Annotated in this window: 50 protein-coding genes and 2 pseudogenes; 24 read left to right on the top strand and 28 right to left on the bottom strand. The window is 57.9% G+C overall.

The window, feature by feature from the left end; genetic code table 11:
- Positions 1-356: 356 nt before the first annotated feature.
- Both nikR and asd read right to left on the bottom strand, forming a co-directional pair.
- Positions 357-755: a nickel-responsive transcriptional regulator NikR gene (gene nikR, locus VSX58_RS14390; RefSeq protein WP_327618696.1), complete on the bottom strand. Its 399-nt coding sequence runs from the start codon at positions 753-755 to the stop codon at positions 357-359.
- Between the two features lie 102 nt (positions 756-857).
- On the bottom strand, positions 858-1,961 hold the full coding sequence (gene asd, locus VSX58_RS14385; RefSeq protein ID WP_327618695.1) for an aspartate-semialdehyde dehydrogenase: 1,104 nt from the start codon (positions 1,959-1,961) through the stop codon (positions 858-860).
- A 429-nt stretch (positions 1,962-2,390) separates the two neighbouring features.
- On the opposite strand from asd, the gene VSX58_RS14380 reads away from it, so the two are divergent.
- Complete coding sequence (locus tag VSX58_RS14380) at positions 2,391-2,984, top strand: YhgN family NAAT transporter (RefSeq protein ID WP_327613837.1); 594 nt, start codon at positions 2,391-2,393, stop codon at positions 2,982-2,984.
- 50 nt (positions 2,985-3,034) lie between these two features.
- Here VSX58_RS14380 and gntT read toward each other — a convergent pair whose 3' ends face one another.
- The 3 genes from gntT to VSX58_RS14365 all read right to left on the bottom strand — a co-directional run bounded on the left by gntT (position 3,035) and on the right by VSX58_RS14365 (position 6,481).
- Entirely contained in the window at positions 3,035-4,351 is a 1,317-nt protein-coding gene (gene gntT, locus VSX58_RS14375; RefSeq protein ID WP_327618694.1) for a gluconate transporter, read from the bottom strand.
- Positions 4,352-4,554: 203 nt separating this feature from the next.
- A complete protein-coding gene (gene gntR, locus VSX58_RS14370) occupies positions 4,555-5,550 on the bottom strand; it encodes a gluconate operon transcriptional repressor GntR (RefSeq protein WP_327618771.1) in 996 nt (331 codons plus the stop codon).
- 235 nt (positions 5,551-5,785) lie between these two features.
- Positions 5,786-6,481, bottom strand: a complete 696-nt coding sequence (locus VSX58_RS14365; protein ID WP_327618693.1) for a pirin family protein — start codon at positions 6,479-6,481, stop codon at positions 5,786-5,788.
- 549 nt (positions 6,482-7,030) lie between these two features.
- Here VSX58_RS14365 and VSX58_RS14360 point away from each other — a divergent pair.
- A pseudogene (locus VSX58_RS14360) lies at positions 7,031-7,237 on the top strand (Rpn family recombination-promoting nuclease/putative transposase); the annotation flags it as partial.
- A 125-nt stretch (positions 7,238-7,362) separates the two neighbouring features.
- Positions 7,363-8,121: pseudogene (locus tag VSX58_RS14355) on the top strand (Rpn family recombination-promoting nuclease/putative transposase); the annotation flags it as partial.
- Between the two features lie 54 nt (positions 8,122-8,175).
- Here VSX58_RS14355 and VSX58_RS14350 read toward each other — a convergent pair.
- From VSX58_RS14350 to glpA, 4 genes are read right to left on the bottom strand one after another with little or no spacing between them, the layout of a single operon-like run.
- Positions 8,176-8,430 carry a hypothetical protein gene (locus tag VSX58_RS14350; RefSeq protein WP_327618692.1) on the bottom strand — a complete coding sequence of 85 codons (255 nt, stop codon included), beginning with the start codon at positions 8,428-8,430 and terminating at the stop codon, positions 8,176-8,178.
- A gap of 30 nt (positions 8,431-8,460) precedes the next feature.
- Positions 8,461-9,663: an anaerobic glycerol-3-phosphate dehydrogenase subunit GlpC gene (glpC, locus tag VSX58_RS14345; RefSeq protein WP_327618691.1), complete on the bottom strand. Its 1,203-nt coding sequence runs from the start codon at positions 9,661-9,663 to the stop codon at positions 8,461-8,463.
- Positions 9,660-10,913 carry a glycerol-3-phosphate dehydrogenase subunit GlpB gene (glpB, locus tag VSX58_RS14340; RefSeq protein WP_327618690.1) on the bottom strand — a complete coding sequence of 418 codons (1,254 nt, stop codon included), beginning with the start codon at positions 10,911-10,913 and terminating at the stop codon, positions 9,660-9,662. Before glpB ends, glpC begins: the two co-directional genes overlap by 4 nt.
- Positions 10,903-12,588 (bottom strand): anaerobic glycerol-3-phosphate dehydrogenase subunit A, encoded by a 1,686-nt coding sequence (gene glpA, locus VSX58_RS14335; protein WP_407654876.1) that lies wholly within the window; start codon positions 12,586-12,588, stop codon positions 10,903-10,905. Before glpA ends, glpB begins: the two co-directional genes overlap by 11 nt.
- 310 nt (positions 12,589-12,898) lie before the next feature.
- On the opposite strand from glpA, the gene glpT reads away from it, so the two are divergent.
- Positions 12,899-14,248: a glycerol-3-phosphate transporter gene (gene glpT, locus VSX58_RS14330; protein ID WP_327618688.1), complete on the top strand. Its 1,350-nt coding sequence runs from the start codon at positions 12,899-12,901 to the stop codon at positions 14,246-14,248.
- Between the two features lie 127 nt (positions 14,249-14,375).
- Here glpT and yigL read toward each other — a convergent pair whose 3' ends face one another.
- Together yigL and pldB are read right to left on the bottom strand one after the other, a co-directional pair.
- Positions 14,376-15,176, bottom strand: a complete 801-nt coding sequence (gene yigL, locus VSX58_RS14325) for a sugar/pyridoxal phosphate phosphatase YigL (protein WP_327618687.1) — start codon at positions 15,174-15,176, stop codon at positions 14,376-14,378.
- A gap of 49 nt (positions 15,177-15,225) precedes the next feature.
- Positions 15,226-16,218 (bottom strand): lysophospholipase L2, encoded by a 993-nt coding sequence (gene pldB / locus VSX58_RS14320; RefSeq protein WP_327618686.1) that lies wholly within the window; start codon positions 16,216-16,218, stop codon positions 15,226-15,228.
- Positions 16,219-16,329: 111 nt separating this feature from the next.
- Here pldB and rhtB point away from each other — a divergent pair, with 111 nt between their 5' ends.
- Positions 16,330-16,950, top strand: a complete 621-nt coding sequence (gene rhtB / locus VSX58_RS14315; protein WP_327613846.1) for a homoserine/homoserine lactone efflux protein — start codon at positions 16,330-16,332, stop codon at positions 16,948-16,950.
- Positions 16,951-16,959: 9 nt separating this feature from the next.
- Here the strand turns inward: rhtB and recQ are convergent, their stop codons facing one another.
- Both recQ and pldA read right to left on the bottom strand, forming a co-directional pair.
- Positions 16,960-18,786: an ATP-dependent DNA helicase RecQ gene (gene recQ / locus VSX58_RS14310; protein WP_327618770.1), complete on the bottom strand. Its 1,827-nt coding sequence runs from the start codon at positions 18,784-18,786 to the stop codon at positions 16,960-16,962.
- 121 nt (positions 18,787-18,907) lie between these two features.
- On the bottom strand, positions 18,908-19,774 hold the full coding sequence (pldA, locus tag VSX58_RS14305) for a phospholipase A (protein ID WP_407654875.1): 867 nt from the start codon (positions 19,772-19,774) through the stop codon (positions 18,908-18,910).
- Between the two features lie 346 nt (positions 19,775-20,120).
- Between pldA and rarD the strand changes: the two genes are divergently transcribed.
- Positions 20,121-21,029, top strand: a complete 909-nt coding sequence (gene rarD, locus VSX58_RS14300) for an EamA family transporter RarD (protein WP_327618685.1) — start codon at positions 20,121-20,123, stop codon at positions 21,027-21,029.
- On the opposite strand, the gene VSX58_RS14295 is transcribed toward rarD, so the two are convergent.
- From VSX58_RS14295 to lptM, 9 genes are all read right to left on the bottom strand, one after another.
- Positions 21,016-22,074: an AbrB family transcriptional regulator gene (locus VSX58_RS14295; protein WP_327618684.1), complete on the bottom strand. Its 1,059-nt coding sequence runs from the start codon at positions 22,072-22,074 to the stop codon at positions 21,016-21,018. The two genes, rarD and VSX58_RS14295, sit on opposite strands and share 14 nt — an antisense overlap.
- A gap of 122 nt (positions 22,075-22,196) precedes the next feature.
- Positions 22,197-23,147 carry a magnesium/cobalt transporter CorA gene (gene corA / locus VSX58_RS14290; protein ID WP_327618683.1) on the bottom strand — a complete coding sequence of 317 codons (951 nt, stop codon included), beginning with the start codon at positions 23,145-23,147 and terminating at the stop codon, positions 22,197-22,199.
- A 396-nt stretch (positions 23,148-23,543) separates the two neighbouring features.
- The gene (locus VSX58_RS14285) at positions 23,544-24,287 is read right to left on the bottom strand and encodes a cyclase family protein (RefSeq protein ID WP_327618682.1); all 744 of its coding nucleotides are present in this window, start codon (positions 24,285-24,287) and stop codon (positions 23,544-23,546) included.
- A gap of 212 nt (positions 24,288-24,499) precedes the next feature.
- Positions 24,500-26,662, bottom strand: a complete 2,163-nt coding sequence (gene uvrD / locus VSX58_RS14280; protein ID WP_327618681.1) for a DNA helicase II — start codon at positions 26,660-26,662, stop codon at positions 24,500-24,502.
- A gap of 80 nt (positions 26,663-26,742) precedes the next feature.
- Positions 26,743-27,459 carry a 5-amino-6-(5-phospho-D-ribitylamino)uracil phosphatase YigB gene (gene yigB, locus VSX58_RS14275; RefSeq protein ID WP_327618680.1) on the bottom strand — a complete coding sequence of 239 codons (717 nt, stop codon included), beginning with the start codon at positions 27,457-27,459 and terminating at the stop codon, positions 26,743-26,745.
- Entirely contained in the window at positions 27,459-28,382 is a 924-nt protein-coding gene (xerC, locus tag VSX58_RS14270) for a tyrosine recombinase XerC (protein WP_327618679.1), read from the bottom strand. The genes yigB and xerC overlap by 1 nt, the downstream gene beginning before the upstream one ends.
- Positions 28,379-29,086: a DUF484 domain-containing protein gene (locus VSX58_RS14265; protein ID WP_327618678.1), complete on the bottom strand. Its 708-nt coding sequence runs from the start codon at positions 29,084-29,086 to the stop codon at positions 28,379-28,381. Before VSX58_RS14265 ends, xerC begins: the two co-directional genes overlap by 4 nt.
- The gene (dapF, locus tag VSX58_RS14260) at positions 29,083-29,907 is read right to left on the bottom strand and encodes a diaminopimelate epimerase (RefSeq protein ID WP_327613856.1); all 825 of its coding nucleotides are present in this window, start codon (positions 29,905-29,907) and stop codon (positions 29,083-29,085) included. The genes VSX58_RS14265 and dapF overlap by 4 nt, the downstream gene beginning before the upstream one ends.
- A 90-nt stretch (positions 29,908-29,997) precedes the next feature.
- Complete coding sequence (gene lptM, locus VSX58_RS14255; protein WP_327613857.1) at positions 29,998-30,165, bottom strand: LPS translocon maturation chaperone LptM; 168 nt, start codon at positions 30,163-30,165, stop codon at positions 29,998-30,000.
- Positions 30,166-30,242: 77 nt separating this feature from the next.
- Between lptM and cyaY the strand changes: the two genes are divergently transcribed.
- Positions 30,243-30,563 carry an iron donor protein CyaY gene (gene cyaY / locus VSX58_RS14250; RefSeq protein WP_327618677.1) on the top strand — a complete coding sequence of 107 codons (321 nt, stop codon included), beginning with the start codon at positions 30,243-30,245 and terminating at the stop codon, positions 30,561-30,563.
- On the opposite strand, the gene VSX58_RS14245 is transcribed toward cyaY, so the two are convergent.
- The 3 genes from VSX58_RS14245 to VSX58_RS14235 all read right to left on the bottom strand — a co-directional run bounded on the left by VSX58_RS14245 (position 30,560) and on the right by VSX58_RS14235 (position 34,769).
- The gene (locus tag VSX58_RS14245; RefSeq protein ID WP_327618676.1) at positions 30,560-31,765 is read right to left on the bottom strand and encodes an MFS transporter; all 1,206 of its coding nucleotides are present in this window, start codon (positions 31,763-31,765) and stop codon (positions 30,560-30,562) included. The two genes, cyaY and VSX58_RS14245, sit on opposite strands and share 4 nt — an antisense overlap.
- Before the next feature lie 111 nt (positions 31,766-31,876).
- A complete protein-coding gene (locus VSX58_RS14240) occupies positions 31,877-34,432 on the bottom strand; it encodes a class I adenylate cyclase (protein WP_327618675.1) in 2,556 nt (851 codons plus the stop codon).
- Positions 34,433-34,499: 67 nt separating this feature from the next.
- Entirely contained in the window at positions 34,500-34,769 is a 270-nt protein-coding gene (locus tag VSX58_RS14235; RefSeq protein ID WP_327618674.1) for a hypothetical protein, read from the bottom strand.
- Here VSX58_RS14235 and hemC point away from each other — a divergent pair.
- From hemC to hemY, 4 genes are read left to right on the top strand one after another with little or no spacing between them, the layout of a single operon-like run.
- Complete coding sequence (gene hemC / locus VSX58_RS14230; RefSeq protein WP_327618673.1) at positions 34,768-35,709, top strand: hydroxymethylbilane synthase; 942 nt, start codon at positions 34,768-34,770, stop codon at positions 35,707-35,709. The genes VSX58_RS14235 and hemC overlap by 2 nt on opposite strands.
- Positions 35,706-36,446: a uroporphyrinogen-III synthase gene (gene hemD / locus VSX58_RS14225; protein ID WP_327618672.1), complete on the top strand. Its 741-nt coding sequence runs from the start codon at positions 35,706-35,708 to the stop codon at positions 36,444-36,446. The genes hemC and hemD overlap by 4 nt, the downstream gene beginning before the upstream one ends.
- Positions 36,447-36,469: 23 nt before the next feature.
- On the top strand, positions 36,470-37,597 hold the full coding sequence (gene hemX, locus VSX58_RS14220; RefSeq protein ID WP_327618671.1) for a uroporphyrinogen-III C-methyltransferase: 1,128 nt from the start codon (positions 36,470-36,472) through the stop codon (positions 37,595-37,597).
- Between the two features lie 2 nt (positions 37,598-37,599).
- Positions 37,600-38,808 (top strand): protoheme IX biogenesis protein HemY, encoded by a 1,209-nt coding sequence (gene hemY, locus VSX58_RS14215; RefSeq protein WP_327618670.1) that lies wholly within the window; start codon positions 37,600-37,602, stop codon positions 38,806-38,808.
- Between the two features lie 212 nt (positions 38,809-39,020).
- On the opposite strand, the gene VSX58_RS14210 is transcribed toward hemY, so the two are convergent.
- Positions 39,021-39,638 (bottom strand): LysE family transporter, encoded by a 618-nt coding sequence (locus VSX58_RS14210; protein WP_327618669.1) that lies wholly within the window; start codon positions 39,636-39,638, stop codon positions 39,021-39,023.
- A 67-nt stretch (positions 39,639-39,705) separates the two neighbouring features.
- Between VSX58_RS14210 and VSX58_RS14205 the strand changes: the two genes are divergently transcribed.
- A complete protein-coding gene (locus VSX58_RS14205) occupies positions 39,706-40,629 on the top strand; it encodes a LysR family transcriptional regulator (protein WP_327618668.1) in 924 nt (307 codons plus the stop codon).
- A 555-nt stretch (positions 40,630-41,184) separates the two neighbouring features.
- On the opposite strand, the gene VSX58_RS14200 is transcribed toward VSX58_RS14205, so the two are convergent.
- Positions 41,185-41,838, bottom strand: a complete 654-nt coding sequence (locus VSX58_RS14200; RefSeq protein WP_327618667.1) for a GntR family transcriptional regulator — start codon at positions 41,836-41,838, stop codon at positions 41,185-41,187.
- 336 nt (positions 41,839-42,174) lie between these two features.
- On the opposite strand from VSX58_RS14200, the gene VSX58_RS14195 reads away from it, so the two are divergent.
- From VSX58_RS14195 to VSX58_RS14165, 7 genes are all read left to right on the top strand, one after another.
- Complete coding sequence (locus VSX58_RS14195) at positions 42,175-43,533, top strand: MmgE/PrpD family protein (protein ID WP_327618666.1); 1,359 nt, start codon at positions 42,175-42,177, stop codon at positions 43,531-43,533.
- Between the two features lie 79 nt (positions 43,534-43,612).
- A complete protein-coding gene (locus VSX58_RS14190; RefSeq protein ID WP_327618665.1) occupies positions 43,613-44,938 on the top strand; it encodes an MmgE/PrpD family protein in 1,326 nt (441 codons plus the stop codon).
- Between the two features lie 109 nt (positions 44,939-45,047).
- On the top strand, positions 45,048-45,803 hold the full coding sequence (locus VSX58_RS14185; RefSeq protein ID WP_327618664.1) for a sulfite exporter TauE/SafE family protein: 756 nt from the start codon (positions 45,048-45,050) through the stop codon (positions 45,801-45,803).
- Between the two features lie 314 nt (positions 45,804-46,117).
- On the top strand, positions 46,118-47,167 hold the full coding sequence (locus VSX58_RS14180) for an amino acid ABC transporter substrate-binding protein (RefSeq protein ID WP_327618663.1): 1,050 nt from the start codon (positions 46,118-46,120) through the stop codon (positions 47,165-47,167).
- A gap of 177 nt (positions 47,168-47,344) precedes the next feature.
- Positions 47,345-48,481, top strand: a complete 1,137-nt coding sequence (locus tag VSX58_RS14175) for an amino acid ABC transporter permease (protein ID WP_327618662.1) — start codon at positions 47,345-47,347, stop codon at positions 48,479-48,481.
- A gap of 10 nt (positions 48,482-48,491) precedes the next feature.
- Positions 48,492-49,610, top strand: coding sequence for an amino acid ABC transporter permease (locus VSX58_RS14170; RefSeq protein WP_327618661.1), 1,119 nt, complete (start codon positions 48,492-48,494; stop codon positions 49,608-49,610).
- Complete coding sequence (locus VSX58_RS14165; RefSeq protein ID WP_327618660.1) at positions 49,607-50,362, top strand: amino acid ABC transporter ATP-binding protein; 756 nt, start codon at positions 49,607-49,609, stop codon at positions 50,360-50,362. The genes VSX58_RS14170 and VSX58_RS14165 overlap by 4 nt, the downstream gene beginning before the upstream one ends.
- 40 nt (positions 50,363-50,402) lie before the next feature.
- Here the strand turns inward: VSX58_RS14165 and VSX58_RS14160 are convergent, their stop codons facing one another.
- A complete protein-coding gene (locus VSX58_RS14160) occupies positions 50,403-51,560 on the bottom strand; it encodes a M20 peptidase aminoacylase family protein (protein ID WP_327618659.1) in 1,158 nt (385 codons plus the stop codon).
- Between the two features lie 460 nt (positions 51,561-52,020).
- Between VSX58_RS14160 and VSX58_RS14155 the strand changes: the two genes are divergently transcribed.
- The 5 genes from VSX58_RS14155 to VSX58_RS14135 form a co-directional block, all read left to right on the top strand.
- On the top strand, positions 52,021-53,343 hold the full coding sequence (locus VSX58_RS14155) for a lysine N(6)-hydroxylase/L-ornithine N(5)-oxygenase family protein (RefSeq protein WP_327618658.1): 1,323 nt from the start codon (positions 52,021-52,023) through the stop codon (positions 53,341-53,343).
- Positions 53,344-53,365: 22 nt separating this feature from the next.
- On the top strand, positions 53,366-54,565 hold the full coding sequence (locus VSX58_RS14150; RefSeq protein WP_327618657.1) for an MFS transporter: 1,200 nt from the start codon (positions 53,366-53,368) through the stop codon (positions 54,563-54,565).
- Positions 54,555-55,121, top strand: a complete 567-nt coding sequence (locus tag VSX58_RS14145) for a GNAT family N-acetyltransferase (protein ID WP_327618656.1) — start codon at positions 54,555-54,557, stop codon at positions 55,119-55,121. The genes VSX58_RS14150 and VSX58_RS14145 overlap by 11 nt, the downstream gene beginning before the upstream one ends.
- A gap of 77 nt (positions 55,122-55,198) precedes the next feature.
- On the top strand, positions 55,199-57,049 hold the full coding sequence (locus VSX58_RS14140; protein ID WP_327618655.1) for an IucA/IucC family protein: 1,851 nt from the start codon (positions 55,199-55,201) through the stop codon (positions 57,047-57,049).
- Positions 57,050-57,080: 31 nt separating this feature from the next.
- On the top strand, positions 57,081-57,671 hold a 591-nt coding region (locus tag VSX58_RS14135; protein ID WP_327618654.1), incomplete at its 3' end, for an aromatic ring-hydroxylating oxygenase subunit alpha.

Here is a 57,671-nt window from a genome sequence, read left to right as displayed (position 1 = left end):
CCCCTTTCAGGGCCGCCGCAAGCGACGTTCAAAGGCGTTCCCTACGCCTTTGTCCCTGGCGCGCACGCTTTACTCTTCCATTCCATTATCACCGTTTGATAAACGATAGATTTGTCAACAGTCTGAATAACAGGTTTTGTCGCTGTCTGAAACGCTCCGGCGTTTTCTATTCCGACTTATAACAGATAGGATTGGCGGATTTAACCGCAAAGTATGAACTTTATAAAAAAAATCATACTTTCTTGATCTGGCTTAATTTAAGCCGGCAAACGGTTTGGATTTTGCCCGTCGGCCGGGATAGGCGGCGGAGTAACCAGGGCTATGGGCGCGGCCCTGCGCGGCGGGCATGGAGGAAGTTACAGCGGAATCAGATTCAATCTGCCGTGGCGTACGCCGGTTTGCGCCATCACCGACTCGGCGAAACGCTCAACCTGCAGCGCCGTACCGCGCAGGATAATGGTTTCCACACACTCTTCGTGACTCAGATGCGTATGCATGGTGGAGACCGTTAAATCGTGATGGTCGTGCTGCATATCGGCCAGCCGGCTGGAAAGCTGACGCTGGTGATGATCGTAGACATAGCTCAGCACCGCCACGCACGCCCCATTCTTATCCGTTGCCAGCGTCATTTCGCCCAGTTCGCGGCGCAGCATATCGCGAAATGCTTCGGAACGATTGGCATACCCTTTACGCCGCATCAGTTCATCAAAGTCCTGCGCCAGTTGATCGTCCATTGAAATCGTCAGTCTTTGCACCGTCAGCCTCGTAGAGCAAGAAAATGGGGAAGAGTCGCGAGGGATTATATCGATAAGGCTAGCTTGGCGCAGCAGCAGCGCTGCGCCAAATCATCGGAAGGATTAGAGCAGAATACGCAGCATACGGCGCAGCGGTTCGGCGGCGCCCCACAGCAACTGGTCGCCGACCGTAAAGGCGGACAGGTATTGCGGCCCCATATTCAGCTTGCGCAGCCGGCCGACCGGCGTGGAGAGCGTGCCGGTCACCGCCGCCGGGGTCAGTTCGCGCATCGTGATATCGCGATCGTTCGGCACCACTTTCACCCAATCGTTATGGCTCGCCAGCATTTGTTCAATTTCCGGCACCGCCACATCTTTTTTCAGTTTAATGGTGAAAGACTGGCTGTGGCAGCGCAGCGCGCCGACGCGCACGCACAGACCGTCAACCGGAATAACGCTGCGGGTACCGAGGATTTTGTTGGTTTCCGCCTGGCCTTTCCACTCTTCGCGGCTCTGGCCGTTATCCAGCTGTTTATCGATCCACGGGATCAGGCTGCCGGCCAGAGGCACGCCGAAGTTGTCGGTAGGCAGCGTGCCGCTGCGGGTTAACGCGGTAACTTTACGCTCGATATCCAGAATGGCCGACGCGGGATCCTGCAGCTCCTTCGCCACTTCGCCATGCAACATGCCCATTTGCACCAGCAGCTCGCGCATATGACGCGCGCCGCCGCCGGAAGCCGCCTGATAGGTGGAAACCGAAACCCAGTCCACCAGATCGTTAGCGAACAGGCCGCCCAGCGACATCAGCATCAGGCTGACGGTACAGTTGCCGCCAACGAATGTTTTAACGCCGTTATCCAGCCCTTGCCTGATCACATCATGGTTGACCGGATCGAGAATGATAATAGCGTCATCCTTCATGCGCAGGGTGGACGCAGCGTCGATCCAGTAACCCTGCCACCCGCTTGCGCGCAGCTTCGGATAGATTTCATTGGTATAATCGCCGCCCTGACAGGTAATGATGATATCCAGCGCCCGCAGCGCATCCAGGCTGTAAGCGTCCTGCAACACGCCCTGCTGGCCGCCCAGCGCGGGCGCCGGTTCGCCGTGCTGAGAAGTGGAAAAAAATACCGGGCGAATCCCGTCGAAGTCGCGTTCCTCGACCATGCGCTGCATAAGAACCGAACCGACCATACCGCGCCAGCCAACAAAACCAACATTTTTCATGGTAACTGTCCTACCTTGGGGGGTAACGAAAAGAATCCTGGATGCTTTCTTAGTGTAGTAATTGAGAGCAAATATCCCCTTCCTCTTTCAAGCTGCGGGCGCGTTGGCTTTGTTACTCGCTCCCTCCATGGAGCGCGCCCCGTTGGGGCCGCCGCAAGCGGCGTTCAAATCTGCTCCCGGCTGATTTGTCATTCACCCCAGACGCTGACTTAAGTCAGCGCCTGGGAACTGACTCGGTTGCCGCCTTCCCGCAGCTCGAAATCTATTGGGTATACATTAAGAGCATAATGACTTTCCACCATACAAAATGTACGTAAAGTCGCAAGTGAATTTATTCAATAATATGACGTTTTTTAGCAGTGATTCTAATATCATCGTTTCCTATGCAGGATGATGTACCACGTTGACGCTCAGGAGCAAGATACTGAAATGACAGAAATGATCTCGGCAACCGTCCTGTTGCTGTTAATTATGGATCCCCTCGGCAACCTGCCTATTTTCATGTCGGTGCTAAAACACCTCGACCCTAAACGCCGGCGCGTCGTGCTGGTTCGCGAAATGGTTATCGCCCTGGGGCTGATGCTGATCTTTCTTTTCGCCGGCGAGCGCATCCTGGCCTTTCTTAATCTGCGCACCGAGACGGTATCCATCTCCGGCGGCCTCATCCTGTTCCTGATCGCCATCCGCATGATCTTTCCCGCGCGGGAGGGCGGCAACAGCGGCCTGCCCGCCGGGGAAGAGCCCTTTCTGGTGCCGCTGGCGATCCCGCTGGTGTCCGGTCCGTCGATTCTAGCGGCGCTGATGCTGCTTTCCCACCAATACCCCGATCAACTGCCGCACCTGACGCTGGCGCTGTTTAGCGCCTGGTCGATCACTTTCGTTATCCTGTTAATGTCCAACCTATTTTTACGCCTGTTGGGCGAGAAAGGCGTCAACGCGCTGGAAAAACTGATGGGGTTGATTCTGGTTATGCTGTCAACGCAGATGTTCCTGGACGGCATTCGAGCCTATATGCAACGGTGAAAAAATAGGCGGAGAACGCTCCGCCCGTATGGCCAATCATCGGCGCGCGGTCACACCACCATCGCCAACAGCAAACATCCGATCAATCCGCAGACGGAAATAATCGTTTCCAGCGCCGACCAGGACTTAATGGTCTCCATAATGGTCAGGTTAAAATACTCTTTGAAGAGCCAAAAACCGGGATCGTTAACATGCGAGAAAATCACGCTGCCGGCCCCGACGGCAATCACCATCAGTTCCGGGCTGACGCCGGTAGAGGCGATCAGCGGCGCGGCGATCCCGCCCGCGGTGATGGCGGCCACCGTCGCCGATCCCAACGCGATACGCAGCGCAGCCGCGATAAGCCAGGCCAGCAGAATCGGTGAAATCGAACTGCCCGCCATCATCGCGGCAATGTATTTATCTACGCCGCCGTCGACCAGGATCTGCTTAAACGCGCCGCCCCCGCCGAGAATCAGCAGCATCATGGCGATGATTTTAATCGAGTCGGCGATCGTCCCCATCACCTCATCCATTGAGCGGCCGCGATTCAGCCCGAAGGTAAAAATCGCAATCAGTACGGCAATCAGCGTCGCCATCACCGGATCGCCGAAAAACTCGGCGTAGGGCAAAATCACGTGCCCTTTCGGCAGCACCATCTCCGCCACGGCGCGCAGAGCCATCAAAATAACGGGGACCAGGGCCGTCGCCACGCTGACGAAAAAGCTCGGCATCTCTTCGTCGGAAAACTGTTTCGGGTTATACAACCCTTCAGGCACCGGCTTATCGATTCCTTTCAGAAAACGGGCATACACCGGTCCGGCCAGGATCACCGTCGGAATAGCCAGCAAGGTGCCATACAGCAGCGTTTTTCCCATATCGGCCTGGAAAATGGCGGCGATCGCCGTCGGCCCCGGATGGGGCGGCAAAAAGCCGTGGGTGACGGAGAGCGCCGCCGCCATCGGCACCCCGGCATACAGCAGCGGAATGCGCGCGGAGGCCACCACGCTGAACACCAGCGGCAGCAGCAGAACAAAACCGACCTCGTAGAACAGGGCGAACCCGACGGTAAAGCCGGTCAGCACAATGGCCCACTGAATATGTTTTATGCCGAATTTATCAATCAGCGTCGTCGCGATGCGCTGCGCGCCGCCGCAGTCGGCCAGCAGCTTACCCAACATCGCGCCGAAGCCCATAATCAATGCCAGACTACCCAGCGTACCGCCTACCCCGGTTTTAATGGAGGCAATCACTTTATCGACCGGCATCCCCTGCATAATCCCGACGATCAATGCCACTAATATCAATGAGATAAAGCCATTCAGCTTAAAGCGAATCATCAATAGCAGCAGTATTGCGACGCCAACAGCGACAATCACTAATGGCATAATCTGTTTCTCCGGTTATCAATGAATGTTACCGATACCATGATACCGGTAACATTCGAAAGTAAAACCAATAACCGGCTTTAATTTCCATTTTGGGATGGGGATCAAATAATCAGAAATCGTTGATTTAACGACCAGCGCGTCCGGCGTATCAAGACGCCCGAAAGACATGAATAATAACGATAAAAATCGCTATTATTCAGCTAGATACTCCCGCCGTCCAGCAGGGTGAATCCCACATCGACCATGGCCGGCTCAACGTGTTCGCCGCGCAAACGCTGCAACAGACGCTCCGCGCCAATCTGGCCCATGCGTTCGCGGGGCGTCAGCACGCTGGCCAGCTTCGGCACCATGGTCTGGCCGATGTCGTGACCATGAAACCCCACGACGCCCATATCCTGCGGCACGCGCAGCCCCTGACGCAGACACTCGAACATCGCGCCGACGGCCAAGTCGTCATTGGTGCAAAAAATACTGTCGACCTGCGGATATTCGGCCTGCGCCTGCCGCAGTAGTTCGCCGCCCAGCGAATAGGAGGACGCCCGTTCGCTCATCACGCTATGGCTCGCCAGCCGGCTCTCCTGCATAGCCTGTTCATAACCGCGGCATTTGGTGATGGTGCGTTCATCCTTACGCGCGCCAAGATAAACCACATGACGATACCCCAGAGCAACCATATGCCGGGTCATCTGCCGGGCCGCCTCGAAATTATCGAACCCAACCGCCATATCCAGACAGGGGGAAACCGAATCCATCAGCTCCACCACGGGAATACCGGCGACATCGATCATCTGCCGGGTACGGTCCGTATGAAAACGCTCCGCCAGGATCAAACCGTCGATGTTATAGGCCAGCAGCGACGTTAACCTCTGCTCTTCTTTTTCGGGATGATAGCCATAGTGAGCCAGCATGGTTTGATAGCCGTGAGCGTCGGTGACCCGTTCAATGCCGCGCAGCACTTCCGCGAATACCTGGTTGGTCAACGACGGCAGCAGAACGCCGATCGCCCGGCTGGTGGCGCTGGACAGCATATTGGGCGCCTGATTGGGGATATAGCCTAACTCGTCAAGCGCGATGGCTATCTTTTCCTGCAGTGCCGCAGAAACCTGATCCGGGTTACGTAAATAGCGGCTTACCGTCATTTTAGTTATGCCCACCCGATCGGCAACATCCTGGAGAACCGGTCTTTTCTTCTTCATCATCCACGGAGAACGCTTGAAAATATTGAGCTGGAGTCTAACAAAAAAATAAACCTAAACACCACCGCGCCTCCGCTCCCGATGGGACGACGTAAAAGGCGGGTGGTGCTTAGGTTTTTTTCCGTCTTGCCGTAACCGGCTAACGCAGCATAACGAAACAGACTGCCTGGGCAATATAGCGATCCGACAAGAGAAAACCGTGAACGCGCCCACGGTTTTCCCTTCGCGGCAGCCCTTACGCCGGCGGTAAATCAAACAACAGGATTTCGCTCTCTTTATCGGCATGAATCGATAGCGTTTCCTCATCCCAAATGGCGAAAGCGTCGCTAACGATCGCCTGATGACCGTTAATCGCCACGCTGCCGCGGACCACCTGGATCCACACCCGGCGTCCGGCCTGAACCTGATAAATCGACTGCTCCCGCGCTTTCAGCGCCCAGCGCCACAGCGTCATATCCTGGAAAACTTTCAGCGAACCGTCACGGGCATCCGGCGACAGAACCAACTGACGCCCCTGCGGAATATCGAAACGCTTTTGCTCATAGCGCGGCGCCAGCCCGCTCTTTTGCGGAATAATCCAGATCTGATACAGGTGCAGCAGTTCGTCGCCGCTGGCGTTGTACTCCGAATGGCGAATCCCCGTACCGGCGCTCATTATCTGAAACTCGCCTGCCTGAATCCGCGTCTTGTTCCCCATGCTATCCTGATGCTCTACCGCGCCATCCAGCACATAGGTCAGAATCTCCATATCCTTATGCGGATGCGTACCAAATCCCTGTCCGCCTGCAATCCGGTCTTCATTGATGACGCGCAGCGCCGAGAACCCCATGAACTCCGGATCGTAATAATCCGCAAACGAGAACGTATGCCAGCTATCCAGCCAGCCGTGATTGGCGTGTCCGCGCTGCTGCGCTTTACGTGAATAGATCATGTCGGCGTCTCCCGTATAGTCGTTAAGTTAAAGTCTAACGGGCCGCGGCGAATAAGATAGCGGAAAAAACTTAACGTCCCGTTCAAAAAATTTCCGGGAGAAATTTTCGACGTCGCGCCGGGGATGGGAGTCGCAAAAAATTGAGGGAAGAAATGGCATAAAAAAAAGCCAGCACCCGAGCTGGCTAAAATAAATACTGGAAGCAATGTGAGCAATGTCGTGCCTTCACGGAAAACCCGCTATATCGGCTTCCCCGGAACGCCATGCAATAATAATCATTATCATTCTCGTTTGTAAAGCGTTTTTTATACCGCCATCCCGCCCGTCTCCCAGGGGCCGTCACTGCGTGACGTTGAAAATCGCTCCCGACGATTTTTTACTCGTCCCATCCCTGGGACTCGCCCAAAGGGCCGTCGCAAGCGACGTTAAAAATCGCTCCCGGCGATTTTTTCTTGCGAGGAGCTTCGCAGGGCGCGGCGGGTTATCTTTACCCGCCATCGCCATGCGCTATCCTGCCGCGCACAGGGAGCGCTATACGTCAGGGACGACATGCAATCACACGATAAGGTATTCAAACTGTTTCTCAGCGATATTACGGTGGCGCGGGATTTTTTCGCCATCCACCTGCCGCCGGATATCGGCGCGCACTGCGATTTCACCACGCTGCGGCGGGAGTCGGCCTCGTTTGTCGATGAAGCGCTGCGCGCTCGGGTAGCGGATATGCTCTACTCGCTCAATACCCGCGCCGGAGCCGGCTATACTCTAAATAATTCGAGTTGCAGGAAGGCGGCGACGCAGCGAATCCCCTGGAGCTTACACCGGTAAGTGACTGGGGTGAGCGAGGAAAGCCAACGCACATGCAACTTGAAGTATGACGAGTATATATCTACTGCCTGATTGAGCATCAAAGCACGCCGGACAGGATGATGGCGTTCCGCCTGATGCGTTACTGCCTGGCGGTGATGCAGCAACATCTTGAACAAGGTCATAAACAGCTGCCGCTGGTGGTGCCGCTGCTGTTTTATCAAGGGGAGCGGCGGCCGTATCCGTACAGCCTGCGCTGGCTGGATGCGTTCGCCGATGCGGAGTTAGCGAAGCGAATATACGTTAACGCCTTCCCGCTCATCGACCTGACTGTTATTCCCGACGAGGAGATAAAAACCCACCGGCGTGCGGCGCTGCTGGAGCTGGTGCAAAAACATATTAGGACGAGGGACATGCTGGAAGTGGCGCGGGACATCGGGTTATTATTTGAGCGCTGGCAGGTACCGCTGACGCAGAAGCGGGCGTTGCTGTATTACATCGCGCACACCGGCAATACATCCAGCCCCGCCGATTTTATCGCGAGGGTGGCAGAGCCGTTATCAACGGATAGGGAGGAGATAATGACCATAGCCCAGCAGTTGAAACAGATGGGATTTGAAGAGGGAATGCAGGCCGGGGTGATACAGGGTAGGGCGCAGGGAATCGAACAAGGTATTGAGCAAGGTCTTGAACGAGGGATTGAGCAGGGCATAAAAACCAGCGCGCGGCAGATTGCCCGCCAACTGCTGCAAAACGGCATGGCGCGCGAACAGGTTCAGCAGATTACCCAGCTGTCCGACGAGGAGATGGCGCAATTGACGGTCTCTGCGGGATAAGTGTATGAATCCCGACGTTGCGAAAGCGTGCAATGCGCATAAATTGGCCGCCTCTTACGGCGCAAACGGCGACTTTTTATGGCGGGCATCCTGCCCGCCCCCCTTCGGGCCGTCGCAAGCAACGTTGAAAATCGCTCCCGGCGATTTTTTATGGCGGGCGTCCTGCCCGCCCCCCTTCGGGCCGTCGCAAGCAACGTTGAAAATCGCTCCCGGCGATTTTTTATGGCGGACAATCCCTGCCGGCCAGCGCCAGCGCTGTTCCATTTCGCGTAGCAAAATGGTGTCGCCGTTACGCGATACCTTCGACATTCGCGCCCACGGCTCGGACCGCCTCCACAGCTAGATCAGCGCCCGCGCCAGCAGGGTTATCGGGTGTTCGCAGGGTTTGCCGGTGGACATTTCGATTTGCCATTTGCAGGTTTCGCAATCGGTGATCACCAGGTCGGCGCCGCTCTCCTCGATCTGGCGAAACAGCGACGCGCCGATACCCTGCGCGGTGGCATAGTTCTCTTTTTTAAAGCCGTAGGTTCCGGCGATGCCGCAGCACTGGGAGTCCAGCACCATAAGCTCGATACCGGGAATACGCTGCAACAGCGCCAGCGTGTAGGCGGTCCAGCCCATTTTTTCCAGATGACAGGGCGTGTGATAGGCCACTCGCAGCGACAGCGGACGTAGCGGCAGCCGGCGCTTTTGCTCTTCCAACAGGCGATAGAGCCGGCGGGTCGCCAGCTCAACGCCGTCGCGGATAGAGGCGGTATCAACGCCCAATAGGTGCGGATACTCATCGCGCAGCGTGAAAGCGCAGCTGGACGATGTCGCCACTACCGGAATCGCCTTGCCGTTGATGGCTTCGTCCAGCGAGGCGATGTTCACCCGCGCCTGCTTTCGCGCCCGATCGTGAAAGCCATTGGCGATCAGCGGCACGCCGCAGCACTTCTCTTTGGTTAACAGCTGCACGCCCACATTCAGCGCGTTGAAAACCCGGATCAGGTCCTTGCCCAACTGAGGATGATTGTAGTTAACGTAGCAGCCATGAAAGTAGGCGATCTGCTCGGGGTAGCGCCGCTGTGTTTCCGCCTGCTGACGATACCAGCGGCGGAAGGTGCCGAAAGAGTACTTCGGCAGTTGGCGGCGATGGTCGATCTTTAGGGCCTTATCCAACAGCTGGCGCACCGGCTTTAGCGCGGTGGCGGTATTCACCAGCGGAGCAAAGGGCGTGGAAACCGCGCCCATCAGATCGGTATGGCTCAGAATGGCGTCGCGCAGCGAGGGCCGGTGCGTACCGTAGCTGGTCTTCGCGCGCTGAATGATATCGCCGATTTTGACGTCCGACGGACAGGCCACTTCGCAGCGCTTGCAGTTGGTGCAGTACTTCAGAGCCTCATCATACAACGTGGGATCCTTGCGGCGCAGGCGCTCGCCGTCCGGCCCGGCCTGTTTCGGCCCCGGATAGAGGGGATTAACCCGCGACACCGGACAATAGGTGGTGCACACCGTACATTTGATACAATTTTCGAAACTGTTATCGGCCGGCAAACTCATGATTGATCCTCCTTCAGGATCAGGTCGGCCGCATACAACGCGCTCAGCATCGAGACGCCCGCGCCGCACCCTTGCGTAATAGGATCGAACCCTTCCAGCACGGCGCCGACGGCATACAGGCTGCCCGCCGTTTTACCGCCGATGCGCGGGTGCAGATGTTCGTCGGTGATGACGCCGAACTGCATATAAGGCTGCGCGGCGAACACATCCTGCCGGCTCCAGGCTTCCCGCTGCGCCTCAAAACGCACATCCAGCCCAAAAACCGGTTCAATAACCCTGTCGAACCGCGCGGAAAGACCGTTGCTAAAGAAACTGCCGCTGGCCAGCACAACCCGTTTGGCGCGCAGCGGAATATCCTGATGGTTGCGGGTATAGAGCGCCGCCTCCGGCTCCTCCAGACTGGCCCGCTCCACCCGATCGCCGGGCATGACGACTCCCCCCGACTGGCGAAAGCGGCGCAGCAACGCCTGATGCAGCCGCAGTCCCGGAACGGAGGGTGGCAACGTCGGCAGCAGGCGCACCGGTTTTCCCACCAATTCGCTCAGCGCGGAAGGCGCGTCCAGCCCCAGACAAGCGGGCATAATCACCCCATCGTTGCCGCTGGCTAATCGCGTCAGTTCTTCCGCCAGCGCCGCCAGGTTTTCCGCGCTATCAAGGACGCGGGAAATATTCACCGCCCGGAATTCGCTGGGATTGCCGCGCAGCCGATCGAGCAGCGGCAGCTTCAAATCGCCGCTGCGGGCGGCGATCCCCTGACGCTGAAGCGCCCCGGCAACAATCCGGGGCTGAAAATCGAGAAATCCCTCAATGCCGGCGACCAGCGGCCGTTCCCAATCACCGATGCTGGGCAAGCCGCGGGCGACGCTATCAGACGGGCTCAGCCAGCAGGGACGAAACTTGCCCAACGGCGTCATGCGTAGGTGGTTTTGCCGGTAATCGCCCAGCATGGCCAGCGAGCTGCGCGCCAGCAGCGCCTCAGCCTGCGGCAGGAGCGCAACGACGCTGGCGCGCCCCATCAGCGAATAGGGGTGGCGCGGCGCCTGACGAGCCAGTTCGGCCAGCGCCTCGATAGGGTGATCGACCGGCTGCCCGTCCGGCAGACAAGCCAGCAAATCCAGCGCGCCGGAAGAGAAATGCAGCGCGCTCTGCCCGGCGCTGATGATGGCGCAGCGTTTTCCCCGCTCGGATAGGCGGATGCCGCAGGTTAACCCCGCCAGCCCGCCGCCGATAATGACCACGTCATAGCGCATGGCGTTCCTCCTCGCCGTCGTCGGCGGACAAACCGCATAATCCCTGATAAACCCAGCTGGTAAACTCGCTTTCTCGCAAGGTGTTTCCCCAGGCGACCGGGCGAATGCCCTTCCAGCGTTCATTCAGAAACTGGCTCAGTTGGGCGATGGATTCGAGCGGCGTCGTCTGCCCAAACCGGCACAGCAGTCCGGCGGCCCGGCAGGCGCACAGCTCGCCCTGGCAGGTTCCCATCCCGACGCGGGTTCGCCGGCGCAGATCGATCAGATTATTCACCTGGAGCGACGCCACCGCGTAACGCACTTCGCCGGTGGTGACCGCCTCGCATTCGCATACCAGGCTGCCGTCCAGACGTTCGCCGGACAGCAGACGAGCGGCGCGTTCGCCATGACGATAAACGGCCGATCCGCGCAGCGGCGCGGATAGCGGCGATGACGGGGCGCGTTGTTTGCCCGCATGCCCTGAACAAGCGGACGCATTGGAGGCCGGGCGTTCCCCGGCGGGCTCCGAGCCCGGCAGCGGCCGCTGCGCGGTGGTGCAAACCGCCTGGTGCGCCAATTTTTCGCAGATTTTATCCGTCACCCATTCGGCCATCAGCCGGTAGGTCATCAATTTGCCGCCGGTGATGGTAATGAAACCCTCCAGCCCATCGCGGCCGGCATGGTCGAGCAGCACAATGCCCCGGCTGACGCTGCGCCCGCTCGGGTCGCTGTCGCTGGCCACCAGCGGACGAACGCCGGCATAGGCGCGCAGCATGCGCGTGGCCGCGAGCTGCGGGGCCAGCTTGGCGCCTTCGCGCATCAGCGTCTCCACCTCCGCGGAAGTGACCGTCATATTGTCGATCCGATCGTAATCGATATGGGTGGAGGTGGTGCCGATCAGCGAAATGGTGTCGCCCGGCACCAGAATATCGGCATCGGCCGGCTTACGGCAGCGGTTGATCACCATGTTGTTAATGCGGTGCCCCAAAATCAGCAGCGCCCCCTTCGCCGGAAACATCCGCACGCGCAGATCGGCGTACTCGGCGATATGCTGACCCCAAATCCCGGCGGCGTTCACCACCACCCGCGCATAGATTTCGCTTTCTACCGCGCTTTTATGGTCGAAAACGCGTACGCCGGTAATGCGATCGCCCTGGCGGATCAGGCCTATCACCTCATGGTAGGTCAACACCTCGGCGCCGTGTTCTTGCGCATCGATCATATTGGCCGCGGTCAGGCGGAACGGATCCACCGTACCGTCAGGCACCCGGACCGCGCCGATCAGCGCGGGGTTGGCCGCCGGCTCGAGCCGCAGGGCCTCTTGCGGATCGATGGCCCGTGCATCGATCCCCGCCCGCCGGCAGGCGGCGATAAACGGGGCCTGATAGTCGAGATCGTCCTCCGGCAGGGTGATAAACAGGCCGTCGGTGGGTTCGACGCAGTGGCGGGCGATACGCCGCAAAATCTGGTTTTCTTCAATACATTCGCGCGCGGATTCGCCATCGGTCACCGCATACCGCGATCCGCTATGCAGCAGTCCATGATTACGCCCGGTGGCCCCGGTGGCGATATCGTAGCGTTCAAGCAACAGGCAGCGTAACCCGCGCAGCGCGCAATCCCGCAATGTTCCGGCTCCCGTCGCGCCGCCGCCAATCACCACGACGTCGGTTTCCCGGTATGACCCACTCTTTCGCATCATGTCCTCGCTTCACGCGGCTGGTTATACCTTGTTATTGAGACACAAAATGCAGGGTTAATGTTTGATAAAGAGCAAAAACGAAAACAAAACGAGCACAAGAGACAATTAAACCCTATAAATGTGATTCAATTCACTAAATAAGGGCCGTGAGCGCGATAAATTTTGCCAACTTAATCACATAAATATCACATAGTCATAAAAATGTAACATTTGAGCGATGCCTCACAGATGAAAAGCGCGATGCCGGATACCATTATGCTCGTTATAGAACATAAAATTATCGTTTTCGGGCGTATTGGAGACAGCTATGTTGAGCATTTTTAAACCCGCGGCGCATCAGCCCCGCATTGCGAAAGATCGGGTCGATCCTTTATACCGGCGCCTGCGTTGGCAAATTTTCATGGGGATCTTCTTTGGCTATGCCGCTTACTATCTGGTGCGCAAGAATTTTGCGCTGGCGATGCCCTATCTGATCGAACAAGGCTTTTCCCGCGGCGATCTTGGCTTTGCGCTCTCCGGCATCTCGATTGCCTACGGGTTTTCCAAATTCATCATGGGTTCGGTATCCGACCGCTCCAATCCGCGCGTCTTCCTGCCTGCGGGTTTAATACTGGCCGCCGCCGTGATGCTCTTTATGGGATTCGTTCCCTGGGCAACGTCCAGCATCGCCGTTATGTTCGTCCTGCTGTTCCTGTGCGGCTGGTTTCAGGGCATGGGCTGGCCGCCGTGCGGACGCACTATGGTTCACTGGTGGTCAAAGAAAGAGCGCGGCGGCATCGTTTCCGTCTGGAACTGCGCCCATAACGTCGGCGGCGGTATTCCGCCTCTGCTGTTCCTGCTCGGAATGGCCTGGTTCAACGACTGGAAAGCCGCCCTGTATATGCCGGCGTTTGCCGCGATTCTGGTTGCGCTGATCGCCTTCGCCCTGATGCGCGACACCCCGCAGTCCTGCGGACTGCCGTCGATTGAAGAGTATAAGAACGATTATCCGGTTGATTATAATGAAAAAGCGGAAGAAGAACTGACGGCGAAACAGATCTTCATGCAATACGTTTTCCCCAACAAACTGCTGTGGTACATCGCTATCGCCAACGTGTTCGTTTACCTGCTGCGCTACGGCATTCTCGACTGGTCGCCCACGTATTTAAAAGAGGTGAAACACTTCGCGCTGGACAAATCCTCCTGGGCCTATTTCCTCTATGAGTATGCCGGCATCCCCGGCACGCTGATATGCGGCTGGATGTCGGACAAAGTCTTTAGAGGCAATCGCGGCGCGACGGGCGTGTTCTTTATGGTCCTGGTCACCATCGCCACGATCGTTTACTGGTTAAATCCGGCCGGCAACCCCCACGTGGATATGGCGTGCATGATCATCATCGGTTTCTTGATCTACGGCCCGGTTATGTTGATCGGCCTGCATGCTCTGGAATTGGCGCCGAAAAAAGCGGCGGGTACGGCGGCCGGATTCACCGGTTTGTTCGGCTATCTCGGCGGATCGGTCGCCGCCAGCGCCATCGTGGGTTATACCGTCGACTTCTTCGGCTGGGACGGCGGCTTTATGGTGATGATCGGCGGCAGCGCTCTGGCCGTGGTGCTGCTCATCATGGTGATGCTCAGCGAAACGAAACATAAACAGGCGTTGACCAAGCAGGCGTAGCCGGCGCGCGTACAGGCCTGGCCCCAGGTTATCCCCGCGAAATCGGGGATAACCGCGCCTAAAAGCGCGCTTTCGGCGCTCCGCGCGAGCTGTTTCGCCGCCCCCCCGCGCGGAGCGCATCGTCAAATTACGCCAAAAACAGACGCCGCAGGTAGTTCGGCACCGCGCTTTGCGCGTTGGAGCCGATCGTTTCCAGTTCGGGCAGCAGATCCTTTAAACGCCGGTGGGCGTTTTGCATAATGCAGCCCTTGCCCGCCATCGACAGCATTTCGTAGTCGTTCATGCCATCGCCGAAAGCGATGCACTCTTGCAGAGTGTAACCGAGAATTTTCGCCACCTGCTCCAGCGCATGCCCTTTGGATACCCCGCCGGCCATCACTTCCAGGCAGGTGAGCGTCGAAAAGCTCACGTTGACGCGATCGCCCCAGCGCGCATTAATCGCCGTTTCCAGCGACAGCAACTGCTCATGCGAATCGCAGGTAAAAAAGATTTTACTGACGCCGTCCGTTTCCAGCAGCGCGGGTTCGAACAATTTGTACTTAAACACCGAATCTTTAAAGAAACGCTCTTCTTCCGGGCGCTGGCGATTCATAAACCAATCATCGTCGCGATACACGTGCGTCAGCATATCCGGGTTGTGGTGCGCCACGCCGTAGAGATCGCGGGCGATGTCCGGATCCAGATTATGGCTGAAAATCAGCTCGCCCTGCGTATTGTGAACCCGGGCGCCGTTGGAGGTGATCATAAATGCGCTGATGCCGAGGCCGTCGCGGATCTGCCCCACATCCATATAGTGCCTGCCCGTGGCGAACACAAAATGAATGCCTTTTTCAGTCAATAGCTTCAGGGTTTCTTTCGCATAGGGGGATAAGGAATGGTCGGTTGACAATAACGTGCCATCTAAATCGGAAGCGACAACATGGTACATAACGGTGAATTCTAACCTCTGGTGAGTACGGCGGCGCCTGCCGCGGAATTTAATGATAATGGGCGAAATGAGACAAAATCAGCCCGAATGCCTCGGCGCGAATCCTATCTTTTTCAAACAGAATTTCATGCCGGGCGCCCTTGATTATCCGGGGCGCCCCGCCCGCGCATGGGTGGCCGCTCTGCGCCAGAGCCTGACAAAACGCATCCTGACTGCGGTTATCCACCACACAGTCCTCTTCCGCCTGTAGCAGCAGTATCGGCGTCGTGATATCGGCGGCCAGCGTCAGCAGCTGTCTTCCCACGATGATGGCTTCGCGCACCCAATGATACGTCGGCCCGCCGACGCGCAGCTCCGGCGCGTCGGCATAGGCCCTGACGCTGCGCCGGTAACGTTCCCGGCTGTGGGTTAATACATTGACTCTATAAGGCAGCGCCCGCCATTGACCGGTGCCGATCGCATAATAGTCGCGCACCGAGGGGTGGCGCTCCGCCCAGTCGACAATCCGCCAGGCCAGCCAGCGCGGCATGGGCAGATGAATACCGCACATCGGCGCGCACAGCGCCGCGGCATCAAACGCTTCCGGCCGGCGGGCCAGGAACTGAGCCAGAATGGCGCCGCCCATAGAATGCGCCAGCGCGAATCGCCGGGTATAGTTCCAGGCGCGGATTTGCTGCAGCCACAGCAGTTCGACGTCGTCCGCATAGTCCCTAAAGCGCAACACATGCCCGCGATGCCTATCTTCAAGCAGCCGTCCGGAACGCCCCTGCCCACGATGGTCCATCATCAGCACGTCGTAGCCATTATGGAAGAGATCGTAAGCCACTTCGCTATATTTTACGTAACTTTCAATACGGCCGGGAAACACGACGACCAGTTTATCGTGGCGGGAAGAGGTGAAGCGCGCGAAACGGATCGGTATATTGTCGACGCCGATCATCTCCCCTTCTTCGCGCCGACGCCAAAAATCCAGTAATTTTCCGTTAGCAAAGGCGGAAAACTGCGCCTCTCGCGTTAACAGGCTATCGGAATACGGAATCATCACACATCTCCGGGGCAGGCCAGCGAAGCTTGCGGAAAGGCTTTGTGAGCTATAGCGCAAATATAGGTATCGGCGTATTGTGTCATAAAATATTGTGGGGAGCAGCGGAAAGTGACCTTCGACTGGTGGTTAACCTACTTGTTAACGACACTGATTCTCAGTCTTTCGCCCGGCTCAGGCGCGATCAATACCATGAGCACCGGCATCAGCCACGGCTATCGCGGCGCCATCGCCTCTATTACCGGTTTACAAATCGGCCTGATCGCACACATCATACTGGTGGGGATCGGGCTTGGCGCCCTGCTGTCGCAGTCCCTGCTATTTTTCGACCTGTTGAAATGGCTGGGGGCGGCATACCTGATTTGGCTGGGGATCCAGCAGTGGCGCTCGGCAGGCGCATTGGACATGAATGCGCTGGCCAGCGCCATGCCGCGCCGTAAGCTTCTGAAGCGCGCCATTCTGGTTAACCTGACTAACCCGAAAAGCATTGTGTTTCTGGCGGCGCTGTTTCCGCAATTCATCATCCCCCATCAGCCGCAGGCCGCACAGTATCTGGTTCTCGGGGCGACCACCGTCATCGTCGATATTTTTGTGATGATCGGCTACGCCACGCTGGCCAAGCGGATTTCCGGCTGGCTGAAAGGCGCGCGGCAGATGCGGATACTCAATCGGACTTTTGGCTCGCTGTTTATATTGGTCGGCGTACTGTTGGCGAGCGCGAAAAAAGCGTAACTCGCCCTCTCATTCGTCATTATTATCGACATGATCGCGGATCATGCTCATAAAGGGCGCACCAAAGCGCTCAAGCTTGCGCTGCCCGACGCCGTTGATATGCAGCAGCTCCGCGGCGTTAACCGGCAGCAGTTCGGCCATCTCCAGCAGGGTCGCGTCGCTGAATACCACGTAGGGCGGAACATTGTTCTCATCGGCGATGGATTTACGCAGCTTGCGCAATTTGGCGAACAGCTTGCGATCGTAGTTCCCCGCGTAGGTTTTTTGCGCGGTTCGCGGCTTCAGATTAATCACCCGGGGAACGGCAAGCTGTAACGGCACTTCGCCGCGCAGCACCGGACGGGCCGACTCCGTGAGCTGCAGCGCGGAGTGCAGCGCGATATTCTGACTCAGCAGCCCCAGGTGAATCAGCTGGCGCAGCACGCTGATCCAGTGTTCGTGGGACTTATCGCGGCCGATGCCGTACACCGGCAGCTTGTCATGGCCGAATTCGCGAATACGCTGGTTATTCGCCCCGCGCAGCACTTCGACGATATACCCCATGCCGAAACGCTGTCCGACCCGGTACACGCAGGAGAGCGCCTTCTGCGCCTCCACCAGCCCGTCGTAACGTTTGGGCGGATCGAGACAGATATCGCAGTTGCCGCACGGCTGCTGGCGCCCCTCGCCGAAATAGTTGAGCAGCACCAGGCGGCGGCAGGTTTGCGCTTCGGCGAAGGCGCCCATCGCATTCAGCTTGTGGCGTTCGATATCCAACTGCTGTCCGGCCGGCTTCTCTTCCAGACAGCGCCGCAGCCATGCCATATCGGCCGGGTCGTAAAACAGCGCGGCTTCCGCCGCCAGCCCATCGCGTCCGGCGCGCCCGGTTTCCTGATAGTAGGATTCAATATTGCGCGGAATATCAAAGTGCACCACAAAACGCACGTTAGGCTTATTGATGCCCATGCCGAATGCGACGGTCGCCACCACCACCTGCAGGTCATCGCGCTGAAAAGCCTCCTGCACCTGCGCCCGGCGCTCGTTATCCAATCCGGCATGGTATGCCGCCACGCTCAGCCCGCGGCTTTGCAGACGGGCGCTGATATCCTCCACCTTGGCCCGGCTATTGCAGTAAATAATGCCGCTTTTTCCGCGCTGCCCCTGCACGAACATCCACAGCTGATCGAGCGGTTTGAATTTTTCCACCAGCGTATAGCGGATGTTCGGCCGGTCAAAACTGCTGACCTGTATCAGCGGAGACTGGAGATCCAGCAGGCGCAGGATATCCCGCCGCGTGGTTTCATCGGCGGTGGCGGTCAGCGCAATAACCGGCAGATCGGGAAAGTGCCGTTTCACCTGCCCCAGCGCCCGGTACTCGGGACGGAAATCGTGGCCCCACTGAGAAATACAGTGCGCTTCATCCACGGCAATCAGCGAGGGGTTCCAGTGCAGCAGGTGGTCAAGGAAACTGTCGGTGGTCAGGCGCTCCGGCGCGATATACAGCAGCTTGATCCGTCCGGCGCGACAGCCGGCCATCACCTCGAACTGCTGTTCGCGGGTTTGGGTTGAATTGAGGCAGGCCGCCGCTACGCCATAAGCCTGTAGCTGATCGACCTGATCTTTCATCAGCGAAATAAGCGGCGACACCACCAGCGTCAGGCCATCCAGCGCCAGCGCGGGAATTTGATAGCACAGTGATTTCCCGCCGCCGGTCGGCATCACCACCAGACAGTCCCGCCCGCCGAGGGTCGCATTGATAATTTCCTGCTGACCCGGCCGGAATTGCTGATAGCCGAACGTCTCCCGCAGGATTTGCACCGCCAGCGCTTCCTTATTTAATACTTCCGCCGTAGACACGCCTTCCCCAATCTGATGAACGTAAACAGACGCTATTTTCAGCGTCGTCCGATGAAACTGCAATGTTTGCCTGAATATTCCCGCTGCGCCTGGCCGCCGTACCGGCGTGCGAAGACGCTAATCAGAACATATCGTTTAACGTCACGCCTACCCCGAAGCGGGTCTGGCGGTGATTGTAGTCAATCAGCGATTCGCCATAGCCGCTGAAGACTTTGCTGTAGAAACGCACATGATCCGTCAGCGGATAGCTCCAGCCGAGTTCGCCGCCGCCGTACCCCGTGTTCCAATTGTAACGCCCTTCGGCGCTGATGACGCTATCGCCCCAGACATAGCCGACGCGCAGACGGTAGTGCCCCATGTATTTGGTGATATCCGGGTTATCGTCCTGGCTGTCGGAGAAACGGATCCAGGGTTTCACATCCACCTGCCAGTTGCCGTTTTGCGCCATCAGGCGGGCATAGGCGCGGTTCCAACTGCGCGACGTCGGTTCGGAACGCCCGTTGGATTGGTGATTGAAGCCGACTTCAACATCCCGCAGCGTCCAGCCGGCCAGCGAGTAATCCGTGGCCCAGCCGAGAAAAACCTGCGGCTCATAGTCGGTTTCGCGAAACGGCGACGATTGGCTTTTATTGGACAACTGCCACCAGGAGCGCTGGGTATAGGACGCGCCCAGCAGCGAATTCTCCCCCAGAATACCCCGCCACAGAGGAAAACCAAGGCTAAGCTGGAAATTCACTTCATCTTTGCGGGCGTCGTCGCCCCAGTTGTAGCTCTGTATCGCGGTCTTATTAATATTACTGGTGTAGGTATACAGTAAATAGTTGCTCTCATACGGATAGAGAATAAACGGGCTATCATGCTTTTGTAACAGACTGGCGATGATGCTGCCGCGCACCGCGGGTTTGTCATGCACCGGCTCTATTTTTGCTTCTTCCGCCTGAGCGGACATCGCCAGCAGCATAACCGACACGCCTACTATTTTACGCATTCACTTCCTCTCCTGAGCGATCGTGATAATTACCGGCCACGAATTTCCGTCATGCTTATCCCCGCCATACTTCAAGTCGCCTGTGCGTGGCGCAGAGTGTTTAATCGGCCCGCATGAAACTCGAAGGGGCCATTTTACACAGTTCATCGCTATTTGAATCAGAGTTCCGCGGTTTCTCGGTTTTTTCTGGCGTGAAACAAATTTAATGGCTAAAAAAAACGCCGGCGCGTTTAACCGCATCTGCGGTTTCCGGCATTTCATGGTCGGCTAATGATAAGGGTGAAAATGGCCCCTATTTTGGATAGACTCTTCTTTTTTCCGTACCGTTTTTTCTATCGAGCCACCAATGGATGCGCAACAAACCCGCAAGGGGATTTTTTTCGCTCTGGGTGCGTACTTCATCTGGGGTATTGCGCCCGTTTACTTTAAGCTTCTTGAACATATTCCCGCCGACGAAATATTGACCCACCGAATCATCTGGTCATTTTTCTTCATGCTGATCCTGCTGAGCATTAGCCGAAAATGGCGCCAGGTTCGCGCCGCCTGCAAAAACGTTAGGCGCCTGCTGCTGCTCGCCGTTACCAGCGTCCTTATCGGGGGCAACTGGCTGCTCTATATCTGGGCGGTCAATAACCATCATATGCTGGAAGCCAGCCTGGGCTACTTTATTAACCCGCTGGTGAACGTCATGCTCGGCATGCTGTTTTTAGGCGAACGCTTCCGCCGGCTCCAGTGGCTGGCCGTGCTGCTGGCCGTCTCCGGCGTGCTGGTCCAGCTCTGGACCTTCGGCTCGCTGCCCATCATCGGGCTGGGGCTGGCATTCAGTTTCGCCATATATGGCCTGCTAAGAAAGAAAATCGGCATCGACGGCCAGATCGGCATGCTGATTGAAACGCTGTGGCTGCTGCCGGTCGCAAGCGTTTATCTGTTCTTTATCGCCGATACGCCAAGCAGCCATTTAACGGGAAATCCCTGGTCGTTAAACCTGCTTCTTATCTCCGCCGGCATCATCACCACCGTACCGCTGCTGTTTTTCACCGCCGCGGCCATGCGCTTACGCCTGTCTACGCTCGGTTTCTTCCAGTACCTCGGCCCTACCATTATGTTCCTGCTGGCCGTGCTCTTCTATGGCGAAACCTTCGGCGAAGATAAGCTGATTACCTTCGCTTTTATCTGGGGAGCGCTGGCGTTGTTCATTCTGGATGCATTTTATCACCAGCGTAAACGGCGGCATGCCGCCATCACGGCGCGCTAGCGCCGATACGCCGGGAGATAAAACGCGACATGATGGGGCTTACAATCAGCGTCGCGAACAGCCTCAGCGTCTGCATCGCGATCACAAACGCGATGTCGACGTTGCTGCCGGCGGCAATAACGGCAATGGAGTCCAGCCCGCCGGGGCTGGTCGCCAGATAAGCCGTCAACAGATCGACCGGCAGAACCCGGGCCACCATCAGCGCCATCGCGCCGCATAACAGCATCAGTCCGATAATCGACGCCATCATCTGCGGCAGGGTGCGGAGAGCCAGCAGAAAAATCGGCCGGGTAAAGGATAGGCCGACGCTCCAGCCGATAATCGCATACGCCAGCGCCAGCAGCCATTCCGGGGTCTGCAACGTCAGCGTGCCGCTTGAGTGCAGCGCCGAACCGACGATCAGCGGCCCCAGCATCGCGCCGGAGGGAATACGCAGGCGTCTTCCCAACCACGCGCAGCAAAATGCGACGCCCAGGGTGGCGGGAAAACGCCAGTCCAGCGCCGGAAACCATGCCAGCATGGCGCTGTTTTCCGCCGCCTCGCTTCCCAGGCCGATGCGCGCGACGAACGCCGCCGCCGCCGTCACCATCAGCACGCGCAAATACTGCATAAACGCCACCAGCCGGACATCGGCGCCGAACTCTCCCGACATCGCCACCATCGCCGCCGCGCCGCCGGGAGAGGCTCCCCAGGTTCCCGTCGGACCGGGCAGTTCGCTGAACTTAACCAGCAGCCAGCCGGACACGCCGCTGGCGATCAGGGGAGCCAGCAAGATAAACAGCACCAGCAGCCAGTTATTCAGTAAAGGACTCAGGATGGAGAGGGAGAAACTTTGCGCCACCAGGCACCCCAACACCGCATTGCTGCCGGCGAAAAAGATGCGGGGAAGACGAATGGTCGCGCCGTTCAGTCCCATAACCACGCCGACCAGCATGGGGCCAAGCAGCAGCGCGGCCGGAACGTGATAGAACTGTAGCCAAACCCCCAGCAGCAGCGAAACCGATAGCAGAATTCCCCATTGCATCCAGGGTGATATCTTGCGCATGCGCACAACCTGTTTCAGTTATATGACGACTGCCGTCATTCTAAACAGATTGTGCAAATAATTAACCTGGAAATTAATCGCTCAACGGGGAGAGCGCTCCCCTGCGGGAAGCGCGACGTATTTCAGAGCCAGTTTTTACGCTTGAAATAAAGATAAGGCGCCAGACCCGCCAGGATCATCAGAATAATGGCCCCCGGATAGCCGAACGACCACTTCAGCTCGGGCATAAATTCGAAGTTCATCCCATAGCTGGAAGCCACCAGCGTCGGCGGCAGGAACACCACGGAAACCACCGAGAAGATCTTGATAATGCGGCTCTGTTCGATATTGATAAAGCCCATCGCCGCCTGCATCAGGAAGTTGACCTTCTGAAACAGGGATTCGTTATGCGGCAGCAGCGACTCGATATCGCGCAGGATCTCGCGCGCCTGCTCCAACTGGCCGGAAGGCAGACGCGCCTTGCGCACCAGAAAATTCAGCGCCCGCTGGCTATCCATCAAACACAGGCGCACCTTCCAGCCGATATCCTCCAACTCCGCCAGGGTGGAGAGCGCTTCATCGTACTCTTCGCCCTGACGGCCTTCCATGATGACGCGGCTCAGCGACTCCAGGTCGCTGTAGATATTTTCAATTTCGTCCGCCAGCTGTTCGATTTTAGTTTCAAATAAATCCAGCAGCAGTTCATAGGCATTGCCATCCACCAGCGTTTGGTTGCGCGCGCGCATCCGGTAGAGACGAAACGCCGGCAGTTCGCGCTCGCGTAGCGTATACAGGCGGCCGTCGCGGATAGTAAACGCCACGGTGGCGTTGCCGGCGTGATCTTCCGCATCCTCGAAAAAGAAGAAGGAGTGAATATGCAGCCCGTCCTCATCCTCAAAGAAACGCGCGGACGCCTCAATATCCTCCAGCTCGGGCCGGGTCGCCAAACTTTGGCCCAGTTCATTTTGCACTTTCTCACGCTCATCGACTTCCGGCTCGATTAAATCGACCCAGACGGATGAGGTGAGATCGACGGAATCTTCCAGCTCAAGACGAGATAAACGGCAGTTATCCAGTTTGAATGCGCTCAGCATAGGCCATCGCTTCCTTTTTCAAATAATGGAGAAGAATGGACAACGCGATTGAAAGCGCAGAAACCAGGGTGAAGACGTCACCGGCAAGTTTCAATCCGTTCGACGGATCCGACTCACAGCGACATGATGAAGAGATCGCTGACAACCACTAAGGCTATCAGCAACGGGAAGATAGCCTTAGAAGTTGTACCTAATGGTCAGGTTATTGAGCCAGCATCGACTGGGAGCGTCCAAGGCGTAAGTCCTCCAGAAATAATGATGCGCGCATGTTACGCCGAGATGAAAAAGGCTGTCAACTTCAAAACCGCGGCGGAAACACTCTGTAAGGTTTGGATAAATTTTCCGAATCGATCGGCGTGCTCCCCGCCGCGCTCCATAACGTCAGGCGCCTTGCGGTCAGGCCTCTTCCGGCAGATAGGCGATGGCGCGCACCGGGAAACTCGCCGTACCGGCGAAGTTGGGATACATGACGTGAATATATGCGCCGGTGGCCGGAACCTGTTCAAGATTATTCAGCACTTCAACCTGATAGGCATTCTGATCCAAAACGTAATACTCCCCGAGCAGCGCGTTGTTGCGGCGGAAATCCACGGCGGCGTCGGTATCCAGCGTTTCGTGTCCTACGGCGCTGATGCCGCGCTGTTCAAACAGGAATTTTAACGCGTCCATCGACCAACCCGGCGTGTGGCTGTTTCCCTGTTCATCCTTGTTGTCAAACGCCTTGCCGTCCGGCCACCGTTTACTCCAGCCGCTGGCGAAGGCGACGAAACTGCCGGCGGGGATCGTTCCCCACTGCGCTTCGAACTGTAAAACGTCATCCCGCGTCAGGCGGTAATCCGGATCGCGTTCCACCGCATCCTGCTTATGGATCACCAACAGCGGCAGCAACAGCTCCTTATTGTCGATGCGATCCAGATAGCGCTTGCCCGCGACAAAATGTCCCGGTGAATCAATATGCGTTCCGGTCGGCGTGGTAAAGGTGACTTCTTCCGCGAAAAATCCATGCTGTTCAACGTTGAACAACGTTTTACGTTTCACGCCGTCAAACGCGCTGAAAACCGGAATCTCTCCCGCGATCGAGTGCGTTAAATCCACCCATTTCTTTTCCCGCAATGCATCCATAATCTGCTTTAATGTCATGACGTTACTCCGAATTTTAGTCACTTAAGCCGGTTTTTAGGGGAAACACAGGGGGAGGTTCCCGTAGGGACGCCTCACCCCTGTGGTCGCCCCGTGTATCTCGATGCTTAAACGATCGGCATTAGCCGTTACTCCCTTTCTGCTTTTTCTATTCCGGCCCGGCGTCGAGAGCGAACAGAGCGCTCGCCGGAGGTTTGCCGCGTGATCTAACATCAGACCGCTTCCAGCCGGGCATAAGCGGCCACCAGCCATTTTATCCCTTGACCCTGAAACGCCACCTGAATCCGGCAATGGTCGCCGCTGCCTTCCAGATTGACGATGGTGCCCTCGCCAAACTTAGCATGCCGCACCCGCTGTCCCAGACGATATCCGCTGTCGTTCTCGCTGACCGGCGTGCCGAGACGCTGATGGTTGACCGGACGCGATACGCTGGCCCGCAGCCGCACCTCCTCCACGCACTCCGCCGGCAGCTCGCCGACGAAACGGGAAGGGCGATGATAGGCCTCTTTGCCGTATAAACGGCGCGACTCGGCGTAGGTCAGCGTCAGCTTGCGCATCGCGCGCGTCACGCCGACATAGGCCAGCCGGCGCTCCTCCTCCAGACGCCCGCCCTCGTCGAGCGACATCTGGCTGGGGAACATGCCCTCTTCCATTCCGACGATAAACACCTGCGGGAATTCCAGCCCCTTTGCCGAGTGCAGCGTCATTAACTGCACCGCATCCTGATAGGCGTCCGCCTGCCCTTCCCCGGCTTCCAGCGCCGCGTGGGATAAAAACGCCTGCAGCGGCATCAAATCCTGATCTTCTTCCTGATAGCTAAACTGCCGCGTGGCGGTAACCAGCTCCTCCAGGTTTTCCACCCGCGCCTGCCCTTTCTCGCCTTTCTCCTGTTCGTACATACTCCACAGACCGGAATTTTTGATTGCCCGATCGGTTTGTACATGCAGCGGCAGCTCGGCGGTTTCATCCGCCAGCGCATCGATCAATTCGACGAAACGCTGCAGCGCCGAGGCCGCCCGGCCCGCCAGCGCCTTATCCTGCAGCAGCGCGCGCGCGGACTGCCAGAGCGTGAGCTGCCGATCGCGGGCGGTTTGCCGCACCACGTCCAGCGTTCTGTCGCCGACGCCGCGCGTCGGCGTATTCACCACGCGTTCAAACGCCGCATCGTCATTCCGGTTGGCGATCAAACGCAGGTAAGCCAGCGCGTCCTTGATCTCCTGCCGCTCGAAGAAGCGCATTCCGCCGTAGATGCGGTACGGCATGCTCTGCTGAAGCAGCGCCTCTTCCAGCACGCGCGACTGGGCGTTGCTGCGGTACAAAATGGCGTTGTCGCTCAGCGCTCCACCGTTCTCCTGCCAGACTTTAATCCGGTTGACCACAAAGCGCGCTTCATCCAGTTCGTTAAACGCGCAGTAGAGCGAAATGGGTTCGCCCTCCGCGCCGTCCGTCCACAGATTTTTGCCCAGACGCCCGCCGTTATGCGCGATCAGGGCGTTGGCCGCATTTAGGATATTGCTGGTCGAACGGTAATTTTGCTCCAGACGGATAGTCTGCGCGCTGGCGAAATCGCGGAGAAAGAGCTGGATGTTTTCCACCTGCGCGCCGCGCCAGCCGTAAATCGACTGGTCGTCGTCCCCGACGATCGTCACGCTGGCGCTATCCCCCGCCAGCATGCGGACCCAGGCGTATTGAATGTGGTTGGTGTCTTGAAACTCATCCACCAGAATGTTGGTAAAGCGCTCGCGGTAGTGGTTCAGAATAAGGGGTTTGTTCAGCCACAACTCATGCGCGCGCAGCAGCAGTTCGGCGAAATCCACCAGCCCGGCCCGATCGCAGGCCTCCTGATAGGCCTGGTAAACCCGCTGCCAGGTTTGTTCTATCGGGTTACCGTAGCTTTCGATATGCTGAGGACGCAGCCCCTCGTCTTTCTTGCCGTTGATGTACCACATGGCCTGGCGCGGCGGCCACTGCTTCTCATCCAGATTCAGCGCCCGAATCAGGCGCTTGAGCAGACGCAGCTGATCTTCGCCGTCCAGAATCTGAAAATCCTGCGGCAGGCCGGCGTCCAGATGATGCGCGCGCAACAGGCGATGCGCCAATCCATGGAAGGTGCCGATCCACATGCCGCCCTGGCTGGTGCCGATCAGGCGTTCGATACGGTGGCGCATTTCCGCCGCGGCTTTGTTGGTGAACGTCACCGCCATAATGGAATAGGGCGAGCAGCCTTCGACGGACAGCAGCCAGGCGATACGATGCACCAGCACCCGCGTCTTACCGCTGCCCGCCCCCGCCAGCACGAGTAAATTGCCGCGCGGCGCGGCTACCGCCTCGCGTTGTTTGTCGTTGAGGCCATCGAGTAGAGCAGAAACGTCCATAGATACGGTATCCGTTGACGGGAAACGCGCCCTCGCCGGGCGCGTCCCACTGAGAATTTATACAGCGTGCAGAGTGGTGATTATAACAACGCCGTCAGCGATGCCAATCGGGAAATTTCGATATGCGGCAGCAAGCGGGCGTCGTCGCTGTGCATCAGGCAGCCTTCCCGCAGGTTAATCCAGCAAGCCTGCATGCCGCAGCGCACGGCGCCGGCGACATCGGTCGTCAGGTCGTCGCCCACATGCAGTATCTGGCTAAGCGGCAGATTGAGCTTTTCCGCCGCCAGATGGTAGAGATCGGCAAACGGCTTCGAGCGGCCGTCCGGACCGGCGCGCAGCACGAAGGCGAAGTAGCGCTCCAGGCCGAACCGATGCGGATCGGCATTGCCATTGGTGATCGCCGCCAGCGGCGCGCGCTCGGCCAGCGCCGACAGCGTGCGATGCGTCTCTTCCGGTATGGTAATCTGATTGCGCCAGTAGGCGACGTTTTCCATCGCCGCCATCGATCCCCGCACCGCCTCGCCGGCATTCAGACCGGCGTTAATCATCGCCAGTTCGACCGCGCGTCGCCGCCACTCCGTCACGTCGTGATAGATTTCAGGCTCCCGCGCCCGCAGTTCGTCGCGCAGGCGCTGCAGGTCGGTCTCCTGAAAATCTTTCAGCGCGGGATGATAGCGCTGCAAAAAATGGATCGACTCCTGTTTGGTGCGCCGTATCACCTCGGAATTATCGTACAGCGTATCGTCCAAATCGAAAGTGACGGCGCGAATCGGGCCTAACGGCCGGTAAAAGTGCATCAATGTTTTCCCCGTTTGGCGCGTGGGTGTGCGGCATCGTAGACGGACGCCAAATGTTGAAAGTCCAGATGGGTATAGATCTGCGTCGTGGAAAGGTTGGCATGGCCGAGCAGTTCCTGCACCGCGCGTAAATCGCCGCTGGACTCCAGCATATGGGTGGCGAATGAGTGACGCAGCTTATGCGGATGCACATGGCTGTTGACGCCCTGCCTGACGCCCCACTCGGCAAAGCGTTTTTGTACGTTGCGCATGGAAATACGCCGCCCCTGATGGGAAATGAAAACGGCGTCATCCTGCGGCCCGAATAGCTCGCGCAGCGCCAGCCAGCGCTGCAGCCAGGCTACCGCCGTTTTCCCCATCGGCAGCCTGCGCTCTTTGCTGCCCTTTCCCACCACCCAGACCTCGCCGCTATCCAGATCGACATGCCGGCAATCCATGCCGACCAGTTCGGCCAAACGCAGGCCCGCGCCGTACATCACCTCCAGCATGGCGCGGTCGCGCACCGCCAGCGGATCGTCGAGTTCGATATCCAGCAGGCGGTTCACCTCATCCACATCCATATTTTTCGGCAGATGGCGGCCGACCCGCGGCGTCGACACGCCTTTAGCGGGATTGGCGCCCAGCTCGCCGCGCGCGACCATCCAATCGAGGAAGCTGCGTAACGCAGACAAACGCAGCGCCAGGCTGGAGGCATGCAGCCCGTCGCGTTTACTGCGCGACACCACGGCGCGTACGCCGGCCGCGTCCAGGCTGGGCCAGTTACTCACGCCGGCTGACGAAACAATAGCGATAACGGCCGCCAACTGACGGGCATAGCCGGTTTGCGTCAACGGGCTCATTTGGCGCTCGACCTTCAGATAACGCAGGAAGTCGTCAACCGGCTGCTGGAGCGCGGCGGATGCGCAGGGCGCGGATTGACTCATACCCGTTCAATCCAGCGCGCCAGCATGGCGGGGAGAATCATCGTCGCCATCTGCTGCAACAGTACGGTTCCCATGCCATCCTGATAGTGGTGGCTATCGCGGCTGGTAAAGATAAGCAGCCCCAGATCGTGACGCTCGCCGAGCATGGAAAGCGCCACCGACCCGACCTGTTTGGCCTGCGGCAACAGCAGCAGCAGCTCCGGGCCGTTCAGCGCGCCCAGATAGTGATTGGCCTGACCGAGGCGCTGAATACGCAACGGCTCAAACGCCGACCGATTCAGCGACAAATGGGTGAAATCAGACGGCGCGCCGATGCGCCATTTATCGCTGAACAGGCGGACCGCGGCGCCTGACAGCCCGAGCCCGCGCGCCCAGCGCTGCAGCCGTTCGAGCATATCCGTCAGGCTGTCCGCCGCCGCCAGCTCGGTTTGCAGGCCCAGCAGGCGATTAAACAGCGATTCGTTCACGCCCGCCTGCTCCATCAGCAGCGTAATTTCCTCCTCAAGCTGGGTGATATGGTGGCGCTGGCGCGCCAGTTGCCACTCCACCAGCGATACCGTCCCCCTAACGGGGTGCGGTATGCGCATCTGCTCGATCTGCCGGGCATTGCGGATAAAAAAATCGGGATTCTGCTGCAGGAACTGCACAACCATCTCGTCATTGAGTGCGATCTGGCTCTCCGCCTGTTCCTCGACATTCTTCATAAATGAATAAACCCATCGTAAACATGCGTTGCGGGCCCGGTCATAAATAACGGGTGTCCGGGCCCGTCCCAGCGGATCTCCAGGTCGCCGCCCGGCAGCGATACCTTCACCGGCGACGCGAGCAGATCCTGTTGAATGCCGACGGCAACCGCGGCGCAGGCTCCGCTGCCGCAGGCCAGGGTCTCGCCGGCGCCGCGTTCATAAACCCGCAGATTGACGTTATTGCGGTCGATGACTTGCATAAAACCTATATTGGCGCGTTCAGGAAAACGTTCGTGGCTTTCCAGCAACGGCCCCAGCACCTCGACATTGGCGGTCGCCACATCCTCCACCTGCAGTACGCAGTGGGGGTTGCCCATGGAGACTGCGCCGCACAGTACGGTGTGCTCTTCCACGCGCATAATATAGGTTTTTTCCGCTTTGACGGCGCGGAAAGGGATCTGCTGCGGATCGAAATTGGGCTCCCCCATATTCACCCGCACCAGATCGTCATCCGTGACGCTGAGGATCATTCTGCCCGTCTGGGTGCTGACCGCAATATCGCGCTTGCTGGTCAGCCCTTTCAGGCGAACGAAACGGGCGAAACAGCGCGCGCCGTTTCCGCACTGCGCCACTTCGCTGCCGTCGGCGTTGAAAATACGGTAATGAAAATCCAACTCGGGATCGTACGGCGGCTCAACGACCAGAAGCTGATCAAATCCCACGCCACAGTGCCGATCCGACAAACGGCGGATCAGTTCGGGTGAAAAGTAAACATTCTGCGTGACGGCGTCGACGACCATGAAATCGTTGCCCAACCCGTGCATTTTAGCGAACTGCATTATCCTGACTCCGCTGGCTTAACCGGACGCGGTAAAACGCTATCGTGACCTGTTATAAACATAATAATATCTATCGGACACCGCCGCCGGTTACGGCCGCGCGGACGACTCTTGCTGCGTGCGATCCGCATTCTGCTGCTGAGCGGCGGGCGCGGCCGATTTACCCTCGGAAGGGAAATAGAGCGGACCTTTGAGGCCGCAGCCGAACAGCGTCAACAGCGATAACGCCAGAAAAAACCGGCGCAATATCTTTTTCATAACATTAAGACCTGTAATTCATGCATGCATGCTCTCTATAATCGCAGGTGGATCATGAAAATCAATAGGAATTGAAAATGAACGATAGCGAGTTTCATCAATTGGCCGACGAACTGATGCTGCGGCTGGAAGAGACGCTGGACCAATTCGACGGCGACGGCGATATCGATTACGAAACCAACGGCGGCGTGATGACGCTGACCTTTGAAAACGAGAGTAAAATCGTTATTAACCGCCAGGAGCCGCTGCACCAGATCTGGCTGGCGACCAAAAGCGGCGGTTATCATTTCAACTATCAGGATAACCGCTGGGTGTGCGATCGCAGCGGAGAGGATTTCGCGTCGCTGCTGTCCGCAGCCTGCACCACGCAGGCCGGGGAAGCGGTGCGCTTCAGCTAACCCGGCCTGCGGCGCGGCGCTATCCGCCTCTGACCCCTGACCCATATCAGCAGCGCCATCATCGCCAGTAAAATCGCCACGCTCAGCATATTCACCAGCGGCCAGCCGCTGGCGAATGCCATCATGCTGCCCGCCGAAAGCGACGCCAGCGCGTTCGGCACACTGATAACCAGGGAGTTAATGCCCTGCAGCCTGGCCTTATGCGCTGAATGAGAAAATGCGTTCAACATAAAGGTGCCGCCGTTGAACATAAAGGCCCAGCCGACGCCGAACAGGGTCAGCGAAGAGAGAAAATGCCAGAAAGTCAAACCGCTCATCGCCACCAGGATGCCGGCGAGGTTACAGATAATCCCCGTCGCCACCACGGCGTTGGCGCTTAATCTTTTGGCCAGAAAGGCCAGCAGTAACGCAGGCGCATACATGGCGACAAAGTGCCATTGCAGCACCGTGGCGCTATGGCTGACGGAGAAATGGTGCTGATGCATCGCCAAGGGGGCGGAGTTCATCAGCAGCGTCATCACGACGAAACCGGCGCTGCAGCTGGCCGTACCGAGAATAAACGCCCGGCTGCGCAAAATGGACGGCAGCGGCGCGTCGTCCCCTGTTTCGCCGCCGGCCGCCGCGACGGCGTCCGGCAGCTTCAATCCCAGCAGCAGCAGCGCCGTGACGATACAGATCAGCGCCGCCGCCAGAAAACTGCCGAGAAATGGAAACGCAGACCAGAGATCGGCCGACTGACTGGCCGCGAAAGGACCGAGAAATCCCCCTAGGATCCCGCCGCTGATCACCCAGGAGATGGCGCTGTTCTTCTGGCGGTTATCGCTGAAAACTTCGGCCGCGGCGAAACGGTAATATTGGTTAAAGGCGCAGGACATGCCCAGCACAAAGGTTGCAAACACAAACAGGGGGAAATGCCCCAGCGTAATGGCCAGCGCCGCCAGCAGCGCGCCGGCGGCGCCCATTATCGTACCGATGATAAAGGTTTTTTTTCTGCCGTATCGCGCCATCAGCGAAGAGACAGAATAGCTCATCAGCGTGGCGCCGCAAACGGTGGCGGTAATCGGCAGCGTAGCCAGCAGCGCAATCGGCGCCATCAGAATGCCGACCATGGTGGAAGATAACGTCATCAGAGAGATGATGCTGCCGGTCAGCCCCTGCCCCAGCGCCAGTAATATCAGGTTGCTGCGTTGCTGCGTGTTCAATAGTCAATCCCTTTCTGAAGGCGTCGAAAAAATAAGGCGTTAAGGTCATGCCCTGGATTTAAAACATTGAGATTTCCTGCCCGGGACGAGGCATTCAGCGTTTCACGCGGATTAAAGTATTTGCAGCCGCTGCTGCATGCCTTTGGCGGCGTCGTCAATCGTCGGGGTGATGCAAAGATGGGAAAGCACGCTGCTGCGAAACGGAATCACCTGGGCGCGGCCGTCCAGTTGCACAATCTGATAAAACTGCGGCAGATTGAAGTTGATAAAGCTGGATCCGTAGGTGAAGCGATCGTGAGAAGACGAATAGAAACGGCTTACGTCGCGCACCAGCTCCTCTTTGCTGCCTTCGCAGTGATGATACACCTCAACCCGGTTGGACTCATCCAGGATGTAAATATTAAAGCCTTGATTTTCATTCAAATCTTCGAAAAAGAACTGAATGATGCCTTCGCTGGCGACGCCGTCGATCACCGGGGGGAGATGCGCGTGGCTGGATTCAATATGCACCGGCAGCCCTTGCAGTTTATTGTTGGAGATCGCGCCATAGAATTCGACGGCGTTTTCCAGCTTTTGCACCGAGACGCTCAGCCGCTCAAAGAACAGTCCCCAGGTCTGCCCGGACACCTTCACCGCTTTAAACCGGCCCGGCTCCTGACGCGTGCTGGTCAAACGCAGCTCAATGCACTCGGAGACCAGCTGCTGCACGCGGGTGCGGATCAGCCCGCGCAAATGCTGGCTGTAGCAGAACACCTCCAGCGACTCCGGCAGCGCCGCATCCTGATGCATCTTGCCCAGAATGGTTTTCAACGCTTCCAGCACCGCCTGTTCGCCGCTGAAATGCAGGGTGCGCACTTCATTCCACGAATTGCGGTACAGCAGGTCGATACTGCCGACCAGGCACTGCTGCTGTTGCCCGAAGCTGAACACATCCATCTGCCGGAAATCAAAATGCACCACCTGATTGCGGAAAACGGCGGTGGGATCGTGCTCCAGATTGACGATAATGGCTAAATGGCGGATCTCGCACGGGCTATACAGCGCTTTCGGCGTCGGCGCGGGCAGGCGCAATGGAAAATGGCTCGATACATCGGAGACCAGCGCCTGCAGACGGGTGATATCACAGAGTTCGCTGCCCTTAATGTGCAAACGCGTTTTCGGCGTCAGCAAGCCGTTGAAGTAAGCCCAGGCCACCAGCTTGTTCAGATAGCGGTTATATTCCAGCGGCTGATGGCTGATAATGGCATCCATCGACGGCGCCTGGTTATAGAGATACCAGCCGGAGCGGTTGGCCCGCCCGAGCGGCACATAGATAAAGGTTAAATTCGGTTCCGACAAATCGGGCGAAATCTGCGGATTGAGCAGCGTCACCTTGCCGGGCAGCGCTTCAAACGCGGCGTACAGCTTGCGGGTCAAGACGCCGATATCCTGCGGACTGGCGCTGACGCTCAGATTATTGCGGCGGGCGAAGCGGATCAGGTTGCGATAGGCCTGCATCATCGCATCCAGCAGCTCGTTATGCGCTTCGCGTACCCGTTCGATCTTCCAGTTGGCGCGATTATCCAACATCGCCAGATGCTCGGCGCTCCAGCCCCACGCCTGCACCAGCTGCTGCAGGATCTGGCGCCGCCAGCCGACGCAGGCGTGCTCGCCGGAGAGCTTTTCACACACTTTTAAATAGAAACATCGGCGTACCAGATCGAGACGGGTCGGATCGTTTATCTGCGTCAGATAATTCGTCACCCGCTCCAACATCATGCAATAGGGATCCAGGCCGAAAGAGACGATCTCGCCTTTATGCAGACGATTTTTGATATCCATGGACAGCAGGCGCGTATCGGGATACTCCCAGGAGTAGGCTTCCAGCAGCAGCGTTTTCAGCACCGCCTTGTAGGGGGAATCGATGCTTTTATAGAGCTGCCACAGGCTGGCGCCGAAATACTCCTCCGCGGACAGCGTGCTCAGCCCGCCGAGATCCAGCCACTCGTTCGGCGCCAGAGCGCCTTGCGCATACAGCGACAAAACGTATTCATCGTAATGCGCTTCTTCTTCCACCGGCACCATATTCCACAGAATACGCTTGCCCGCCATGCGCACGGCCGTACGGTAGAACTCATCCAGTAGAAGAATGTGCTGGGTGGAGCCGCAATCCTCGCCGCCCAGACTGCCGCTCTCATTATGACGGAAACGGTTCTCATCCATCAGGAAAAAGCTGACGTCCATGCCCTGCGCGGCGGCCCACTCTTCCAGCAGGGTGCATTTCTTCTGTAGCCGCTGGCGCTCTTCGTTATCCAGCCAGGATTGATGGCAAACCCAGATATCCAGATCGGAACTGCAGCTCTGTCCGATGGACGACGTGCTGCCCATGGAATAGACGCCGGTAATCGGCAGCTCGCCTTCATCTGCGGAATCGGCGAACGGTCCCCATCTCAGTTCGATTTTATCCAGGTAGCGCTGCTGCTTTTCATCGGGAGTGTGGAAACAAATGCCGTGAGGAACCTTACCCTCGACATAGCCGGGCATTAATGGGTGATGGCAATGTAATAAAATCGGCACAAGACTGTAGACCTGCTGAAAAGCGGGTTTCATTGCTGCCAGAGCCCGATCAACGCGCAGTTGGTTGATCGCATCCAGTCTTTGCTTCAAAGTCTCGATATAGAAGTACAAGACGTTTCGCCTGATTATCCCAGTGCTTAGAAAAAAAACCGTATTCCCGGCTTGCCCGCGTGAATTTTTAGAAGAATGTTGGGCAAGATATTGCTGGAAACGTGATCAATTTAACACCTTGCTGATTAAGCGTAAAGAAAGTAAAGAAAGTTAGACTTATCCTCCTTGCTTTCATTACGGATTTAGTAATCGCCTGATAAGTCCGGCCCGCCGCATGCCGCTTCACCCCGCCCTTTTCTCCCAGTTTCGAGAGCAGGCGCAGGCGCCTGTCACCTGACACTGGCGCACCATCAATGATACGATGACCGAAGAAAATGATAAAAACGGTATCAAGCATGTTAGACAATATTATTAGAATTGCTACCCGGCAGAGCCCGCTGGCTCTGTGGCAAGCACAATATGTTCAGCAATTGCTGAACGACTTCCATCCCGAACTTCAGGTGGAACTGGTACCGATGACGACTCGCGGCGATATTATTCTGGATACCCCATTGGCCAAGGTCGGCGGCAAAGGGCTATTTGTCAAAGAGTTGGAATTGGCGCTGCTTGAAGGCCGCGCCGATATCGCCGTACATTCGATGAAAGACGTTCCCGCTGAATTTCCCGAAGGCCTCGGTCTGGAGACCATTTGCCAGCGCGACGATCCGCGCGATGCCTTTGTCTCCAATCATTACGCCAGTCTGGATCGGCTGCCGGCGGGCAGCCGCGTCGGCACCTCGAGCCTGCGTCGCCAGTGTCAGCTGCGCGCCCGACGCCCCGACCTGGTTATCCGCGATCTACGCGGCAACGTGGGCACCCGGCTGGCGAAACTGGATAGCGGCGAATATGACGCGATTATTCTGGCGGCGGCAGGGTTAAAACGCCTGCGGATGGAAGAGCGCATCCGCGACACGCTCAGCCCGGAAGTCTCGCTGCCGGCGGTCGGACAAGGTGCGATCGGCATCGAGTGCCGGCTGGACGATGAGCGGATCCGCCGCTGGCTCTCTCCGCTGAATCACGCCGATACCGCCGCGCGCGTACGCGCCGAGCGGGCGATGAATCTGCGTCTTGAAGGCGGGTGCCAGGTTCCCATCGGCAGCTACGCCGAACTGGATGGCGATACCCTGTGGCTGCGCGCGCTGGTCGGCTCGCCGGACGGCCGCCGCATCATTACCGGCGAGCGCAGGGGAAAACGCGCGCAGGCGGAGCAGATCGGCGTCGCGCTGGCCGAAGAGCTTTTGACCAAAGGCGCCAAAGAAATTCTCCAGGCGGTTTATCAGGAAATGCCCTCGCCATGACGATTCTGGTTACCCGTCCGTCGCCGGCTGGTGAACAACTGGTGACCCGATTAAGAAAACTTGGCTACAGCGCCTACCACAGCCCGCTGATTGAATTCTCACCGGGCGGCGAACTGGCGCGGCTCCCCGCCATGCTGGCGGCCTTGCGCCCCGGCGACCTGCTCTTCGCGCTTTCCCGGCACGCCGTAGATTATGCCGACCCGCAGTTAACCCGCGGCGGCGCCGGCTGGCCGCAAAATCCCAGCTATTACGCCGTCGGCCGCGCCACCGCCCTGGCATTGCATCGGGTCAGCGCGCGGCATGTCGCCTACCCGCCTGAGCGGGAAAGCAGCGAAAATTTACTACAATTACCAGAATTACAGTATGTTAATGGTAAACACGCACTATTATTGCGGGGTAACGGCGGTCGGGAACTGCTGGGCGATACGCTCAGGGAACGCGGAGCTAAGGTGAGTTACTGCGAATGCTACCAACGCCGCCCCGTTTACTATGATGGGCTGGAGCAGAGCCGCCGCTGGCAGCAGGCCGGCGTCGATACGCTGGCGATAACCAGCGGAGAAATGTTACAACGGATCTATACTTTAGTGCCTGATTACTATCGGGCTTCCTGGTTACTGGGCTGCCAGCTGGTCGTGGTTAGCGAACGACTGGCCGACCAGGCCCGCCAACTCGGCTGGCGTCATATTCGAATAGCCGATAATGCCGATAACGATGCGCTCATGCGCGCACTACAATAAACCTGATCATGGGATGTACCATTATGACGGAACACAATACCCCCACAACCCCATCCGAAGAGGTTGCAGAACGTGTTGAGCCCGCGCATCAGCAGCAGGAGCCCAAAGCGCAACCGTCCGGACGCGGCGGCGTATTACTGGGGGCGGCAGCTATTATTATCGCGCTGGCGCTCAGCGGCGGGCTTTATTACTACACGCATCAGCAAGAACAGCGGGACGACGCCGCGATCCTGAGTCTGGAGTCTCGGTTGAGCGCGCTGCAACGGCAGTACGAACAGGGGCAACAGCAGTGGCAAGAGGCGCAGCAGTCGCATAACAAATCTCTGAACGCCGCCGAGCAACGCCTTAACGCACTGACCCTCCAGTCGGATGAAATCAGCAGGAAACTGGCGTCGTTGACCGAGCACGACACCAATACCTGGCTGCTATCGCAGGCGGATTTCCTGGTGAAAATGGCCGGCCGCAAACTATGGAGCGATAAAGACGTCACCACCGCGGGCGCGCTGCTGAAAAGCGCGGATGCCAGCCTGGCGGAAATGAACGACCCGAGCGTAATTGAAGTGCGGCGCGCCCTCACCAATGATATCAGCGCGCTGGCGGGCGTCGGCCAGATCGACTTCGACGGCATTATCCTTAAAGTGAACCAACTGACGGATCAGGTGGATAACCTGCGTCTTGCCGACAACAACAGCGATGAAACCCCAATGGATGAGAACAGCGGCGAGCTTTCGGCCTCTCTCAGCGAATGGCGGCAAAATCTCAGCAAGAGCTGGCATAACTTCATCGCGGAGTTCATCACCATTCGCCGCCGCGATAGCGCCGCGGAACCGCTGCTGGCGCCGAACCAGGACGTCTATCTGCGCGAGAATATCCGCTCCCGCCTGCTGGTGGCGGCGCAGGCCATCCCGCGCCATCAGAACGAAACTTACAAGCAGTCTTTGGAAACCGCCGCCACCTGGATCAGAGCCTACTTTGACACCAGCGACGCCAATACCCAGGCCTTTCTGGAAAGGCTGGATGAATTAAGCCAGCAGTCCGTATCAATGGACGTGCCGGCCACGCTGCAAAGCCAACCGCTACTGGAAAAACTGATGCAGACGCGCGTACGCAACCTGCTGGCGCAAACGCCGGCGACGCCGCGGGAGGGCTGAACATGCTGAAAATTTTACTGCTGTTTCTCATCCTGATCGCAGGAGTGATTATCGGCCCGATGGTCGCCGGCCATCAGGGATACGTACTGATTCAAACGGACAATTACAATATTGAAACCAGCGTCACCGGTCTGGTCATCATGCTGGTGTTGCTGTTTCTGGCGCTGCTGGCCGTCGAGTGGGTCATACGCCGTATTTTCCATACCGGCGCCCGCACCCGCGGCTGGTTCCTGGGCCGCAAACGCACCCGGGCCAGAAAACAGACCAAGGCCGCGCTGCTCAAACTGGCGGAGGGCGATTATCTGCAGGTGGAAAAACTGATGGCCAGCAATGCGGACCATGCCGAACAGCCGGTGGTTAACTACCTGATGGCGGCGGAAGCGGCGCAGCAGCGCGGCGACGATTTCCGCACCAAGCAGTATCTGGAACGCGCCGCGGAGATCGCCGATACCGATCAGCTGCCGGTCGATATTACCCGGGTACGCATCCAACTGGCTCGTCATGAAGATCATGCCGCCCGCCATGGCGTGGATCGCCTGTTAGAAAGCGCGCCGCGCCACCCGGAAGTTCTGCGTCTTGCGGAGCAGGCTTTCCTGCGCACCCACGCCTACAGCGCCCTGCTGGACATTATCCCCGCCATGCGTAAAACCAACCTGCACGATGACGCGCAGCTGCAGGCGCTAGAGCAGCAGGCTTATCTCGGCCTGATGAATCAGGCGATGGCCGATGGCGGCAGCGAAGGGTTGAAACAGTGGTGGACCAATCAGGGCCGTAAAGTGCGTCACGAAGTGCCTTTACAGGTGGCGATAGCCGAGCATCTTATTGAGTGCGACGATCACGATGCCGCCCAGAAAATCATTCTGGACGGCCTCAAACGCCAATATGACGAGCGTTTGATTTTGCTGCTGCCGCGTTTGAAGTCCGGCGACGCCGATCGGCTGGAAAAAATGCTGCGCCAGCTGATCAAACAGCAGGGCGCGACGCCGCTGCTGAATAGCACGCTGGGTCAGCTATTGATGAAACATGGAGAGTGGCAGCAGGCCAGCGATGCTTTCCGCGCCGCGTTGGAGCAGCGCCCGGATGCCTATGACTACGCCTGGCGCGCCGACGCCCTTGAGCGCCTTCATCTGCCTGACGAGGCCGCCCGGATGCGGCGGGAAGGCTTGATGCTCACGCTCTCCCCTGCGGAATCGCCGAAACAAGAGGGCTGATCGACAGATGGCGGCCGGCGACGGCGGAGCGGTCTCACGGGTTTTCTTCCGCGCCGCGCCGGCCGCCTGAAGACGCAAGTCAGAGGCGCTTTCGCCGTCGCCCCTGGCGTCGGCAAGCCGCTTGACGGCGAGAACGACGGAATACGGCGCGGGGAACGGCAACACCGCCCTACCTCCTGCGCAAGCCCCGGCATGGCGGATTGCCGAGACGCTCAGCGCGCCCCGCGTGCCATCGCCAGCAGAACGCCGAAGCCGATCAGCAGCCCGCCGAAAGCGCGGTCAATCCAGTGGCGCACCGCCAGCATCCGAGCGCGCACGGCCCCGGTCGAGAAACACATAGCCACCAGACTGAACCAGGCCATATGCGCCGCGGAGATGAAAGCGCCGTAGCCGATCTGTACCGCCAGCGACGTATCGGGCCGCACCGCCTGCATAAACAGGCTAACGATAAACACCGTGGTCTTGGGGTTCAGCACGTTGGTCAGGAAGCCGACGCGCAGCGCTGAGCCATCCGACAGTGACGCGATGCGCCCCACGGTCGGCGCGCCGCCGGGCTTCGCGCGCAGCATCTTCACGCCGAGATAAACCAGATAGGCGGCGCCGGCCAGCCTGATGGCGTCGAACAGCCAAATCGACTGCTGAATCAGCAGGCCCACGCCGACCAGCGTATAGGAGATATGCACCAGCACGCCCAGGCCGATGCCCAGGGCCGTCAGTACGCCCGCGCGCCGCGACAGCATCAGGCTGTTGCGCGTCACCATCGCGAAATCCGGTCCGGGGCTGATAACGGCCAGTAAGGTGATTGTGATTACAGCTATCAATTCAGTCATAGAGTATCCTGTGAGAAACCAGCGAAATAAAGCCAATGCTATTTGCAATTAACGTGCAGGAATAACGATGTTTTCTGACAATAATAGTGAGCTGAACTCACCATCTTCCGATGCGCGTCTGCCGTCCCTGCTGGCGTTGCGTTGCTTCGAAGCGGCCGCTCGATTGGAGAACTTCAGCCGGGCCGCCGACGAACTGCACCTCACCCACGGCGCGGTCAGTCGCGCCGTACGTCTGCTCGAAGACCAACTGGGCGTGGCGCTATTCGAACGCCGCAGCCGACGCGTGTTCCTGACCGACGCCGGCCGCAGGCTGGCGCAGGGCGTCGGCGATGGATTCGACCTGATGCGGCGAGCCGTCGGCGAGCTACGCGCCAACGCCCGCCAGGCGCGGCGCTGGGTGCTGTCGTGCGAGCCGACTTTGCTGATGCGCTGGCTGATCCCGCGCTGGCCGGATTTCCAGGCTCGCCACCCGGGGATCGACGTGCATTTGGTGGCCGGCGGCGGGCCTTTCTCCTTCAGCGGCGGCATCGACCTGGCTATCCGTCGTGACGACTTCCCGTGGCCGGACAGCTACCACGCCGCCCCTCTGTTCGCGGAGCGGGTCGGCCCGGTCTGCCGCCCCGACAAGGTGGCGGCCTGGTTCTCCATGGAGAACGCTACGGCCGCGTTGCGCGCCGGCGCTCCGCGCCTGCATTCGCGCACGCGACCGGGCGCGTGGCAGGAATGGGCCGCCGCCACCGGACACGCCATGCCCGAAGCGCGGGGACAGACTTTCGAACATTTCTATTTCAGCTTGCAGGCGGCCGTGGCCGGCCTGGGCGTGGCGATTGGTCCGTGGCATCTGGTGCGCGACGATCTCGACAGCGGCGTGCTGGTCGCGCCGCTCGGCTTTATCGCGGACGGTTCGCGCTACTGCCTGCTGTCGCCCCAGCCCCTGCCGACCGATGGCCCGCAGGCGGACTTACTGGCATGGTTGCGGGCAATGGCCTGAACAAGCAGCGGACGCGGCAAAAGGAGAGCAAGGCCAGCCGGCTTAGGCCCGCGCCGGCAAAGCGCCAGGGATAACGGATCACAGACGCAAAAAAAAAACGCTTACCGATAGCGGTAAGCGTTAAAAAAATCAGGTCTGTAAGACAACAGTATGGTGCCTCACTCAACGTTATGTCCGAAAAGTCCGATGGAGATATCGCATCTTCATCTGGAATTGGACGATAGGCACCGCAAATTGGCTCTGCGTCATTCCCAGGATTATGAAGCCGAAGCAAGCATAGAAGGTGGAATGAGCATCTACGGCGGGAATTATGCATTTCCCGCGCCATATTTTCAACGACGGCGCGGCAAAAACACCTTATCTACTGATAAATAAAACAATTATGTTTTCACTCGCCGTTCGGCGCATCAACGGAAAAACCGGGCGGGAGACAAGCGCATCGTCTCCATTCAGAGACAAATTAAGCCAGTAAATAATTTATTTATATCTATCAATTAATTACACGTCTCCGTTTGGAGACAGTGCGCTTCGCCGTTGTCGCCGGATGCCAACGGTTTAAAAGTCCCGCTGGCTCAAAATGCTCAAACGGGCGCGGTAGCCATTTCTGATATGCTGGCAGGCGATCTCCTGCGCCGCTTCGCGATCGCGCCGCGCCAGCGCATCGACGATCAGCTGGTGCTCTTTTTTCGCTTCCTCGGTCCGTTCCGGCAGCTCATAGGTGGTGCCGCGCAACAGCGACAGGTGAATACGCAGGTTATCCAGCATTTCATTCAGGTAAGGATTATGGGTTGAACGATAAATCTGACGATGAAACAACCGGTTATGATCATGCAGCCGTTTACTGTCGCTGATTTTCCGTTCGGCGTCGACCATATCCTGCAACAGGCCGATCTCCTCTTCGGACGCCGAGGTGACGGCAAGTTCGATAGCCAGCCGCTCCAGCCCCTCGCGCACCGCAAATAGCTGGCGCAGCCGCTCATAGCTCAGCTGGGCGATCATCAGTCCGCGCTGCGGGCCGGGTTCAACCAGCCCCAGCGTTTCCAGACGGTGCAAGGCTTCACGAATCGGCGTACGGCTCAAACCGAACTGCTTCGCCAGCCGGGCCTCCTGTAAACGTTCTCCCGGCAATAGCTCGCCGTTTTCAATCGCGGCTATCAGGGTATCAAAAGGCGATAAGGCCGCTTCTCGGTCAGTCAGTTTTAGATTCATAATCCGTCAGTTTGTGATTGAGTCATTTAAACAGGCGTACGGCGGGTGGGCCGAAAGCTCTCATTATATCCCCGCGCGATCCGTTCGCCGGAACGGCAGGCGGCAACGAGTTGAAAACATTTCAAGTTTGCCCGAGGTTACGCCATTGGCAATATCCCGTATTGCTTATTTTGTTCTTTGCTTAGCTAAAAAGCATCTTTGCGTCGGCGGGCTCTGTTGTTATTCTCTTTTATCATACGGTATACAATTGAATGCAAAAAAAATGAAAACCCTGTGCGATCCGCCATCCGCGCTTTTCAGCAGCACGGTTTTTCGCTTGCCTAAGGAGTCATTTCGATGACCACGACCCTTGCGCTCACGCGCGGAGAACAGCTTAATCAGTTTATCAGTCAGGCGCCCCGGCTGCCGATTCCCGACGCCGTCCTGCATGAAGCCAAACGCGCGTTGGTGGATTATCTGGGCGTGGCGCTGGGGGCCGTTAACGATGATGCCGTACGGGCGGTGCGTCAGGTCGCCGAGCGCTGGAACTCGCAGGGGGAGGCGCAAATCTTTCTCGGCGGCAGAAGCGCGCCGGCGCTGGCGGCGCTGGTCAACGCCACCATGTCGCACGCCGCCGACTACGACGACACCCATCCGGCCGGCGCCGGGCACCCGAGCGGCCCCTGCTGGTCCGCCGCGTTGGCCATGGCGCAGGCGCATCACGCCAGCGAACGGGCTGCGCTTATCGCCTTCATTACCGGCTTTGAAGTCATGGCCAAGCTGGGCGGCGGCTGGGTGCCCGGCGTGGGCCGCAATCTGCAACGGAGGGGCTTCCACCCGACGTCGATCGTCGGGCGGGCGGGCGCCGCCGCCGCCGCCGCGTCAATCCTGCGTTTGAATCCGCAGCAGATCGCCAATGCGCTGGGCGCGGCCGCCACCATGATGGGCGGGCTGCAGAAATCCTCCGGCACGCATGGCAAACCGTTTCATGCCGGTAAAGCGGCGATGGACGGCATTATGGCCGCCGAACTCGCCGCCGACGGTTTTGTCGCCGCGCACCATTTCTATGAAACCGACGGCTGGGTGAAAATATTCATTCAGGACGGCAGCGCGGAAGTGCCCCCGCTGGATTTCGGCCAGAGCTGGGAACTGCTGACCAACGGCTACAAACTCTACGCCAGCTGCCGCGGAACGCATGCGTCGATAGAAACGGCGCGCGGCCTCTATCCACAGCTTAACGGCCGCAAAATCAAACGCATTCACGCCAAAGTGCATCCGATGGGCGTGGTGAACGCCGGCATCGCCAATCCGCGAACGCCGCTGGAAAGTAAATTCAGCATTCCGCACTGCATTACCCTCGCGCTGAGCGGCTATCAATTGGCCGATACCGACTTTACCCAGCAAACCGTCGACGATCCGCGCCCGCGCCAGCTGCTGCCGCTGCTGGAAGTGGAAGCGGTCGACGGCCAGTCCGCCAGCTCCGCCTTTATCGATATCTGGCTGGAAGACGGGGAGCGCCTGCACGGCGAAACCCAGGTTTATCGCGGTCATGCGGAAAATCCGCTCACCGACGAAGAGCTGCGCGCCAAGTTCGCTACGCTGACCGTACCGCTATTGGGCGCCGCCGATAGCGATAGGCTGTATCAGGCCGCGGTCAATTTTGAACGGCCGGGCTCGCTGTCCGCCATCAGCGAAATTTTAGCCGGACGCGCCTAACGCCAACCCACTTAACCATCGGGTCCGGCCCTCTCTGACGGCCGGACCCGATTGCAACATTTGACAGGATCCCCACTTCATGACCATTGCCCGCCAGTTTGCCCGTAACCTGTTGGCGTTTTCCCGCCAGACTTTTTCCGCCGACGCCCTGGCGCACGCAAGAACCGCCATTATTGATACGCTGGGCGTCACGCTGGCGGGCGGCGTACAGGATGGCGCGGAAAAACTGCGGGCGGTTATCGTCCCTTCGGCGGCGCCGGGGAAAAGCCGGATATTCGGCACGGATTTGCGGCTCAACGCGCTGGATGCCGCGTTGCTGAACGGCACCTCCGCGCACCTGCTGGATTTCGACGATTCCAACTCCTGGCTGCACGGGCACATTTCGGTCGCGGTTCTGCCGGCGCTGCTGGCGCTGGCCGATGAACGGCAATCCGACGGATGGGAGATACTGCGCGCCTACCTGGCCGGTTACGAAACCGCGGCGCGGATGGGGAAAACGGTCAGCCCGTTTCAATACCGCCACGGCTGGCATCCGACCACCTCGGTCGGCATCTTCGCCGCCGTCGCCGCCGGCGCCGTCTTGCTCGGCCTTAATGAAGAACAAACGGCTACCGCGCTGTCGATTAGCGCGTCGTTGGCCTCCGGCATCAAGTCCAACTTCGGCAGCCAGACCAAATCGCTGGCGGTCGGACACGCCAACCGCAATGCGGTAATGGCGCTCTTGCTGGCCCGCCAGGGATACAGCGCCGGCTCGACCGCCTTTGAGCATCACCACGGTTATTTCAACGTCTATAACCGCGGGCCGGAAAACTACGACAGCGCCCCGCTCACCGAAAGCTGGGACGCGCCGTCGCATATCCTCGATCGGGTCAAGGGCAACAGCTTTAAGTATTTCCCCTGCTGCTATGCGATCTTATCGCCGCTGGACGGGCTGCTGGCCCTGCGTGAGCAGACTGCGCTGCCGGCCGAACAGATCGCGCATATTCAGATCGCCGTTCACCCGATCCGTTTCCCGCACATCAACATACCGAGGCCGGAAACTCCGCTGGCCGGGAAATTCAGCCTGCATTACTGTATAGCCCGCGCCTGGGTGAAAGGCCGGTTAACGCTGGATGACTTTATCGACGACGCCGCATTCAACGATCCGCTCACCAATGCCCTGATGGAGAAAGTGGAGCTGCGTCGCCACGATGAGGAAACGACCCATAGCGCGCAGGTCGCGCTGATCGCTCAGGACGGACGGCGTTTTGAGCGCCATGTGGCGGGAGCGATGGGCTCAAGCGCGGATATCCCGTTGCCGGACGACCTGATTAAACGGAAATTCCTCGATTGCGCCGGCCGGGCCATGCCGCTTGAGGCGGCTCAAGCGCTGTATCGGCGTCTGCTGCAGGATGATTTCCGCTAATGCCGGCTACCGGCCCCGGCCGGTGATTGCGGCGTCGCCTCTCCGGCGCTGCCGCGCCGCTTAAGGAAGCGGCGGCGCCGTTCATCACGTTATTATGAGATGGTTTACTATGCTCACTCTGATCCCGCCGGAAATCTCGCCGCTGTTTGCCGGCATCCTGGTGTTTTGCAGTTTTCTCACCTCCGCCCTGACCGCCGCGCTGGGGCTGGGCGGCGGCGTGACGCTGTTGGCCATCATGGGATTGGGCATGCCGATCGGCAGCCTGCTGCCGGTGCACGGCATCGTACAGCTCGGCTCAAACCTGAGCCGTACGCTGATCCAACGGCTGTACGTCGCATGGCCGCTGGTGCTTTGGTTTTTCATCGGCAGCGCGGCGGGCGTGGCGCTCGGCTCGCCGGTGGCGGCCAGAATACCGGACGGCATCGCCAAGATCGCGCTGGCGCTGTTTATTTTATGGTCGGTGTTTCATAAGCGCGCGCCGCCCAAAAAGGTCAATCGGCTGTACTTTATTCTCGGCGGAGCGGTGACCAGCATCGGCACGATGATCGTCGGGGCGACCGGGCCGCTGGTCGCCGGGCTTATCAGTTCGCAGGGGCTGACCAAACAGCCGCTGATCGCCACCCATGCCGCCTGTATGGTGCTGCAGCACGGCCTGAAGATCCTCGCCTTCGGCCTGATGGGCTTTGCCTACGCCGACTGGCTGCCGATGCTGGCCGCGATGATCGCCAGCGGCGTACTGGGCACCTGGCTGGGAACCCGGCTGCTGGATAACCTGCCGGAAAAACTGTTTCGCACCGCGTTTCGCCTGACGATGGCGATCCTCAGCGCGCAGTTAATCTGGCAGGGTATCAAGGGATACCTGTAAGCGCAGGAGGATGGCGTTGAGGATCGCGCGCCACTCGGCGTCCGTCATACCCGCATGAAATCCCCGCCTTTACGGAAAACATTTCCGGCGGCGGCGCGTTGTCTGAAGGAGATTCCCGCCCGTGCGGGAACGACAAAGACGCGCGCACCGGCTCCGCTTATTTCTATATCCAATATTTGTCTTTACATAGTGAAATTTGCTATTTGCCATTTCATCTGCGCGCTGAGAATATTGGTATACAAAAGAACACAATAAAATAAATTACCAATAATTACAGCAAGTTAATAAAAAACACACTCGCTATAAGGATTTCCATGTTGAAGAAATTATTTGTTTGCACGGCGGTTATGCTGCTGACGCTGGGGAATACTCTGCCGCCCGCCCGTGCGGAAACCGCCGCGCCCGGCAACGGTGAAACGCTGGAGAAGATTAAGGCCAGAGGGGAGCTGATTTGCGGCGTTCATCCCGCACGTCATGGCTTTTCGGCGATAGACAGCAAAGGGCAGTGGTCCGGATTGGACGTCGATTACTGCCGCGCGCTGGCGGCGGCGATTTTCGGCGACGCCGGCAAAGTCCGTTTTTCCGCGCTCTCCACCGCACAGCGCTTCCCGGCGATTCAGTCCGGGGAAGTCGATGTCCTGTCGCGCAATATCACGGCGTCGTTATCCCGCGATACCTCGCTGGGGCTGAATTTCGCGCCGCCGACGTTCTATACCGGCACCGGTTTTATGGTGCGGGCGGATTCCGGCGTAAAGGCCATCGAGGATCTGGACGGCGCGACGGTCTGCATCACGCCGGGCAGCAGCACCGAACATAACGTGGCGCAGATTTTCGCCGCGCGCAAGCTGCGTTACACCCCCGTGGTGATCGAAAATAACAAAGAGTACGTCGCCGCCTATCTGTCCGGCCGCTGCGATGTCATCGCCCGCGACAAGGTCGCGCTGCCGGGCGTGCGCATTCACGATGCGGAAAACGCCGCCGACCACATCATCCTGCCGGGCATCTACTCGAAAGAGCCGCTGGCGATGGCCGTGCGTCAAGGGGACGATCGCTGGTACGACATCGTCAAATGGGTGGTCTACGCCACATTCAACGCCGAAGAGATGGGCATTAGCCAGCAGAACGTGGACAGCAAGCTGGGCGACGGCGATCCCGATGTGCAGGCGCTGCTCGGCGTAACCGGCGACTACGGTCAAAAGCTGGGGCTGGATAACAAGTGGGCATACAACATCGTGAAGCAGGTCGGTAATTACGCCGACATCTACAACCGTCATTTCGGTCCGCAGACGCCCGCGCCGCTGGATCGCGACCTGAACAACCTCTGGACTAACGGCGGCCTGCTGTACGGTTTGCCGATTCGCTAAACCCGCTTATCCCGGCGTAATGTCGTCGCTATTTACGCCGGGATAAGCATACTCGACAGGTTTTTGCCTGAAATAAAAGAAACACTGATGATTAAACCTCCAGAAAAGATAATCAGCCCAAAAACTTTTCCCTTATCCGCGGAAAAGTTTTTTGCCGCTAAAAATATCTTCGCCCTCATGAGTAATAAATCGTGTCGAGCATGGTTTTATCAGGCGTCGTTCGGCGTGCTGATCGTTCTATTCAGCTACTGGCTATATAGCAACGTGGTGGGTAATTTGCAGTCGCAAAATATCGCGACCGGCTTTGGTTTTCTGCACCATACCGCTCAATTTGAAATCGGCGAAAAACTGATTGATTACAGCGCGCGCGACAGCTATGCCCGGGCGCTGCTGGTCGGCCTGCTCAATACGCTGTATGTGTCGTTTTGGGGCATTATACTGGCGACCGTGCTGGGGTTTTCCGTCGGAATCGCCAGAGTATCGAAGAACTGGCTGCTGTCCCGCGTTGCCGGCGCCTATGTCGAGCTGATGCGCAATGTCCCGGTCATTTTACAGGTGATTTTCTGGTCGGTGGTGATCCGCAATCTGCCCAGTCCGCGTGCCGCCATCGAACTCGGCGAGGTGGGCTTTTTAACCAATCGCGGCCTCGCCGTCGCCATACCGGCCCAACATAGCGGCTGGCTGTGGTGCGCTATCGCGCTGTTGGCGGCGCTGGCCATCAGCGCCGGGCTGAAGCTGGCCGGGCGCCGCCTGCGCGAACATCACGGCCGCGCGTTGCCGGTCGGGCGCATCGCGCTGGTCCTGATCGTCGGTCTGCCGCTGCTGGCCTGGTGGCTCTCCGGCGCTCCCCTGCGGCTTAACCGACCGGAATTGAACGGCTTCAACTTCCGCGGCGGGTTCACCATCAGCCCGGAATTTACCTCTTTGCTGCTGGGCATCGCGCTCTACTCCTCCGCCTTTATCGCCGAAATCGTCCGCGCCGGCATCCAGTCGATCCCGAAGGGCCAGTTGGAAGCCGCGCGTTCGCTCTCGCTATCCTCCTGGCAAATGATGCGCCATATCATTATTCCGCAGGCGATGCGGGTGATTGTCCCGCCGCTGACCAGCCAGTTCGTCAGCCTGTCCAAAAACAGTTCGATCGCCGTAGTGGTCGGCTACCCGGAGCTGGCCAACATCGGCAATACCCTGATGAATCAGAGCGGCCAGGCGCTGGAGGTCATCGCCATTATGATGGTGGTCTACCTGACGATCAGCTGCGTCACCTCGCTGCTGATGAATATTTTTAACCGCGCCGTCGCCATCAAAGAACGCTGAGGAGAGCGCCATGTCATCCCCTTTTTCACTCGCTTGCGCGAGCCCCCGGCTGCTCGCCGCCTGGCGCTGGACGCGCGGCAACCTGTTCAGCAGCCTGCCGCAGACGCTCCTCACCCTGCTGCTGGCGGCGCTATTGGCGGCCATCGGCGAAAAAGCGCTGCGCTGGGGGATTATCGACGCCGTCTGGAATACCGGCGATCCGCAAGTGTGCCGGAACGCCGCGGGCGCCTGCTGGGCGGTGATTGTCGAGAAACATCGGCCGATGCTGTTCGGCCTCTATCCATACGAACAGCACTGGCGGCCGACCATCGCCATGGCCGTCTGGTTTCTGGCGCTGGGCCTGTCGCTGATGCCGCGTTTCTGGCGCGCGCGTATTCTGCTGCCGCTGTGGATATTGTCCGTCATGGCGATGACCGCGCTGATGAGCGGGGGCGTTCTGGGGCTATCGCCGGTGCCCTCCTCCGAATGGGGCGGTCTGCCGCTGACCATCCTGCTGTTTAGCGGCACGGTGTTTATCGGCATGCCATTTTCCGTGCTGCTGGCGCTTGGCCGCCGTTCGCCGCTGCCTTTTTTGCGCAGTTTGTCGGTGATTTTCATTGAAAGCCTGCGCGGCGTGCCGCTGATTACCATTCTGTTTGTGGCCGTCAATGTCTTCCCGCTATTTCTGCCAACCGGGATGGAAGTCAACAAACTGCTGCGTATCGTTATCGGCATCGCGCTGTTCTTCGCCTGCTATCAGGCGGAGGTGATACGCGGCGGTCTGCAATCCGTTCCCCGCGGTCAGTACGAAGCCGCCGCGGCGCTCAACCTGAATTACTGGCATACCACCACGAAAATCATCCTGCCGCAGGCGCTGCGCATCTGTCTGCCGGCGATAACCAACCATATTATCGCGGCGATGAAGAACACCTCTTTCGTGATTATTATCGGCCTGTTCGATATCCTGACCGCCGCCAGCTCCGTGATGCAAGACCCGCTCTGGCGCCGTTATTACATTGAAACCTATCTGTTTATCTCGTTTATTTATCTGTTATTCGGTTTTTCGCTTTCCCGCTACGCGCTGTGGGTGGAAAAACGTATCGACGCCAGCCGCAATCCCGCGACGCTTAACCACGGAGACTTGTCATGAGCAGTCCACTTTCCCCGCGACCGGTTATTGAGATCAAATCGGTCAGCAAATGGTATGGCCAGTTTCAGGCGCTGAACAACGTCTCGCTGAACGTGGCCAAGGGCGAGCGCGTGGTAATCTGCGGCCCTTCCGGCTCGGGAAAATCCACGCTGATCCGCTGTATCAACCGGCTGGAAGAACATCATCAGGGACAGATTTTGGTCAACGGCATAGAGATGAACGACAACATCAAAAACATCAGCCGCATCCGGCTGAGCATCGGGATGCTGTTCCAGCAGTTCAATCTGTTTCCGCACCTGAGCGTGCTGGATAACCTGATCATCGGCCCGACATTGGTCAGGCAGATGAAAAAGCGGCAAGCTATCGAACTGGCGATGCACTATCTGGAAAAAGTGCATATCGCCAATCAGGCGCATAAATTTCCGCTTCAGCTCTCGGGCGGACAGCAGCAGCGCGTGGCGATTGCGCGCGCGCTCTGCATGCAGCCGGAAATTATGCTATTTGACGAACCGACGTCGGCGCTCGATCCGGAAATGATTAAAGAGGTGCTGGACGTGATGCTCGATCTGGCGGACACCGGAATGACCATGATCGTGGTCACCCATGAGATGGGGTTCGCCAAAACGGTGGCCGATAGCGTGATCCTGATGGCCGACGGCGGCGTTATCGAATCCGCGCCGCCGCAAACCTTTTTCAACCAGCCAAAGCACCCGCGCACGCAACAGTTTCTGCAGCAGATCCTGAGCCATTAACCGGTGAATGCCGATATTTCATCGGCATGCCTTACGGCGCTCAGCGCGCCGTAAGCAGTTCCAGACTCCGCTTCGCCAGCTGATAAAGGTAGTGCGCCGTGGGGAACAGCGCCCGGTCGTCCACGCGGAATTTGGGATGATGCAGCGCGTAAGGACCGCCGGATCCCACCATCATAAAGGTGCCCGGCAGCTTCTGCTGATAAAACGCGAAATCCTCGCCGATGGGGCTGGCCTCGACGCGTCGCGCCTCAAACCCCTCCTCGTGCGCCACCTTGAGCGCGAATTCGACCCACTGCGCGCTATTGACCACCGAAGGCGGCCCGGCGTGCCAGATAAACTCGATGTCGGCGCCGAAAGTCGCGGCGATGCCCGCGACGATCTGGCGGAAACGCCGTTCAATCAGCTCGCGCGCCGACTGGCTGAAGGTTCTGACGGTGCCCTCCACATAGGCGGTATCGGGGATCACGTTCCAGGTGCTGCCGCTGTGCACCTGGGTGATGGAGACCACGGCGTTGTTATCGGAGGGAACGGTGCGGCTGATAATGGTTTGCACGGCGGCGATAATTTGCCCCAGAATCACGATCGGATCGTTCCCCTCGTGCGGTTTGGCCGCGTGGCAGCCTTTCGCCGCGATCTTGATTTCAAAACGGTCCACGCCCGCCGTCAACGCGCCGTCTTTACCGCCGATCGTCCCGACGGGCAGCGTGGGGTCGTTATGAATGCCGAATATCGCCGTCGCATTGTCCAGCGCCCCGCTGGCTATCACGTCCGGCGCGCCCAATCCCGTCTCCTCGGCGGCCTGGAATAGAATGCGCACCCGGCCTTTTAATTCGGATTCAACGTTCTTGAGCAAAATGGCGGCGCCCAGCGCGGCGGAGGCGTGGAAATCATGCCCGCAGGCGTGCATGACGCCGGCGCAGCTTGAGGCGAACTCAACGCCGGACTCCTCTTCAATCGGCAGAGCGTCGATATCCGATCGCACCACCACCAGAGGCCCGTCCTGTATCCCGCCGACTTCGGCCACCAGACCGGTTTTCAGCGGCAGTTCGAGAATACGGATCCCCTCTTTTTCCAATACCGCCCTGATTTTCCTGGTGGTTGCAAATTCCTGATTGGATAATTCAGGGTAGCGATGCAAATCGTGCCGAAATGCCTGAATAAACTGAGCCAGCGGCTCATGCTGCGGTGCTGTTTTCATTGGTCTTACTCCATACTCTCTGCCCTGATGAACGAAATGGCTTATCTCACTGGCTTTGGTTCCATCATATTGTCATCCGCCATAAAGATCACCCGATACGCCGCCAAGCGCGCAAATGGCATCTTAGGCGCGGCGGCGCGCAGGCGGCGGAAAACGTCCGCGGCGGTATGGCGAGAGAGGATAGGGAATAATTACATTTCATAATGAAAATAAAATCTTTATTGAAAATCTCCATGCATAAATGCCTAAAGACATGCCTATAAGAACGCGCACCGAACAGGGCCGGGCCCAGGCTATCCCGCCGCTCTTCAATAGGTTCATTTCTTATTCTTATCTTTTCTTTAACATTAATCTTGCATGTAACCAACGCGAAATATAACATTCATGCTAATCATATTAAATTTCATTATCATTTAGCCATTGTCATGCTGAGTCACTCTTCCTGCCTGGAGATGGTGCTATGGCGCAATTGCAAGTGTACGACTTCATCGCTGTAGGTCTGGGACCGTTCAATCTGGGGTTAGCCTGTTTGGCGGCTCCGCTGAAAGGGGTCAATAGCCTTTTTCTTGAGCGTAACCAGGAGTTCAGTTGGCATCCCGGCATGCTGCTGGATGGAACGACTTTGCAGAACCCCTTCCTTGCGGATATGGTGTCCATGGCCGACCCTACCAGCCGCTTCAGTTATCTGAACTATTGCAAGCAACAAGGGGAACTCTACACCTTATATATCAGGGAAAACTGGTATCTCACCCGGCAGGAATTTGATCGTTATTGCAAGTGGGTCGCTGGCCAGCTATCCAATGTGCGTTTTCAGCATGAAGTGTTGGCGATTGACCACGACGAGCGCGAAGGCGCGTACCGTGTCAGCGGCGTGCGTGGCCCTGCTCGCGAACCTTTTCAGCTCTGCGCACGCAAGTTGGTGATCGGCATTGGAAGCACGCCCCACATACCGAGTTGTTGTTCGACGGTGGATGGCGCCCCTCTGGTACATACGTCCGCCTACTTGAAGAACAAGGAATCTCTTCAACGCTGCCGTACGGTCACGGTGATCGGCAGCGGCCAGAGTGGCGCAGAGGTTTATCAGGATCTGCTGCGTGATTCCGAGCAGTACGGCTATCAGCTCAACTGGGTAACGCGCGCGTCGCGTTTTTTCCAAATGGAAACCGCCAAGCTCACCCTGGAATTGATTACGCCGGACTATGGCGACTATTTCTATGGTCTTGAGCCATCGGTAAAAGCAGAAATCCTCGAAGATCAGCGCAGTATTTATAATGGCATCAACCCGTCACTGATATCCGATATTTTCGCCATGCTTGACGAACGTAGGCATCGTCAGGTTTCGCCGACAAGATTATTAACTAACCTTGCGCTTGAAAGCTGCCAATACGAGGCAGATACCAGAAAGTGGCAACTGATTTTTAACCATACCCAGCTTGCCCGGCGTTACCGTTATGCCACGGATGGCTTGGTGCTGGCGACAGGTTATCGCTACTGTTTACCCGACTTCATCGAAGGCATTCGCGATCGCATCCGCTGGAATGCGGAGGGATGCTACGCCCCGTCGCGTAACTGGGCGGTGGATCATGAAGATCGAGAAATCTTTGTCCAAAATGTCGGTTTGCAAAGTCACGGTTTGACGAACCCGGATCTTGGCCTCGCATGTCATCGCAATAGCCGCCTACTGCGAGAATTGACCGGTTACGACTACTATCCTGGGGAGCTTCGCACGGCTTTCCAGGATTTTCAGCCCCCGGCCGATAGCGGCTTCGTGGCATTGCCGTAACGTACATAGGGCGCGATGAAAAATGTCTTTGCGTATAGCCATCTTAATTATGTCGGCATTTGGCGTTATCAGTGATTCGATTCTGATCGCATTCTATCCGCAGTTTTTTGAAGCGCGTTATGGCGTCGTCAGCGCAGTGCATGTAGGCGCTTATATCGCGGCTATTTCCATCGCCGTGATGTGCATGTTGCCGGTATGGGCGCGTGTGGCCCGGCACATAGAAACCATGTACCTGCTGATCTACACCCAGTTCGCCGCAGCCTTGTTTTGCCTTGCTTCGGCTTGGGCTCCAAATATCCAAACCTACTGGCTGCTGACCATGCTTATGTTTATGGCCAAGGCCAGCTACCTGCTGATGTTTCCCTACCTGATGCGTCTGGAAGAACCAAGCAATCATTCCGTCGTGGTCGGCATGCTGTCGGTGGTCATTCACATCGGCGCTATTTTCGGCGCGGCCGTTGGCGGGCAGGTGCTACAGCAGTTTGGGCCAAACGCCTGTATTTGGCTGATGGCGGCGGGGGATCTCGCGCAGATGGGATTGTGTCTATACCTGATTTGTACTGGCAAAGTGGTGAAAATTCTGCGCCGTGACGCGGACAATCAGCCGGTGTTGCCAACCAAACGAAGCCCTCAAGCGCTTTCCGCCCTTCTCAAACTGAGTCTGCTGATGCTGTTGTTCGATTTCGCCGCCTATTTGGTAAGGCCATTCTTTACGCTGCACTGGGAAACAGTGACGGGTATTCAGCAGCAAATGCTCACTGGTTTTGTTTTCGCCATCCCCGGAGTAGTGGCTCTGGTTGCATTGGCCATCAAACATTTCTTCCGCCATCAAACCTGTTTTTTCGATCATACGCTGGGCAACTTGTTGCTGGGCGCTGTCGGATTGGCTTTGCAGGCGCAACCATCGCTGTGGGCGATCGTTATCGGACGCATCCTCTACGGTTGGGCTTTATATCAGATAATCGTCAAGCTGGAAGTCACGTTGTTCCAAGTCAGTACTCCCGAAGGTTATGCCCGCGATTTTTCCGTGGCCAACTTTTTCCAAAACCTCGGCGTGCTGCTGTCGTCTTTCGCGGCAGGTTATGTAGTCAGCCTGATCGGCATCCAGATGACTTTCATTATCGCGGCCGCGGGTATGCTACTTACCGCGTTGATTGATCGGTACACGTTCGGCGTCGATCGGCGCCATGCGGAAATAGGAGAGCATCCTCATGCCTCGTGAATTCGTGATCCCGGCAAAACGTCGTCCAACATTGAATTCCGCATTCTCTTTCAGCCCGCTGGAGCTTCACGCTGACATTGACGTCCTGCATCCTTGGTATCAGATGGACTACGCCTTTTATTGGAACATGCAGGGCTTGAGCCTGGAGCAGACGCGGGCTTTCTATGTCAATGGTCGTGAACATGGTTTAACTACCTACATGGGGTTTTACCAAGGGGCGCCTGCATTCGTCATGGAGTGCTATGACCCGTCCAAGGAGCCGGTTGGGAAAAATTATGCAGTACAGCCGGGAGATATCGGCATGCACTTCTTCGTTGGGCCGAGCTGTACGCCGGTCCACAATTTCACCCTTGATGTGCTGCGCAATGTAATGGCTTTTCTCTTTGACGAGTTGCATGCACGTCGGGTTGTGGTTGAGCCGGATATCCGTAATAGCAAAGTGCACCGGCTTAACACTCTGGTCGGTTTTACCGAGGCGGGTACGGTGGAACTGCCAGGCAAGACGGCCTTACTGGCTTTCTGCACGCCTCAAGATTTTGACCTCGCTCTGAAATAGAGCTGAACGGACAATTGCGCCGCCCGTGATGTGGCGGAAAAGATATTTTAATCAAGTCACGAAGAAGGAGTCCCGGCATGACGTCTTCCCTGGCAAAACACCCCGCTACCGTCGTTCCCCACCTTACGCCTGATGTTTGGCGCAAGGTAAACCGCCTGCTGGTGCGTAAGGCAATCGCCGAATATACCCACGAGCAGGTGTTCATCCCGCAGGCCGTCGGCGCGGGCCATGATACGGGCTGGCAATTTTATGAACTGAAGGCCGATACGGAGAACTGCCATTACCGTTTTGAAGCGCGTCGCATGGCATTGCGGCATTGGCGCATAGAATCGGGAAGCATCCAGCGTATTGTCGAGGGACAAGCAGAGGCTGAATTGGATGCGCTGGTCTTCATCAACGATTTCAAACGCACGCTGGGTATCCCGCCCGATAAGTTGCCTATATATCTCGACGAAATCAGCAGTACGCTGTTCGGAGCCGCTTATAAGCATACACGCCCTCACCTGAGCAGTGCCGGACTCGCCGATGCCGACTATCAGGCTTTCGAGTCGGGGATGCTTGAAGGACATCCATGTTTTGTCGCCAATAACGGCCGTCTTGGCTTTAACGCCTTCGACTACCATGCATATGCCCCTGAAACCGGCGCTCATTTTTCCATCATCTGGCTGGCTGTGCATAAAGACAATGCCCACTTTGCGGCTATTCCCGGGTTGGATCATGACAGCCTGTTACACGCGGAATTGGGAGAGGTTCAGGTGTCGGCTTGGCGTGCTGCCCTGTCCGCACAAGGCTTGTCTCCGGTGGATTACATTTTCATGCCCACGCACCCATGGCAGTGGTACAACAAGCTGAGCATCATGTTCGCTGCCGACATCGCCAATCGTAAGATTGTTCCGCTGGGCGAGAGTGCCGATCGGTACGTGGCCCAGCAGTCTGTACGGACTTACTTCAATGTCTCACATCCTCACAAATGCTATGTGAAGACTTCGTTGTCGGTGCTGAATATGGGCTTCATGCGAGGTCTATCGCCGTATTACATGGCTGGTACGCCAGGGATCAACGCGTATTTGCACCAACTGGTCGAAGCCGACCCGGTGCTGCGCGACTATGGTTTTTCCATTTTGCGTGAAGTGGCCTCGGTAGGCTACCGTAACCGTTACTATGAGGCTGCATTGGAAACCGACAGCCCGTACAAAAAAATGCTCTCGGCGCTTTGGCGGGAAAGTCCGACCCGCTATCTACAGAAGCAGAGCGAGCGTCTGATGACCATGGCGGCGTTGTTGCATATCGATCCCGAGGGCCAAGCGCTGCTACCTGAATTGATCCGCCGTTCAGGATTGACTCCGGAAGTATGGTTACAACGTTATCTGAGCGCTTTCCTGCAGCCGCTGGTGCATTGTTTCTACGCCCACTTACTCGTGTTCATGCCGCACGGCGAAAACCTCATTCTGGTGCTGGAAAACCATGTACCAACTCGCGTCTTCATGAAAGACATTGCCGAGGAATCGGCGATTCTCGATAAGGATGCGAAGATGCCCCCCGGTTTGGAGCGATTGGCCGTAGATGTCCCCGAAGACTACAAAATTTTGGGTATATTCATCGACGTATTCGATGGCGTGTTCCGCCATATGAGCCACATCCTGGAAGAAAACGGCTGCATGGGCGAGGACGATTTTTGGCACGCCGTAGCGGCATCGGTAACAGCATATCAGGATGCACATCCAGAACTGGCCGAGCGTTTTCAACGATATGACTTCTTTGCGCCAACGTTCCTGCACTCCTGCCTGAATCGCTTGCAGTTGAAGAACAACTTGCAGATGGTCGACTTGGCTAATCCGGCAAGCAGCCTGATCATGGCAGAACCGCTGGACAACCCGGTGGCGCCTTTTGCGCCCCGGCGCCAAGAAAAATCCCCCCGTAAAGCATAAATCATGACGGACCGAATTCAGGAGTAATCGTATGTCAAGCTTCATAGCATTGGATACTTTAGCCCAGAACGTCGTGAAAGACATTCCGCAACTGCCGATCGGTGTTTACTGTGACCCTGCTATTTATGCTGAGGAACAGGAGCTGATATTTCGCCGGAGTAGCCTCTATATTGGTCATGAGCAAATGGTGCCCAATGTTGGCGATTGGTATGCATTGCCTCATGATAATCACTCGCGCGTGCTGGTACGTAACGAGAACGAAGTGGCGCTGATTTCTAATGTCTGCCGCCATCGCCAGGCGTTAATGCTCGGCGATTTCAACGTCAATGCGCCACAACACGATATTCATCGGGGCAATTTGTGCGCCACCGGCAATAGAATTATGTGTCCGCTGCATGCCTGGACTTATGATATTCACGGACAAATCATCGGTGCGCCAAAGTTCCGGGATAAACCTTGCCGCAGTCTCCAGAGATTTCCCATTTTCAATGTCTCCGGTTTTCTGTTTGAAGGCGCGCGCGATCCGAATCACGATATTGGGGCATTGTTGCTACGTCCAGAGATAAATTTCAGCGATTATGTCCTCGACCATGTCGAGTTACATAATTGCAAATGCAACTGG

The sequence above is a fragment of the Brenneria populi genome (assembly GCF_036016195.1).
GTDB classification, from domain to species: domain Bacteria; phylum Pseudomonadota; class Gammaproteobacteria; order Enterobacterales; family Enterobacteriaceae; genus Brenneria; species Brenneria populi.
Note: the sequence above shows the minus strand (reverse complement) of the source record. Positions and strands in the feature narration are given on the sequence as shown.

Coding starts and splice junctions, on each gene's coding strand:
- yigL (WP_327618687.1), bottom strand. CDS start 15,176: ATGTACCATGTTGTCGCTTCCGATTTAGATGGCACGTTATTGTCAACC.
- VSX58_RS14365 (WP_327618693.1), bottom strand. CDS start 6,481: ATGATCTATTCACGTAAAGCGCAGCAGCGCGGACACGCCAATCACGGC.
- hemY (WP_327618670.1), top strand. CDS start 37,600: ATGCTGAAAATTTTACTGCTGTTTCTCATCCTGATCGCAGGAGTGATT.
- VSX58_RS14160 (WP_327618659.1), bottom strand. CDS start 51,560: ATGAAAACAGCACCGCAGCATGAGCCGCTGGCTCAGTTTATTCAGGCA.
- VSX58_RS14145 (WP_327618656.1), top strand. CDS start 54,555: ATGCCTCGTGAATTCGTGATCCCGGCAAAACGTCGTCCAACATTGAAT.
- yigB (WP_327618680.1), bottom strand. CDS start 27,459: ATGCACTTTTACCGGCCGTTAGGCCCGATTCGCGCCGTCACTTTCGAT.
- asd (WP_327618695.1), bottom strand. CDS start 1,961: ATGAAAAATGTTGGTTTTGTTGGCTGGCGCGGTATGGTCGGTTCGGTT.
- VSX58_RS14150 (WP_327618657.1), top strand. CDS start 53,366: ATGTCTTTGCGTATAGCCATCTTAATTATGTCGGCATTTGGCGTTATC.
- uvrD (WP_327618681.1), bottom strand. CDS start 26,662: ATGGACGTTTCTGCTCTACTCGATGGCCTCAACGACAAACAACGCGAG.
- hemC (WP_327618673.1), top strand. CDS start 34,768: ATGTTAGACAATATTATTAGAATTGCTACCCGGCAGAGCCCGCTGGCT.
- VSX58_RS14170 (WP_327618661.1), top strand. CDS start 48,492: ATGTCATCCCCTTTTTCACTCGCTTGCGCGAGCCCCCGGCTGCTCGCC.
- VSX58_RS14175 (WP_327618662.1), top strand. CDS start 47,345: ATGAGTAATAAATCGTGTCGAGCATGGTTTTATCAGGCGTCGTTCGGC.
- pldA (WP_407654875.1), bottom strand. CDS start 19,774: ATGCGTAAAATAGTAGGCGTGTCGGTTATGCTGCTGGCGATGTCCGCT.
- xerC (WP_327618679.1), bottom strand. CDS start 28,382: ATGAGTCAATCCGCGCCCTGCGCATCCGCCGCGCTCCAGCAGCCGGTT.
- VSX58_RS14155 (WP_327618658.1), top strand. CDS start 52,021: ATGGCGCAATTGCAAGTGTACGACTTCATCGCTGTAGGTCTGGGACCG.
- dapF (WP_327613856.1), bottom strand. CDS start 29,907: ATGCAGTTCGCTAAAATGCACGGGTTGGGCAACGATTTCATGGTCGTC.
- VSX58_RS14180 (WP_327618663.1), top strand. CDS start 46,118: ATGTTGAAGAAATTATTTGTTTGCACGGCGGTTATGCTGCTGACGCTG.
- gntR (WP_327618771.1), bottom strand. CDS start 5,550: ATGAAGAAGAAAAGACCGGTTCTCCAGGATGTTGCCGATCGGGTGGGC.
- VSX58_RS14285 (WP_327618682.1), bottom strand. CDS start 24,287: ATGACATTAAAGCAGATTATGGATGCATTGCGGGAAAAGAAATGGGTG.
- corA (WP_327618683.1), bottom strand. CDS start 23,147: ATGCTGAGCGCATTCAAACTGGATAACTGCCGTTTATCTCGTCTTGAG.
- VSX58_RS14165 (WP_327618660.1), top strand. CDS start 49,607: ATGAGCAGTCCACTTTCCCCGCGACCGGTTATTGAGATCAAATCGGTC.
- VSX58_RS14195 (WP_327618666.1), top strand. CDS start 42,175: ATGACCACGACCCTTGCGCTCACGCGCGGAGAACAGCTTAATCAGTTT.
- VSX58_RS14210 (WP_327618669.1), bottom strand. CDS start 39,638: ATGACTGAATTGATAGCTGTAATCACAATCACCTTACTGGCCGTTATC.
- VSX58_RS14265 (WP_327618678.1), bottom strand. CDS start 29,086: ATGAAGAATGTCGAGGAACAGGCGGAGAGCCAGATCGCACTCAATGAC.
- VSX58_RS14235 (WP_327618674.1), bottom strand. CDS start 34,769: ATGCTTGATACCGTTTTTATCATTTTCTTCGGTCATCGTATCATTGAT.
- VSX58_RS14200 (WP_327618667.1), bottom strand. CDS start 41,838: ATGAATCTAAAACTGACTGACCGAGAAGCGGCCTTATCGCCTTTTGAT.
- rarD (WP_327618685.1), top strand. CDS start 20,121: ATGGATGCGCAACAAACCCGCAAGGGGATTTTTTTCGCTCTGGGTGCG.
- hemD (WP_327618672.1), top strand. CDS start 35,706: ATGACGATTCTGGTTACCCGTCCGTCGCCGGCTGGTGAACAACTGGTG.
- lptM (WP_327613857.1), bottom strand. CDS start 30,165: ATGAAAAAGATATTGCGCCGGTTTTTTCTGGCGTTATCGCTGTTGACG.
- VSX58_RS14140 (WP_327618655.1), top strand. CDS start 55,199: ATGACGTCTTCCCTGGCAAAACACCCCGCTACCGTCGTTCCCCACCTT.
- glpA (WP_407654876.1), bottom strand. CDS start 12,588: ATGCGAAAGAGTGGGTCATACCGGGAAACCGACGTCGTGGTGATTGGC.
- VSX58_RS14295 (WP_327618684.1), bottom strand. CDS start 22,074: ATGCGCAAGATATCACCCTGGATGCAATGGGGAATTCTGCTATCGGTT.
- glpB (WP_327618690.1), bottom strand. CDS start 10,913: ATGCGCTATGACGTGGTCATTATCGGCGGCGGGCTGGCGGGGTTAACC.
- hemX (WP_327618671.1), top strand. CDS start 36,470: ATGACGGAACACAATACCCCCACAACCCCATCCGAAGAGGTTGCAGAA.
- cyaY (WP_327618677.1), top strand. CDS start 30,243: ATGAACGATAGCGAGTTTCATCAATTGGCCGACGAACTGATGCTGCGG.
- gntT (WP_327618694.1), bottom strand. CDS start 4,351: ATGCCATTAGTGATTGTCGCTGTTGGCGTCGCAATACTGCTGCTATTG.
- VSX58_RS14350 (WP_327618692.1), bottom strand. CDS start 8,430: ATGTCGAAGGTATCGCGTAACGGCGACACCATTTTGCTACGCGAAATG.
- VSX58_RS14205 (WP_327618668.1), top strand. CDS start 39,706: ATGTTTTCTGACAATAATAGTGAGCTGAACTCACCATCTTCCGATGCG.
- pldB (WP_327618686.1), bottom strand. CDS start 16,218: ATGATTCCGTATTCCGATAGCCTGTTAACGCGAGAGGCGCAGTTTTCC.
- VSX58_RS14185 (WP_327618664.1), top strand. CDS start 45,048: ATGCTCACTCTGATCCCGCCGGAAATCTCGCCGCTGTTTGCCGGCATC.
- glpT (WP_327618688.1), top strand. CDS start 12,899: ATGTTGAGCATTTTTAAACCCGCGGCGCATCAGCCCCGCATTGCGAAA.
- VSX58_RS14190 (WP_327618665.1), top strand. CDS start 43,613: ATGACCATTGCCCGCCAGTTTGCCCGTAACCTGTTGGCGTTTTCCCGC.
- glpC (WP_327618691.1), bottom strand. CDS start 9,663: ATGAGTTTGCCGGCCGATAACAGTTTCGAAAATTGTATCAAATGTACG.
- VSX58_RS14380 (WP_327613837.1), top strand. CDS start 2,391: ATGACAGAAATGATCTCGGCAACCGTCCTGTTGCTGTTAATTATGGAT.